General features: G+C 42.6%; 51 protein-coding genes and 4 tRNA genes (1 of these 55 only partly in view). 26 read left to right on the top strand and 29 right to left on the bottom strand.

Annotated elements, in window-relative coordinates:
• Nucleotides 1-232: 232 nt before the first annotated feature.
• On the bottom strand, nucleotides 233-1,699 hold the full coding sequence (locus tag ACP5L5_RS05215; RefSeq protein WP_428762128.1) for a hypothetical protein: 1,467 nt from the start codon (nucleotides 1,697-1,699) through the stop codon (nucleotides 233-235).
• 338 nt (nucleotides 1,700-2,037) lie between these two features.
• On the opposite strand from ACP5L5_RS05215, the gene ACP5L5_RS05210 reads away from it, so the two are divergent.
• From ACP5L5_RS05210 to ACP5L5_RS05195, 4 genes are all read left to right on the top strand, one after another.
• A tRNA-Ser gene (locus ACP5L5_RS05210) sits at nucleotides 2,038-2,125 on the top strand.
• A gap of 452 nt (nucleotides 2,126-2,577) precedes the next feature.
• Nucleotides 2,578-4,923 (top strand): M1 family metallopeptidase, encoded by a 2,346-nt coding sequence (locus ACP5L5_RS05205; protein ID WP_428762126.1) that lies wholly within the window; start codon nucleotides 2,578-2,580, stop codon nucleotides 4,921-4,923.
• Nucleotides 4,924-5,075: 152 nt separating this feature from the next.
• Nucleotides 5,076-6,521, top strand: a complete 1,446-nt coding sequence (locus ACP5L5_RS05200; RefSeq protein ID WP_428762125.1) for an NCS2 family permease — start codon at nucleotides 5,076-5,078, stop codon at nucleotides 6,519-6,521.
• 88 nt (nucleotides 6,522-6,609) lie between these two features.
• A complete protein-coding gene (locus tag ACP5L5_RS05195; RefSeq protein ID WP_428762124.1) occupies nucleotides 6,610-7,719 on the top strand; it encodes a M42 family metallopeptidase in 1,110 nt (369 codons plus the stop codon).
• Between the two features lie 7 nt (nucleotides 7,720-7,726).
• Here ACP5L5_RS05195 and ACP5L5_RS05190 read toward each other — a convergent pair whose 3' ends face one another.
• From ACP5L5_RS05190 to ACP5L5_RS05180, 3 genes are read right to left on the bottom strand one after another with little or no spacing between them, the layout of a single operon-like run.
• On the bottom strand, nucleotides 7,727-9,148 hold the full coding sequence (locus ACP5L5_RS05190) for a phosphoglucomutase/phosphomannomutase family protein (protein ID WP_428762122.1): 1,422 nt from the start codon (nucleotides 9,146-9,148) through the stop codon (nucleotides 7,727-7,729).
• A 41-nt stretch (nucleotides 9,149-9,189) separates the two neighbouring features.
• Nucleotides 9,190-10,269 carry a glycosyltransferase family 4 protein gene (locus ACP5L5_RS05185; RefSeq protein ID WP_428762121.1) on the bottom strand — a complete coding sequence of 360 codons (1,080 nt, stop codon included), beginning with the start codon at nucleotides 10,267-10,269 and terminating at the stop codon, nucleotides 9,190-9,192.
• Nucleotides 10,270-10,271: 2 nt separating this feature from the next.
• Nucleotides 10,272-10,793, bottom strand: a complete 522-nt coding sequence (locus tag ACP5L5_RS05180; RefSeq protein WP_013604348.1) for a gamma carbonic anhydrase family protein — start codon at nucleotides 10,791-10,793, stop codon at nucleotides 10,272-10,274.
• 99 nt (nucleotides 10,794-10,892) lie between these two features.
• Between ACP5L5_RS05180 and ACP5L5_RS05175 the strand changes: the two genes are divergently transcribed.
• Together ACP5L5_RS05175 and ACP5L5_RS05170 are read left to right on the top strand one after the other, a co-directional pair.
• A complete protein-coding gene (locus ACP5L5_RS05175; RefSeq protein WP_428762119.1) occupies nucleotides 10,893-13,001 on the top strand; it encodes a xanthine dehydrogenase family protein molybdopterin-binding subunit in 2,109 nt (702 codons plus the stop codon).
• A gap of 33 nt (nucleotides 13,002-13,034) precedes the next feature.
• Nucleotides 13,035-13,850 carry a proteasome assembly chaperone family protein gene (locus ACP5L5_RS05170; protein ID WP_428762117.1) on the top strand — a complete coding sequence of 272 codons (816 nt, stop codon included), beginning with the start codon at nucleotides 13,035-13,037 and terminating at the stop codon, nucleotides 13,848-13,850.
• A gap of 33 nt (nucleotides 13,851-13,883) precedes the next feature.
• Here ACP5L5_RS05170 and ACP5L5_RS05165 read toward each other — a convergent pair whose 3' ends face one another.
• Nucleotides 13,884-14,675 (bottom strand): SDR family oxidoreductase, encoded by a 792-nt coding sequence (locus ACP5L5_RS05165; RefSeq protein WP_013604344.1) that lies wholly within the window; start codon nucleotides 14,673-14,675, stop codon nucleotides 13,884-13,886.
• A gap of 104 nt (nucleotides 14,676-14,779) precedes the next feature.
• On the opposite strand from ACP5L5_RS05165, the gene ACP5L5_RS05160 reads away from it, so the two are divergent.
• Together ACP5L5_RS05160 and ACP5L5_RS05155 are read left to right on the top strand one after the other, a co-directional pair.
• On the top strand, nucleotides 14,780-15,778 hold the full coding sequence (locus tag ACP5L5_RS05160; protein ID WP_428762116.1) for a hypothetical protein: 999 nt from the start codon (nucleotides 14,780-14,782) through the stop codon (nucleotides 15,776-15,778).
• Nucleotides 15,775-16,035 (top strand): hypothetical protein, encoded by a 261-nt coding sequence (locus ACP5L5_RS05155; RefSeq protein ID WP_428762114.1) that lies wholly within the window; start codon nucleotides 15,775-15,777, stop codon nucleotides 16,033-16,035. Before ACP5L5_RS05160 ends, ACP5L5_RS05155 begins: the two co-directional genes overlap by 4 nt.
• 100 nt (nucleotides 16,036-16,135) lie before the next feature.
• On the opposite strand, the gene ACP5L5_RS05150 is transcribed toward ACP5L5_RS05155, so the two are convergent.
• Nucleotides 16,136-16,708, bottom strand: a complete 573-nt coding sequence (locus ACP5L5_RS05150) for a metallophosphoesterase family protein (protein WP_428762112.1) — start codon at nucleotides 16,706-16,708, stop codon at nucleotides 16,136-16,138.
• An 81-nt stretch (nucleotides 16,709-16,789) separates the two neighbouring features.
• Here ACP5L5_RS05150 and ACP5L5_RS05145 point away from each other — a divergent pair, with 81 nt between their 5' ends.
• The 9 genes from ACP5L5_RS05145 to ACP5L5_RS05105 all read left to right on the top strand — a co-directional run bounded on the left by ACP5L5_RS05145 (nucleotide 16,790) and on the right by ACP5L5_RS05105 (nucleotide 22,823).
• Nucleotides 16,790-17,014, top strand: coding sequence for a DUF3311 domain-containing protein (locus ACP5L5_RS05145; RefSeq protein ID WP_428762111.1), 225 nt, complete (start codon nucleotides 16,790-16,792; stop codon nucleotides 17,012-17,014).
• A complete protein-coding gene (locus ACP5L5_RS05140) occupies nucleotides 17,014-18,537 on the top strand; it encodes a sodium:solute symporter family protein (protein ID WP_428762110.1) in 1,524 nt (507 codons plus the stop codon). Before ACP5L5_RS05145 ends, ACP5L5_RS05140 begins: the two co-directional genes overlap by 1 nt.
• A 64-nt stretch (nucleotides 18,538-18,601) precedes the next feature.
• Entirely contained in the window at nucleotides 18,602-19,504 is a 903-nt protein-coding gene (locus ACP5L5_RS05135; RefSeq protein WP_428762108.1) for a DNA-directed RNA polymerase subunit D, read from the top strand.
• 58 nt (nucleotides 19,505-19,562) lie between these two features.
• Nucleotides 19,563-19,931, top strand: coding sequence for a 50S ribosomal protein L18e (locus ACP5L5_RS05130; RefSeq protein ID WP_013604337.1), 369 nt, complete (start codon nucleotides 19,563-19,565; stop codon nucleotides 19,929-19,931).
• A gap of 10 nt (nucleotides 19,932-19,941) precedes the next feature.
• Complete coding sequence (locus tag ACP5L5_RS05125; protein ID WP_428762107.1) at nucleotides 19,942-20,499, top strand: 50S ribosomal protein L13; 558 nt, start codon at nucleotides 19,942-19,944, stop codon at nucleotides 20,497-20,499.
• Nucleotides 20,496-20,972 (top strand): 30S ribosomal protein S9, encoded by a 477-nt coding sequence (locus ACP5L5_RS05120; protein WP_013604335.1) that lies wholly within the window; start codon nucleotides 20,496-20,498, stop codon nucleotides 20,970-20,972. The genes ACP5L5_RS05125 and ACP5L5_RS05120 overlap by 4 nt, the downstream gene beginning before the upstream one ends.
• Nucleotides 20,973-21,039: 67 nt before the next feature.
• Nucleotides 21,040-21,246, top strand: a complete 207-nt coding sequence (locus ACP5L5_RS05115) for a DNA-directed RNA polymerase subunit N (RefSeq protein WP_013604334.1) — start codon at nucleotides 21,040-21,042, stop codon at nucleotides 21,244-21,246.
• A gap of 96 nt (nucleotides 21,247-21,342) precedes the next feature.
• Complete coding sequence (locus ACP5L5_RS05110; protein WP_013604333.1) at nucleotides 21,343-21,588, top strand: U6 snRNA-associated Sm-like protein LSm6; 246 nt, start codon at nucleotides 21,343-21,345, stop codon at nucleotides 21,586-21,588.
• Nucleotides 21,588-22,823 carry a methionine adenosyltransferase gene (locus tag ACP5L5_RS05105; RefSeq protein ID WP_428762105.1) on the top strand — a complete coding sequence of 412 codons (1,236 nt, stop codon included), beginning with the start codon at nucleotides 21,588-21,590 and terminating at the stop codon, nucleotides 22,821-22,823. The genes ACP5L5_RS05110 and ACP5L5_RS05105 overlap by 1 nt, the downstream gene beginning before the upstream one ends.
• Here ACP5L5_RS05105 and ACP5L5_RS05100 read toward each other — a convergent pair.
• Nucleotides 22,815-24,773: a DUF460 domain-containing protein gene (locus ACP5L5_RS05100; RefSeq protein ID WP_428762104.1), complete on the bottom strand. Its 1,959-nt coding sequence runs from the start codon at nucleotides 24,771-24,773 to the stop codon at nucleotides 22,815-22,817. The two genes, ACP5L5_RS05105 and ACP5L5_RS05100, sit on opposite strands and share 9 nt — an antisense overlap.
• A 60-nt stretch (nucleotides 24,774-24,833) precedes the next feature.
• On the bottom strand, nucleotides 24,834-25,832 hold the full coding sequence (locus ACP5L5_RS05095; protein WP_428762103.1) for an RIO1 family regulatory kinase/ATPase: 999 nt from the start codon (nucleotides 25,830-25,832) through the stop codon (nucleotides 24,834-24,836).
• Between the two features lie 101 nt (nucleotides 25,833-25,933).
• On the opposite strand from ACP5L5_RS05095, the gene ACP5L5_RS05090 reads away from it, so the two are divergent.
• Nucleotides 25,934-27,241 carry an MFS transporter gene (locus ACP5L5_RS05090; protein WP_428762102.1) on the top strand — a complete coding sequence of 436 codons (1,308 nt, stop codon included), beginning with the start codon at nucleotides 25,934-25,936 and terminating at the stop codon, nucleotides 27,239-27,241.
• On the opposite strand, the gene ACP5L5_RS05085 is transcribed toward ACP5L5_RS05090, so the two are convergent.
• Nucleotides 27,228-27,734 carry a protein-tyrosine phosphatase family protein gene (locus tag ACP5L5_RS05085; protein ID WP_428762101.1) on the bottom strand — a complete coding sequence of 169 codons (507 nt, stop codon included), beginning with the start codon at nucleotides 27,732-27,734 and terminating at the stop codon, nucleotides 27,228-27,230. The two genes, ACP5L5_RS05090 and ACP5L5_RS05085, sit on opposite strands and share 14 nt — an antisense overlap.
• A 162-nt stretch (nucleotides 27,735-27,896) precedes the next feature.
• Here ACP5L5_RS05085 and ACP5L5_RS05080 point away from each other — a divergent pair, with 162 nt between their 5' ends.
• Nucleotides 27,897-29,753 (top strand): aldehyde ferredoxin oxidoreductase family protein, encoded by a 1,857-nt coding sequence (locus ACP5L5_RS05080; protein ID WP_428762099.1) that lies wholly within the window; start codon nucleotides 27,897-27,899, stop codon nucleotides 29,751-29,753.
• 43 nt (nucleotides 29,754-29,796) lie between these two features.
• Here the strand turns inward: ACP5L5_RS05080 and ACP5L5_RS05075 are convergent, their stop codons facing one another.
• Nucleotides 29,797-30,720, bottom strand: coding sequence for a mechanosensitive ion channel family protein (locus tag ACP5L5_RS05075; RefSeq protein ID WP_428762097.1), 924 nt, complete (start codon nucleotides 30,718-30,720; stop codon nucleotides 29,797-29,799).
• A gap of 95 nt (nucleotides 30,721-30,815) precedes the next feature.
• Here ACP5L5_RS05075 and ACP5L5_RS05070 point away from each other — a divergent pair.
• Both ACP5L5_RS05070 and ACP5L5_RS05065 read left to right on the top strand, forming a co-directional pair.
• A tRNA-Ile gene (locus ACP5L5_RS05070) sits at nucleotides 30,816-30,916 on the top strand.
• 297 nt (nucleotides 30,917-31,213) lie between these two features.
• Nucleotides 31,214-33,154, top strand: a complete 1,941-nt coding sequence (locus tag ACP5L5_RS05065; RefSeq protein ID WP_428762095.1) for a Sip1-related alpha-galactosidase — start codon at nucleotides 31,214-31,216, stop codon at nucleotides 33,152-33,154.
• Nucleotides 33,155-33,220: 66 nt separating this feature from the next.
• Here the strand turns inward: ACP5L5_RS05065 and ACP5L5_RS05060 are convergent.
• Nucleotides 33,221-33,319, bottom strand: a tRNA-Val gene (locus tag ACP5L5_RS05060).
• Nucleotides 33,320-33,869: 550 nt separating this feature from the next.
• On the opposite strand from ACP5L5_RS05060, the gene ACP5L5_RS05055 reads away from it, so the two are divergent.
• From ACP5L5_RS05055 to ACP5L5_RS05045, 3 genes are read left to right on the top strand one after another with little or no spacing between them, the layout of a single operon-like run.
• On the top strand, nucleotides 33,870-34,748 hold the full coding sequence (locus ACP5L5_RS05055) for an NAD(P)-dependent oxidoreductase (RefSeq protein WP_428762093.1): 879 nt from the start codon (nucleotides 33,870-33,872) through the stop codon (nucleotides 34,746-34,748).
• A 33-nt stretch (nucleotides 34,749-34,781) separates the two neighbouring features.
• On the top strand, nucleotides 34,782-35,969 hold the full coding sequence (locus ACP5L5_RS05050; protein WP_428762092.1) for a glycosyltransferase: 1,188 nt from the start codon (nucleotides 34,782-34,784) through the stop codon (nucleotides 35,967-35,969).
• A 5-nt stretch (nucleotides 35,970-35,974) separates the two neighbouring features.
• Entirely contained in the window at nucleotides 35,975-36,340 is a 366-nt protein-coding gene (locus ACP5L5_RS05045) for a hypothetical protein (RefSeq protein WP_237699720.1), read from the top strand.
• Here the strand turns inward: ACP5L5_RS05045 and ACP5L5_RS05040 are convergent, their stop codons facing one another.
• The 13 genes from ACP5L5_RS05040 to ACP5L5_RS04980 form a co-directional block, all read right to left on the bottom strand.
• Nucleotides 36,341-37,516 carry an AAA family ATPase gene (locus ACP5L5_RS05040; protein ID WP_428762091.1) on the bottom strand — a complete coding sequence of 392 codons (1,176 nt, stop codon included), beginning with the start codon at nucleotides 37,514-37,516 and terminating at the stop codon, nucleotides 36,341-36,343.
• A gap of 80 nt (nucleotides 37,517-37,596) precedes the next feature.
• Nucleotides 37,597-39,051, bottom strand: coding sequence for a dihydrolipoyl dehydrogenase (locus tag ACP5L5_RS05035; RefSeq protein ID WP_428762089.1), 1,455 nt, complete (start codon nucleotides 39,049-39,051; stop codon nucleotides 37,597-37,599).
• 85 nt (nucleotides 39,052-39,136) lie between these two features.
• The gene (locus tag ACP5L5_RS05030) at nucleotides 39,137-41,023 is read right to left on the bottom strand and encodes an APC family permease (protein ID WP_428762087.1); all 1,887 of its coding nucleotides are present in this window, start codon (nucleotides 41,021-41,023) and stop codon (nucleotides 39,137-39,139) included.
• A 381-nt stretch (nucleotides 41,024-41,404) separates the two neighbouring features.
• The gene (locus ACP5L5_RS05025; RefSeq protein ID WP_428762086.1) at nucleotides 41,405-43,207 is read right to left on the bottom strand and encodes an APC family permease; all 1,803 of its coding nucleotides are present in this window, start codon (nucleotides 43,205-43,207) and stop codon (nucleotides 41,405-41,407) included.
• Nucleotides 43,208-43,366: 159 nt separating this feature from the next.
• Nucleotides 43,367-43,459, bottom strand: a tRNA-Glu gene (locus tag ACP5L5_RS05020).
• Nucleotides 43,460-43,498: 39 nt separating this feature from the next.
• Complete coding sequence (locus tag ACP5L5_RS05015) at nucleotides 43,499-43,867, bottom strand: hypothetical protein (RefSeq protein ID WP_273303328.1); 369 nt, start codon at nucleotides 43,865-43,867, stop codon at nucleotides 43,499-43,501.
• Nucleotides 43,857-44,234 (bottom strand): hypothetical protein, encoded by a 378-nt coding sequence (locus ACP5L5_RS05010; protein WP_428762083.1) that lies wholly within the window; start codon nucleotides 44,232-44,234, stop codon nucleotides 43,857-43,859. The genes ACP5L5_RS05015 and ACP5L5_RS05010 overlap by 11 nt, the downstream gene beginning before the upstream one ends.
• Nucleotides 44,235-44,303: 69 nt before the next feature.
• Nucleotides 44,304-44,510: a hypothetical protein gene (locus ACP5L5_RS05005; protein WP_013604314.1), complete on the bottom strand. Its 207-nt coding sequence runs from the start codon at nucleotides 44,508-44,510 to the stop codon at nucleotides 44,304-44,306.
• A gap of 160 nt (nucleotides 44,511-44,670) precedes the next feature.
• Entirely contained in the window at nucleotides 44,671-45,858 is a 1,188-nt protein-coding gene (gene nuoH, locus ACP5L5_RS05000; RefSeq protein WP_273303323.1) for an NADH-quinone oxidoreductase subunit NuoH, read from the bottom strand.
• 59 nt (nucleotides 45,859-45,917) lie between these two features.
• Complete coding sequence (fen, locus tag ACP5L5_RS04995; protein WP_428762081.1) at nucleotides 45,918-46,967, bottom strand: flap endonuclease-1; 1,050 nt, start codon at nucleotides 46,965-46,967, stop codon at nucleotides 45,918-45,920.
• A gap of 57 nt (nucleotides 46,968-47,024) precedes the next feature.
• Nucleotides 47,025-47,252 carry a hypothetical protein gene (locus tag ACP5L5_RS04990; protein WP_013604311.1) on the bottom strand — a complete coding sequence of 76 codons (228 nt, stop codon included), beginning with the start codon at nucleotides 47,250-47,252 and terminating at the stop codon, nucleotides 47,025-47,027.
• A gap of 47 nt (nucleotides 47,253-47,299) precedes the next feature.
• Nucleotides 47,300-49,513 carry a CDC48 family AAA ATPase gene (locus ACP5L5_RS04985; protein WP_013604310.1) on the bottom strand — a complete coding sequence of 738 codons (2,214 nt, stop codon included), beginning with the start codon at nucleotides 49,511-49,513 and terminating at the stop codon, nucleotides 47,300-47,302.
• Nucleotides 49,514-49,595: 82 nt separating this feature from the next.
• Entirely contained in the window at nucleotides 49,596-49,874 is a 279-nt protein-coding gene (locus ACP5L5_RS04980) for an elongation factor 1-beta (RefSeq protein WP_428762079.1), read from the bottom strand.
• A gap of 57 nt (nucleotides 49,875-49,931) precedes the next feature.
• Between ACP5L5_RS04980 and ACP5L5_RS04975 the strand changes: the two genes are divergently transcribed.
• Complete coding sequence (locus ACP5L5_RS04975; RefSeq protein ID WP_428762077.1) at nucleotides 49,932-51,074, top strand: MFS transporter; 1,143 nt, start codon at nucleotides 49,932-49,934, stop codon at nucleotides 51,072-51,074.
• Here the strand turns inward: ACP5L5_RS04975 and ACP5L5_RS04970 are convergent.
• Nucleotides 51,048-53,480: a valine--tRNA ligase gene (locus ACP5L5_RS04970; protein WP_428762076.1), complete on the bottom strand. Its 2,433-nt coding sequence runs from the start codon at nucleotides 53,478-53,480 to the stop codon at nucleotides 51,048-51,050. The genes ACP5L5_RS04975 and ACP5L5_RS04970 overlap by 27 nt on opposite strands.
• A 147-nt stretch (nucleotides 53,481-53,627) precedes the next feature.
• On the opposite strand from ACP5L5_RS04970, the gene ACP5L5_RS04965 reads away from it, so the two are divergent.
• A complete protein-coding gene (locus ACP5L5_RS04965; protein ID WP_428762074.1) occupies nucleotides 53,628-54,317 on the top strand; it encodes an ACT domain-containing protein in 690 nt (229 codons plus the stop codon).
• Here ACP5L5_RS04965 and ACP5L5_RS04960 read toward each other — a convergent pair.
• The 4 genes from ACP5L5_RS04960 to ACP5L5_RS04945 form a co-directional block, all read right to left on the bottom strand.
• Nucleotides 54,272-55,288, bottom strand: coding sequence for a TIGR00269 family protein (locus ACP5L5_RS04960; RefSeq protein ID WP_428762072.1), 1,017 nt, complete (start codon nucleotides 55,286-55,288; stop codon nucleotides 54,272-54,274). The genes ACP5L5_RS04965 and ACP5L5_RS04960 overlap by 46 nt on opposite strands.
• Before the next feature lie 46 nt (nucleotides 55,289-55,334).
• On the bottom strand, nucleotides 55,335-55,910 hold the full coding sequence (locus ACP5L5_RS04955; protein WP_048056875.1) for a UbiX family flavin prenyltransferase: 576 nt from the start codon (nucleotides 55,908-55,910) through the stop codon (nucleotides 55,335-55,337).
• A 152-nt stretch (nucleotides 55,911-56,062) separates the two neighbouring features.
• Nucleotides 56,063-56,275 (bottom strand): ribbon-helix-helix domain-containing protein, encoded by a 213-nt coding sequence (locus tag ACP5L5_RS04950; protein WP_048056874.1) that lies wholly within the window; start codon nucleotides 56,273-56,275, stop codon nucleotides 56,063-56,065.
• 99 nt (nucleotides 56,276-56,374) lie between these two features.
• Nucleotides 56,375-57,671 carry the 3' portion of a V-type ATP synthase subunit B gene (locus ACP5L5_RS04945; RefSeq protein ID WP_013604303.1) on the bottom strand. Its footprint extends 134 nt past the window's final position, so the window shows 1,297 of its 1,431 coding nt (coding positions 135-1,431); its start codon lies beyond the right edge, outside the window; its stop codon occupies nucleotides 56,375-56,377.

Raw genomic sequence — 57,671 nt, 5'->3', positions numbered from 1 at the left:
ACCCATTGACTAGCCCACATAAAACCAACGATTCAAGAAGCAAAAAGCAATAACGCAAAAATGATGAAGAGGTCAAGAGCAATAACCATGAACTGAGAACACCGAGATAACTAAGTCAGGAAGCATTAGGCTACAGTATTGACAAAGGGACCTAGTTATCCCCAAACTAGACTTCGTTAAACATAAGTTTGATCCTACATGAATGCCCTACATCGTTTTAAGCCTATGGCCCTTAGGCATGATCCCTACAGCCTAGCCTCTCCACCACCTTAGCCATACTCTGAGCCCTCCCTGTGCTTCTCTCACTCAATCCCTCCTCATACAATCTCCTCAGCACCCCACATACCTTGACGGCAAGCTCTGGATGTCTCTCGACCTCGCCCATGTTTATGCGAACCACAAAGACCTCACCATACTTCCTCAACCTGGCATCATAACCCGCCCCTCGTAACTTCTCCCAAATTTTCCTCGCATCCTCGTAGTTCCTACGCACAACCCTAAGCTGAATAGTACCACTACTGTGCACATTAATACTCATCCAAACACCATCAACCACCTCAACCATTGAACGACCCAAAGACCTAACCTCCATATCGGCCAACCCAATCAATCGCTTAAGCTTCTCAGCATCAGGCAACTCACTTAGGTCCTCTATCATAGACCTAATCACCGGGTCACACAGCATTTTACGAGCAACGGCAACAGCCTTCGACTCCCAAACCCTATATGCCTTCCTACGCTTACCATCATCCTCCCTAAATCCATAATCCACCAACCTCTCAATGACATCACCCCACAACCCACGCTTCGACTCACCCATAGTAAGCCTAATCATCCTCTTCCTAACATCTATATCACCATCACACAATACCGCAAGGAGCAGGAAGCCCATGAAATCCCCATCATTAAGCTCTAAGACCCGCTCAGCAACCTCAGCCCTTCCCTTAAACATACCTTTATAATCAACAGCCCTTAGACGCCAAGTAATTCCTACATCATCCTCATTGAGACTTAAACCTATTATGCTTGCATAGACCTTACCTGGAAACACAAGTGTGAAGGTGACGGCTTGCCAAAGTTGATTTGTGCTCATTATTGGATAACTACCCTCATGGATAGAACCATCTGTTAGTAATAAGCCGTATTGCATAGCCCTTAGCTTTTCATCATCAAGAAGCTTCGGCGTTATAATATGAGTACCCTTAAATCCCGTTAGCGACATGTGTATCGTTGCTCCCTTAGCCCCAGCCACCCTCTCTATCTCAATTGCTAAATGTGTCGTATATAAATGCACCATAAATGACTTATTGCTGTTGAATGGCTCTCCAGTTATGATTATTGATATCTCATTACTTCTTAACTTCCTAATTAACTCCTCCAGCTCCAGCCTGTGTATTTCCAACCACCTCTCCCTAGCTTGACTCAGTAACTCGATCATTGTCCTACCGACATTATGCCCTGTCAGCTCAAGTTCCATAATTATTTCATCACTCTTAGCAATCACGATTGCCTTAGACGACCAATTACTTACGGCATTGATAGCAAAATCAAATGGCGTAGTCCCACTGCTTAATAATACGTTTTTATGCTTCTCGATTCGATTTAGGAACTCATTGATTAGCTTCATCACCTCACTAACTATCTCCGGGTTATCAACAGTCTCACCACACTCTAATCGCTTCTTACCCCTAACCTTCACACCCAGCAAATCCTCAAACCATTAAGAGCCATGAAACATCCATAGAACTAACCTCAACAGGACTAATAAGTCACTAACGAGCATAATTATAAATCAATGCAAGTAAACAATTAAAAGAATAGTACCGTATAAGCACATGAAAACTATAAACCTTCTTTCTCTTTCTTATTCTTACTTAGAATGAGAATATCGTCCGTAAATGAGTTGCAGTATCTCCATTAAGGATCTATTTAAAGTTAAAATTAATTTTAATAATAATGCAAGGTCCCTCGCTCTTACTAATTGGCACCGTAACTCGCAGGAAAAGACTTTTAAATCAAAAACATGGTAAACAAAACGCCGGGGTGGCCGAGCACGGTTAAGGCGCGGGCCTGCTAAGTCCGTCCCCGCAAGGGGGCCCGGGTTCAAATCCCGGCCCCGGCACCAGGTTCTTTTTTCTCTTTTTGGCATTTCTGTACAGGTCTGCTTCAAGGAATTTCAATGCGGGCTTGGTCTCGTACCTGGTCTCTAGAATGCGTTCTCTTCTATATTCCTCAGTATTTAACCACGGTTTACTCAGTTTCAACTGCTGTGGATCCATAACATCTTACTCAATGAGGGGAATTTGTAGCGTTCGTCTTGGCTTGATATTTAAATGCCGTATAATGCTATCATGGGCGCCTTACCAACGTGAAAATCTAAGAATTACGTGAGAGCCTCTATGTTGGATAAATAATTTACTAAATAACATAATACTATGAATATTATTTGTAGATAGTAAGGCAGAGGCGCTTTCGGAGGCGTTGGTATTAACGATGGTTAATAGGCCCTGGGGATTTTTCTTCGTATTTAGACCTGGCTTGCGTTATATTTAATAATGTGTATACCTTATGTGTTGTGTGTCGCTTAACGTCAATATAGAGTTGTACGTGATTGATTTAAGGTTTAGGTTTGGGGATTTGTTGTATGAGGGTGTTGTGGATGTTCATGTTAATTCCGTGGGCGACTTAATGCTTAATGCTGTTGATCTTAGGATTAAGTCTGTTGAGGTTGGTGGTAGGCCTGTTGATTATTCCTATGATGGGAAGGTGTTGAGGGTTCGGGGACCGGTTAGTGGTGTTGTTAGGGTTTTGTTTGAGGGTAGGGTTAGCGATAGGTTGTTGGGTATTTATAGGGCTCCGTATGGGGGTGGTTATGTAATAACTACGCAGTTTGAGCCTACGGGTGCCAGGTACTTCATACCATGTATTGATAATCCCGCTGTCAAGGCTAGGTTTAGGTTTAGGGTCTCGGTTGATGGTGATTATGACGTGATCTTCAATACACCGCCTCTTAGGGTTTATTGGGATGGTTCCTGGAAGGTATTTGAGTTTGCTGAGACTCCTAGGATGTCTACGTACCTGCTTTACCTCGGTATTGGTAGGTTCTTTGAGTCTAGGGATAGAATTGGCAATATTGATGTGGTTTTCGCCACGCCGTTTAGGGATAGGGTTGAGGATGGTCGTTTCGCCATTGACGTGGCTAAGGGCGTGCTCGATTTCTACAGTAACTACTTCGGCATCCCATACCCACTACCCAAGCTTCATCTGATTCATGTGCCTGAGTTTGCGGCTGGTGCGATGGAGAATTGGGGTGCGATAACGTTTAGGGAGACCGCACTGCTCGTGGGTAAGGGAAGTACTGAGTTGACTAGGAGGCGTGTGGCTGAGGTTGTGGCTCACGAGATTGCCCATCAGTGGTTTGGTAATTTGGTGACTATGCGTTGGTGGGATGACCTATGGCTTAATGAGTCCTTCGCCACATTCATGAGCTACAAGGCCATGGATAGGTTATTCCCTGATTGGGGTGTTTGGTATAGGTTCCTCGCTGATGAGACCACAGGCTCTATGCTCAGGGATTCCCTAGTAAGTACCCACCCTGTCCATGTACCTATCAGTAATGAGGAGGAGGCCTTCGAGATATTTGATGACATTAGCTATGGTAAGGGTGCATCGCTGCTTAGGATGCTTGAGAATTACGTTGGCGAGGAGGACTTCAGGAAGGGCCTTAGTAACTACCTTAGGAAGTACTCCTACTCAAACGCCACCGAGGATGACCTATGGAGTAGTATTGAGGAGGTCAGCGGCAAGCCCGTTACTAGGGTCATGAAGGCCTGGGTCGATAAGCCTGGCCATCCGGTCATAACAATTGAGGATAGTGGTAAGGAGGTCACGCTCAGGCAATCTAGGTTCGTGCTTGGTGGCAATATGGCCGATACCTGGCCAATACCGATTGTCTATAGGCTTAATGGCGTTGTCAATACAATACTCATGGAGCGCGACTCATTAATGCTCAGTGCTTCATCGGCATCCCTGTTCCTTAACGTCAACGGTAGCGGTTATTACAGGGTTAAGTACGGTGATTGGCCTAGGGCTTTAAGCAACGCATCCAATCACTTTGAGAGGTGGAGCGTAATAAATGATGCATATGCCCACCTGCTTCAGGGCTCGATTAGGCTGGACGAGTATTTGGGCCTGGTTAAGTCATTAAGTGACGTAGTTAATTACCTACTGACGACGACCATAATCTCCCAATTGGGTACGTTATACTCAATAAAGCCATCAGCAGTCAAGGAGGTATTTACTGAGTATCTTAGGGTGCAGGGTAGTTTGCTTGAGGGTGTTTCTGGTATGGATGATGTTAGGGAGTTGGTGCTTTCTCGCCGTGCACTGATCGACGAGGATTACGCAAGGTCTATAGTGGGTTTGATTAAGGATTACCAAGGCTTAAACCCTGTCATGAGACAGGCGGTTGTTAATGCATATGCCGTGGTTGGTGAAAGGCCATTTGAGACCCTTAGGGAGCTTTACAGATCATTAACAACTGATGAGGATAGGACTAAGGTCCTGACCGCAATGTTGAGTATCACTGATAGAAGTGAGTATCAGAAATCCCTTGACTTCCTAGTGTCTAGTGAGGTTAAGAGACAGGATCTCCAATTCTTCACAGTTGGCTCTAGGAACCCGTATGTACGTGACCTGAACCTGAGGTGGCTAATGAGTAATTACAAGCGTTTCATAGAGGCCTATGGAGACCCTGGTGTGTTGTCTAGGGTATTTACGTACTCAGTGCCGCTTATAGGTATTGGTCAGGAGGATGAGGTGGAGAGGTTCTTAATGGGGTTGAACATACCAGGTATCGAGATGGGTGTCAAGGCAGGTCTTGAGCTTATGAGGGTATACTCGCGCCTATTTCGTAATATCTAAACTGTGAGATAATAGATTAGGTATTGTCGAAATACAATCATGTTAATCCTTATCGTTTTATTATTTAATAAATTCTTTAAATGATTACCCATAATATAATGCTGCGCGTTAAAAGTAATGTTTAAAAGGAAGTGATAATAATAGCACTTAGTATGTCATTGATCAGTCGATTAACACCACCAACCGTCACCATGGTTAACCCTAGGAGGGAGGTATTGGCTGGTGTAACCACGTTCTTAACAATGGCATACATATTATTCGTAAACCCCACAATAGTTGGTGGCGGCTTTGAGCTCGCCTTAATGCATGCGTTGGGTACGAATACTTTAAGTGCTCAGTACCAGGCGTTGGTCTATACGATTAAGTTAGGTATTGCTGCTGGAACGGCTATTGCGGCTGCCTTTGGTACGTTATTCATGGCATTCTTTGCCAGGTTACCATTTGCAATGGCGCCAGGTATGGGTGAGAATTCCTTCATAGCTTTCTCGGTAATCCCTGCCTTCACGACGGTGCTAATTAACATGGGTATTGCCGGTCCTGAGGCCGCTAAAATAGCCCTCATGACCGCAATAACGGCGGTATTCATTGATGGCCTAATATTCCTATTCACGGCATGGTCAGGAATTAGGGAGAGAATCCTTAAGTCAATCTCGTCTAACCTAGCCATAGGCATCAGCGTTGGGATTGGCTTGTTCATAACGTTCATAGGGCTTTCACTCGGAGGCTTTGTGCTACCCGGCAGTGGCACGCCGGTTACCTTTAATACGAAGGCCTTTGTAACCCCAACCTCAATACTCGCATTCATAGGGCTTATACTCGCGATATTCCTGTACATAAGGAATGTGCCTGGCGCATTTCTGATAACTATTATCACGATAACGCTAATAAGCCTCGGAGTAGGCATTGTTAAGCCACCATCAACCTTAGTTCAACCACCATTATTCTCCACATCGTTAATACCGAACTTCCCCGATAACATCATGTGGTGGATCAGATTAGTGAGTCTGGCATTCCCTGTTGCATTTTCGTTGTGGATGATTGAGTTCTTTGACGGTATTGGCACAATCGTTGGTTTGTCCAATAGGGCGGGGCTTGTGGATAAGAGCGGTAGGCCCGTTAACATAGAGAAGGCGTTGTACACGGATGCCGCAGGTACAATTGTTGGTGCGTTGGCTGGAACCACGACCACGGTTATCTACGTTGAGTCTGCCGCTGGAATTGAGAGCGGTGGAAGGACTGGGCTAACGTCATTAGTGACTGGTTTATTGTTCCTGGCATTCCTGCCCTTAGGGCCGGTAGTGGTTATGGTACCCGACTGCGCAACAGCACCTGTACTGATATTGGTGGGTCTAATGTTTGTGTCATTAATACCTAGGCTCAACTTCAGCGATTTGACCGAGGCCATACCTGCCTTCGTAGCCATGATAAGCATACCGCTCACCTACAGTATAGCTACTGGTATCGGCCTCGCCTTCATAACGTACACGCTCATAAAGCTTGTCACCGGTAGGTTCCGTGAAATCTCAATAACAACGTTAATAATAACGTTAGTGTTTGTTCTGTATTTCACGGCCATGGTTCCCGCACTTCACTCGTAATAGCATAATGACCATGCATCGTACTCAAATAGCACTAGACCATAGTAGGGTTATCCTTTAAATAAATGTGCTAGGTCTATGTTCATTGATGGGGTCACAAGAATTCATAGACTTACTCAAAAGGTTGAGTGAGGCATTCGGGCCATCAGGCTTTGAGGATGAGGTTAGGGACCTGGTCATTAAGGAGTTGGGGTCTTATGTCGATGATTTAATAGTTGATAAGTGGGGTAATGTAATTGGTGTTCGATACGGCAGGAGAAGGGACCTAAAGGCCATGGTTGCCGCCCACATCGATGAAATTGGCCTATTGATTGATAATATCGATAAGAATGGTTTCCTGAGATTTAGGGCCATTGGTGGTTGGAATGAGGTGACCTTAGTTAGTCAGAGGGTTGTTATTAAGACCGTTGATGGTAGGAAGATTAAGGGTGTAATCGGTAGTAGGCCACCTCACGTTACACCACCTGGTAAGGAGAGAGAAGCCCCTGAGCTTAAGGACTTATTCATAGACATTGGGGCATCAAGTGATGAGGAGGTTAGGAAGTTGGGTGTTAGGGTTGGTTCTGTGGCTGTCCTGGATAGAGAGTTTGAGGTTCTTAATGGGGATGTGGTCACGGGCAAGGCATTTGATGATAGGGTCGGCTTAGCGGTGATGCTTTGGGCTGCCAGACAGTTGAGGGATAGTGAGGCTACTATCTACTTCGTGGCTACGGTGCAGGAGGAAGTTGGTCTTCGTGGAGCTCAGGTTGCAGCTGATAGAGTTTATCCGGACTTTGCGATTGCTCTGGATACCACGATTGCGGCTGATGTGCCTGGCGTCACTGAGCGTGAGTTCGTGACTAGGATCGGTAAGGGACCCGCTATTAAGGTTATGGATGGCAGTAGAGGCAGCGTCTTCATTGCCCACCCAACACTGACCAATTTCTTAATATCGGTTGCTGAGGAGCTGAAGATACCATACCAATTAGAGGTGTTGATTGGTGGTACAACAGATGCATTGGGAATTGCCTTTAGGAGGGATGGCATACCGGCAACTACAATATCAATACCCACCAGGTATGTTCATAGCCCTGTGGAATTATTGAGTATCGATGATGCAATTAACGCGGCTAAACTACTCAGTGAAGTATTATCGAGAGCTGATGAGAAGTTTGTTCAAAGCCTTAGGGAGAAGACTATTAAGGTTGTACCTAGGTGAATTGAGTTTATTGCTTTAATAATTGGTTAACAATACTTATTGTATTATTTATTAATTCCTCAACTCTATCCATGCTCAAGGCCTCGCTATAAATCCTCAACTTGGGCTCGGTACCGCTACCCCTGATTAGGATCCAGGAATTATCGCTAAAGACAACCTTAACACCATCAATAGTTATGGGTTTTGGATTCAACCCCAATGAACTTAATAACTTAAGTAGTGTTTCCTTGTTGTCGTTTACGAACTTCTTTGAATTCCTCATGTCAAGGTCAACCCTCTTGAAGTATGCCCTACCGTACTTGCTCCTAACATCGCTCACTAGGCTTGTTAAGCTACCGTATTCCGAGGCCATGGCTATTATTAGGGATGCCGTGTATATGCCGTCCTTATCAGGTATGTGCCATGAATAAACGAGCCCGCCGCTCTCCTCACCACCCATGTCAGCCTCACCACTCAGTATTGCCCTAGCCACGTATTTAACACCCACTGGCACTTCAACAACCTTGAAGCCGTACTTGGCGGCTATATTATCGAGTATGTGCGTCGTAGATACGGTCCTAACAATGCCCCTCTTAATTATCGTTGCCGATGCCAGCCTCTCAACGACTATTGGCAAAATGTCATTTGCGCTTAGGTAACCATGAACCCTATCAACAAGGGCTATTCTGTCGGAATCACCATCATGCGATATACCAACATCATACTTGCTGGCAGTGACCTCCTCAATAAGCTCAGGAATATTTTGAGGCTCCGGATTGGGATCCCTACCTCCAAAGTTTGGATCATAATTATTGTGTATCTCCACGACATCCATACCGAGCCTTCTCATGACCTCGCTTGTATAGCCAATTGAGGTTGCGTAGATGGGATCTATAACGACCTTGAATCTATTCCTTGGCTTGAACATCTTTGTTACACTTTCATAGACGTAGTTAACATACTCAGGGGCCGGGTCTATTGTAGGTATGGGTCTTAACTCGAGGGTTTTGATGGACTTCGTAATATCACTATACTCATCACCGTACAATTTCTCTATTTGGTTTGTATCTTCCTCCTGTACTGGTGATCCTTTGTTTGTTATTACCTTAAAGCCATTGTATATTGGTGGGTTGTGACTGGCGGTGATCTGAATAATGAGATCAAAACCAAAGCGAGAACCATACCAAGCAGCCGTTGGGGTTGGTGTGGGTTTATTAACCATCACGACGTCCAAGCCATGATTCACGGCCACGCTGGCCGCAATATGCGCGAAGTCCCTGGACTTCCTCCTCGCGTCGAAACTAACAAGGACTCTATGTAATCCATATTTACGTGACCAATAGCGAAATGTTGATTCCGCGAGCACTGCAACCAGGAACTCCGTGAACTCCTCATCAATCACGCCTCTAACGCCATCCGTACCGAAGTGAAATGTAAGTTTATCACTCATTGTCTTACCCTACTAAATCGACCTTTTATTATTTTATCCTCCTAGTCACCGTGAATGGAAGCATCAATTGCATTCAACCATTTATTAATTATCCTAGGCATGCTAAAGACCATTGCCCTCTCCCTAGCCCTAATCCTCATATGATTATTATAACCATGCATCCACAGCCTAACCGCCATATTAACAAAATCACTGGGATTACTTACCAACCATCCAGTCTCATTATTAATTACGGTTTCTCCAGGTCCCTGTCTATTATAGGTGAGGACTGGTGTTCCACAAGCCATGGACTCGATGGGAACATACCCAAAGGGCTCATGCATGAATGGGAATACTGTGAACTTGGCATTGGCGTATAGCTTAGCCAACTCCTCATCACTAACCTTACCCCTATAATCAATGTTTTGATGCTTAACGAACCACCGCGGTAACCAAGGGATCTTGGAACCAAAGGCCACCATTTTAATCCCTGCATTTGCCATTGCCCTAAGTACATCGAATTGAGTCTCCTTACCCACATAGGTCAATACATAGTCCTGAGTAGGGCTGGGCACTGGCTTGAAGAGGTCCGTATCCACTGGAGGATTTATCACACCCCAAACCCTCACTCCCCTTGAAACTACGGAATCCATGGAGTACTTAGAATTAGCAATTACATACTTAGAAAGTGAGAGGGCCTTGTGATAGGTGGAATCAGCAATACGGATCAGGGGTAGCGCAAGGTAGTAACCCAATTTATAATGTGTGGGAAAACCCTTACTTAAGTCCCGGAGTAAGTCACTTACATAACCCTGTGCATAAAATATTGTTGATGGAATGGGTAACTCAAAGGATAGGTTAATCAATGCACAACCGTTATCGTAATTAATCAACCCCCTTATGCCATTAACCAACCATATCAAAAGATGCCCAGATTGACCAGAAAACACTAACCTAACGCCTAAATCCCTTACTTTAATACCTACGTATTCAAGATACCTACTCAACTCCTCATTCACGTAGGGCGCAATCACATTAACAGTGAAGCCTGTACTAATGAGTGATTTACCAAGTAAATAGGCGACTCTTATGGGTCCCGTGATGCCATCAATACCATCAGTCACCAATGATATGCATGGCATAATTATAAGTTAACCCCATTATCCATGTACATCCTCGCAAGCCTGAGGTAGGCCTGGTAGTTATTCCTTATGTACTCCCTATCGGCATCCGTGGCTTGCCTAACAACCTTAGCAGGCACACCAACCACAATGCTGTTAGGCGGTACCTTAGTGCCCTGCGTAACCACCGCGCCAGCACCAACAATACTCCCACTACCAATTACCGCACCATTAAGTACTATTGCGCCCATGCCAATTATGACCTCATCCTCAACAGTAGCGCCATGGACTATTGCTCTATGCCCAATCGTTACACCACGACCAATCCTAGCTGGAAAACCAACATCTGTGTGTATTACCGCACCATCCTGGACATTCGAGTTATCGCCAATAACTATGCTATCCTCGTCACCCCTGATAACTGCATGGGGCCAAATACCCACGTTATCCCCAATAATCACATCACCAATCACGTATGCTGTACTAGCTATGAAGACGTTTTTACCAATCCTTGGCACCTTATCCCCAACCTTCACGACAGGCATTACCTAGGTATTAGAAGGCATTATTTAAAGCATTAAGGTATGTATCACATAAAGTAATGTCTCTTAAACACTTAAAAGTCATCGATTTCCCTATTCAACATGCCGAGGATTGACGTACTCAACGCCTTGCTTGGGAAAGGTGGATTCCTGGATGATCATCCACACAGAGGCAAGTATGGAGTGTTCGTTAGAAGTCCATATCCACACGCTAGAATATTAAGTATAGATGCATCTAAAGCAATCAATGAGGGGGCGCTGGTACTTACAGGCAGGGATTTCATGGCGAGAACCATAGGCCTAACGGAGAGAGAGGGTGCAGGTCTTGAGACATTACCACTGGCCGTAGATAAAGCCCGTTATCAGGGAGAGCCGGTGGCGCTGGTTATTGCTGATGATGTGTATAGGGCCATGGACCTCGCCGAACTCGTCGACATACAGTATGAACCATTGAAGTCTGTACGTAATATAGACGATGCGCTCAAGAATGATTCATTGGTCTTTGAGGAATTGGGTACTAATATTGTTCAATCACAGGTAATTGAATACGGGCAAATGCCCAACGGACCAAGGGAGATAGAGCTTAGTCTCTATTGGTCAAGGAGTTCGGGAAACCCCATAGAGACCTTCGCAGCCATAACATATCCGGAGGGTAGTGGTGTCACGATAATATCTAACATACAGGGCGGTAGGGCAATAGTTACTGAGATAGAGAGGTCACTTGGAATACCGATTAAGCACATACCAGTTAGGCACGGAGGCAGCTTTGGATCTAAGTTCTCCCTCATTAGATACTTAATAATCCTGGCATACGCAGCCTATAAGTTCAAGACACCGATTAAGTGGATTGAGACTAGGACGGAGCACTTAATGGCATCTAATTCAAGTGGTCCTGAGAGGAGGTTCAGGATTAAGGCTTACTTCGATGGGAATGGTGTGGTTAAGGGGTTGGACATAAGTATTTGGGAAGATGCTGGAGCCAGTAGAGGGAGTGGGCAAGCCTTTAAGCCGCTTGGTATATTGGCTGGGCCTTACAAGATTAGGAACCTAAGATATAACGCCACGGTTGTTGCAACGAATAAGAATCCAGCAGGCGCATTCAGAGGCGCTGGTACGCCGCCACATACCTGGGCTCTGGAGAGGGTTATGGATGCCATAGCAGATGAGCTTGGAATTGATAGGGCAGAGGTAAGAAGGAGGAACTTAATTGATTCATTCCCATACGAAGCACCCTATGCATACTACGACTCAGGAAATCCAAGGGGACTCCTTGAACTTGCTCTATCCCGTAACGACATATTCTCACTAATGGATGAGAGTACCGGCGTTGGTATCGCAGTATCGACAGATCCCTCAACACCACAGGGCACCGAGGGTATCAAGTTAAGTATTAAGAATGGGAAGATAATAGTGGGGCTTGGATTTGGTGGTGAAGGACAGGGTAATGAACATACCGCGGTTAAACTCGTATCTCAACTCCTTGATGTACCAATGGATTGGGTTACCTACGAGTACTTGCCAAGTGATGAAAGTCCAGAAGCCTTTGGACCAGGTGGTAGTCGTATGGCGGTCTTCACAGCAGGCGCTGTGCTTGGTGCGGTTGAGGAGTTGAAAACTAGACTATACAATAAGGCTGCTAATGTACTTGGTGGTAACATTACGTATGAAAAGGGTTACTTCCGTTCAAGCGATGGCAAGAGAATCAGCATCCTTGAGCTCGGTAATGAGGAGGTTACATTCACATATACAGCAGAGGCGAAGATTGGTAGGTTCATTGCCTATCCATTTGCCTGTGATATTGCTGTCGTTAGGTATGAGGATGGTAGGTTTAAGCCAATTAAGCACGTGGTTTACCTAGATCCGGGTAATGTTATTGATGAGGAGCTCGTTAAAGAACAGATAATAGGTGGTACTGCCATAGGTATTTCACTGGCGCTCTATGAGGCGTATAGATATGATGAGGATGGTAATCTATTAACATTAAGCCTTGGTGATTATGGATTACCAACAGTCATGGACATACCGGAAATAGAGGTTCACATAGTTCCATCGCCATCACCAATGACGCCAATGGGCGTTAAAGGGATTGGTGAGGTACCCGTAGGTGTGGCCGCGGCTGCGGTGACCAACGCCGTGGAGGACATACTAAGGAGGAGGGGCAGTAAGGTCAAGATTGACAGGGTGCCCATTGATCCAGCATTACTTACATAAAGTATTTAAACCAAGTATTGATTAAGTCATGGTATGTCCTCAACCACGGTATTCGATATCAAGATTAAGTCAATTCCACGAGATCCACGTAACGCACTCATAATGGCATGTCCTGAGCCATCGCTGGCTTCCATAGTGGCCATTGAGTATCTCGTGGAGACACTTAAGATGGAGGAGATTGGTTCAATAAAGCCGAGAGGCCACGTACCCATTGTCACAGTAATTAACGGCGCGGCGAAGCTACCCTATAGGCTCTTTTTTGATAGAGAGCACGCAATCGTGGTAATTAGGCAGCATGTGCCAATCCCACCAACGCTCTATAGGCAGTTTATTGATAAGATCCTGGATTGGGCCGAGGATAATGCCGTAGGTAGGGTTGTGTGCCTAACATCAACATCACTCCTTAGTGAACAGGAGACTGATAATATTTACTTTGTAAGTGAGGAGGGACATGTAGACGAGTATAGGCAGTTAGGCTTGATACCACTTCGTGAAGCGACAATAACGGGTATTGAGGCTGTGTTCCTAGACTCTGTACTATCCAGGAACATAAACGGTGTCTTATTACTCGCTGAATCAAAGGTATTAACCGCAATCAATAGGTTGATTGAGAGTGGTAAATTATCGAGTCATAAGGATGTATTGTCAATACTCAATCAAACAATTGGTACGTATGGACCCGATGTAACCGCAGCTCTCAAATTAATAAAAGCCCTGAGTAAGATCATTGGTTTTGAGATACCCACCGATAAATTAGCCGAGCACGCCAATAAATATGCATTCCTAATAGACAAAAACCTGGAGGAATATATGAAGCCGCCGAAGGAGGAATTACCAGTGTTTTATTAGGACTTTCATTTTAAACTTAATAAGTCCTTGGTATTAAAATACACACCTTACGTAACCACCATCAATTAGTATCATCGAACCATTTATATAAGCAGCCTTATCACTGGCTAGGAAAGCCACTAAATAGCCTATTTCCTCGGGCTTTCCATACCTACCCACCGGTATCTCCTTGCTCCATGACTTAATAACATCATCAACACTAATGCTCCTTGCCCTTGCCTCCTCCTGAGCCAATTGATCTATTCTCTCTGTCATTATGTAGCCCTGCATTATGCCATTAGTCGTTATACCATGAGACCCATACTCAATAGCCAGCGACTTAACCAGACCCGCTAGGCTAAGTCTGACTGTGTTTGAAAGAACAAGGTTTGGTATTGGCTGCCTAAGGGTTAGTGACGTTACGTAGATTAGCCTCCCCCAATTCCTATTGACCATGCTATTAATAACACGCTTGGTAAGCCATACGGCGCTGAGGAGTAATAGCTTGGTTGCGTAATCCCAATCATCATCACTCAATTGGGAGAATGTACCTGGCTTGGGTGGTCCCGCGTTAAAAACCAGGATGTCAATATTACCGAAAGCATTCATAGCCTCCCTAACAAGCCTATCCACATCATCCTTAACGGTTAAATCAGCCCTGACCGCCAACACCTCAGTACCACTCTCCTTAATTATGGCATCCCTAGCCCTAGCAAGCTCATCCTCACGTCTAGCACTAATAATGACCCTAGCACCCTCCTGGGCAAGCACCCTGGCTATTCCAAGTCCAATACCGCGGCTTGACGCAGTTATTAGAGCAACCTTATTCCTTAGGCCTAAATCCATATGAGCACTCAATAATTACCCCCTTTTTAATATGATCCTAGTATCGTTAGTAAATCATGTAATGCCTAAGGTTTATATTTCTGTGGATTCACGTATTAATGCCAATGAGTTCTCTCGAAATTGATTTACAAAATAGGAGTAAGTATGAGGATATAATAAGGTTAATTAATGAATATGGATCATCAGTGAAGGAGACAATATTTGAGAACTTACCTGATGAATTGATTGTTACATATCAAAGAATACGCGAGGTATACATTCAGGAAACAACGAGGAGTAAGGGAAGGGTTGATATTAACTCATTCATTCAGTTATACGCAAATATACCTAGGGTGGAGGAACTCCTTAGGTATTTATTACTCGCCACAGTATTGTTCATGGGATTCCGAAATCTGAGGAACGAATTAATATATAAAATAATGCTCAGGAATTATAGCGAGATAAGTCGCATCATATCAAATCCCAGTTATTCATTAATTAATAATACCAGCATGAAGATTTTAAGTGATTATGAGAACGAGGGCATTAAGGGTGAGGATGTTCAGGAGGTTAGTAATGCCATTCATAGCTTCATTTATGGATTAAGAAAGTTAACGAGGGCCTATGGAACAACTCTATTAAGGTGGATACCCAAGTTTCGAGACATTAATGACTTCGAGAAGGCACTACCCATGTTTTACCCACCTAGGGCTAATGAAAGGAGAAAGAGGGCCATTAGAACATTCATTAGGTGGGTCTCCCATGAAACAAACTTACCGGTTGCCCTTGGCATTATATCCAGGGGCAGCCATAGGCGCTACACAATGATAGCTGACGTGTATAGTACCATGGTAACAATAAGGAGTGGTGCATTCCTAGTCCTAAACAATGAGCATACTATGAAAATATTAAGTAGAATAATTGCCAATAGAAATAATGGGATTACGATAAAGGTTGATGAGGTTAAGGGATTAGTCAGGGCAACTGGTAGATTGAGTAATGATCCAATAACCTATGAAAGAGGTGCATTTAGGATAGGTCATGACTATTGCTCACGACTTAAGTGCAACGAATGCCCCTTAAATAAGGTTTGTATGAAGTTTACCTGGGTGAACATAAAATGAGCATAGGCATGCCTGAAGACCTGAGAAGGACTGTTGAAGAAATAACAATGAATAAATTAAGTGGCATTAAGGGTAGGATCGAAACAATAAACTTTGTTGACTCAGTAATTGAGGAACTTAAGAAAAGGGGTATTGCCCTAAACGATGATTTAGAGGCCATGATAAGGCCATACGTAGTTGACATACTATGGTCATTAAGAAAGAAAGGAATGATATCAATAGATGAGGATTTACTGCACTTCACGGTAACAAAATAGAGATCTTAACCAATACTAATAAATTAATCGCGAAATAATCAAATAATGCCCCCTGCATGCATCCACACCGTAAACCCGCCCAGGTAATGGCCTGGGCGGGTCATAATTTACTAAGCTCAGCATTGATATTACCATTATCATCTACATTTATAATGGCATAATAACCGTTGAATAATGGGCCTGGGTTAACAATGACCGTACTACCTATCCTATCAACACCACGGGATTCATGCACATGACCGCACAATACGGCTAATGGCTTAACCTCCTCAATTAATTTCCGTACTGATTTACTACCAATATTTGCCCCATTCCATGCCTTATCAACATTAGTTCCATAAGGCGGATAATGCGATACAAGTATTAATCTAGACCCTAGATCTTTAATTGTCTCGGTGCCTATTGGATAACCAGCCAGGTATATTGACCCAGTGAGTATTACGCGCCCCTCTATTAAGTACCTCTGAATTCTTGTCCTAATATTTATTGGGTCCATATTCCCCGTAACCACATATACGGGCTTGCCGTAATTACTCAATAAATTGAGTATCTCCGAATCCTCAAAATCACCACTAATGACTATTGCATCGGCATTCTCTGTGATATTGCCTATTGAGTTTATATAATATGTATCGCCATGAATATCAGATATATGCAATATTTTAATGCCCATTAGTATTATTAAAATTACTGATTCTAAATAAATTTGTCTGCAAAGGTATTACTTAAAAATCGTTATTATGTAATAATTATCATGGCGACGGAAACAAGTAAAAGTATATCTACCTGGCGTAAGGTTATTGCCGGTGTATTGTTTGTAATACCATGGATACTCTACACATTACTACCGGTATATAATACAATACAGCCTGAGCTTGGTGGTGTTCCGTTCTTCTATTGGTTTCAGACGTTATGGTTGTTAATATCGGCAATACTCTTCGTAATTGGAGTATTACTGCTTTACCCTGGTAAGAGGTGATGAGCATGGCAAGCCCACTAGTTGGTCCTTTAGGTTGGGGTATATTTCTTGGGTTCTTTATAGTGTTCATATTCCTCGGTTTCTATGGCGCTAGATGGCGTAGAGGTGATCTTAGTCAATTACATGAATGGGCTTTAGCCGGTCGTAGGCTAGGTACATTCCTTGTCTGGTTCCTGGTTGGTGCCGATCTCTATACGGCCTATACATTCGTTGCAGTACCATCTGGCGTGTTTGCCAGCGGTGCTCTTTACTTCTATGCTGTCCCATACGTAGCTACGGTATTTGCACTGGCCGCGGTTACAATGCCAGCACTCTGGAGATGGAGTAGGCTAAGAAATTATGTTACGGCCGCTGACTTTGTTCAGGATAGGTTCAAGAGCAAGTTACTGGCTGGTTTTATTGCCGCCACTGGAGTTGTTGCTGAATTCCCATACATAGCCCTACAAATAGTTGGTATGCAGGCGGTCCTAACGATAATGCTCCTTGGCATTGTTAAGAACGTTAAGATGGTAAGCGATATAGCATTAACAATTTCCTTCATAATATTAGCAGCCTTCGTATACACCAGCGGACTTAGAGGCGCTACCCTAACGGCTGTTTTTAAGGACGCACTCGTGTTCCTAGGTGTCATAGCAATACTCGTGGCTGTCCCCTTCGTAATTCCCGGCGGCTTTGCAGCAGCCTTTAAGGCAGCAACACTTAAGGCGTTACCAACTGGAGTATCCACATTGAAGAGTCCATACTTCATAACATACACAACACTTTGGGTGGGTAGCAGCCTAGCCCTATACCTATACCCACACTCTGTTAATGGTGCCTTAAGTGCCGAGAGCGATAAAAAGCTTGCAATGAGCACCGCCCTACTGCCCATATACGGCATAGCACTGGCATTACTTGCAATGTACGGCATATTGGTATACGGAAGCCCAGAGGCCATGAAAATACTAAGCCTATTCCCACCATCTGCTAGGGGTAGTTTAGTAATACCAACATTGGCAGTAGCTGCACTGCCTGAGTGGCTTGCGGCTTTAGCCCTACTTGGTGTTTTCGTTGGTGGTCTCGTACCCGCCGCAATAATGGCAATGGCTCAGGCAAACCTACTGGTTAGGAACATAATTAAACCCATATACCCAAGGATAACGCCACTGGGAGAGACAAGGGCTGCTAAATGGGCATCAGTGATCTTCAAGTTCCTAGCCCTGGGCTTTGTTTTCATCGTTCCAGCAACCTATGCAATATGGCTTCAATTACTGGGTGGCATAATAATTACGCAGACCTTACCTTCCGTATTCCTAGGCCTAGTTACGGATAGGCTCGATAAATACTCCCTCATGACTGGTTGGGCTGTTGGGCTAGGACTCGGTATTTACATGTTCATAACGCCTCATAAGCCCTCTGCAATGTCCCCATTATACCCAATAGCTGGGCATTTCGTGTTTATAGCCATTATCGCTCTTGCCGTGAACCTACTAATAGTGCTTATTGGCACTGGCATAGCCATGGCAATTAGACGCAGTGCTTAGTGGAAGCCATTAAATGCATAGGGCAAGAAATGTTTATTTACTCAAAACCGCAATCCTTCATCTCGTGGTCTTAGTAAAGGTTATTGAGAAGTCAGACTTATACATGAAGGCGGTAGTGGATGGGATTACTCCACCGCTAATTAATGCATTACGTAGGGTATTCATTTCCGATGTGCCTGTTTTAGCAATTGATGAGGTAATAATATTGGATAACACCTCGGTCCTCTACGACGAGGTACTTGCACATAGGCTCTCCATGATACCAATAAAGACAGACCTAAAGAAGCTGCCTAAGATTGAGGAATGCGAACAGGAGCTTGTTGATCCAAGTCTATGCCAGGTTAGGTTTGAACTTAATGTGGAAGCTAAGGAACCAGTTGTCGTTTATGGTAGAGATTTAAAGTCCGATGATCCGGAGGTCAGGCCTGTTTATGAGGATGTACCCATCGTTAAGTTAGTACCTGGCCAGAAGATAGTTCTTGAGGCCTACGCAAAGCTTGGTAGGGCTAGGAACCATGCCAAGTGGCAGGCCGGTTTAGCAGCCTATTATTACTATCCTAAGGTAAGTGTTGTTGATAAGGCCAATGATAAATGCATGGCATGTACCGAGATATGTAATGGCGCCCTTGAGATTAAGGATGATGGCTCGATAATGATTCATGACGTACTCAAGTGTACATTCAATAAGTGGAAGACCTGCGAACAGGTTTGTTCAGCGTTGAAGGTTGATTGGGATGAGAATAAGTACGTGTTTTGGGTTGAGAGCTTCGGAAACATGCCCGTTGAGGATATGGTTAGGGAGGGCTTTAGGATACTCAAGGGTAAATTCCAGGAACTCGTTAGTGAACTGGAACTTGAATTATCAAGAGGCCAGGCACCGAGCGGTGAATTAACGACTGAGGAGACTGAGAAAGCGACCCAAGTACCGGAGGAGTTTGGTGAAGAGGAGAGCTTTACTGAGGAGTGAAGTATTAGTAATTACGGCTGCGAATTATTTAAAAAGGGTTGTATTGGCGTTATCACGCATGTCGCCAAATCCAACGGGGCCTACTAACGTGGAGCTTCGTATGTTGATTAGATTCCTTAGGCGTGCAGCTAATGAGTATAAGGCCGCAATTTGGGACTACGTGGCTGACCTCCTTGAGAAGCCAACTAGGCATAGAGTTGAAGTTAATATTAGTAAGATTAATAGGCTTGCTAATGATGGTGATGTGATTATTGTACCTGGTAAGGTACTTGGTTATGGAACATTGAATAAGAAGATCACAATAGCTGCTTGGTCCTTTTCCAGAGGCGCAGTTAACGTAATTAAGAGGGTTGGTGCTGAGGCGATTACAATACCTGAGCTTGTTAGGAGGAATAATAAGGGTAGCAATGTTAAGATCATTATTTAGGGTGATTGCCATGAGCAATAAAGTAATAATTATTGATAGGAATCCTCCACAGTTAGATGAGATCGTTATCGATGCTACTAATCACGTTGTTGGTAGGCTCGCGTCAGTGGTGGCTAAGTGGGCGCTTGAGGGTAGGAGGATTATCGTTGTCAATGCTGAGAGAGCTGTCGTTACCGGTGACTTCAACATGGTGCTTAATTGGTATAAGACTAGGATAAGTGAGTGGCTAACGCACTATAACCCTGAGAAGGCTGGTCCAAAGATACCTAGGAAGCCTGATAGGATATTGAGAAGGATCATTAGAGGCATGTTACCAAGAAAGGAACTCAGAGGTAAGCAGGCCTATAAGAGGATTAAGGTTTTCATGGGTGTTCCTCCGCAGTATATGAACGTCGATAAGGTCATTATTAAGGGTGCATTGCTATCTATTAGACCTGGTGCTAAGTACGTGACACTTGAGGAACTCTGGAGCCACATAGAGCCTATACAATATGAAGCTTGGAAGAAGGCTAAGGATACTTGGGAGGCTAGACTTAAAAGGGCTCAAGGTAAGGGTGATAAGGCATGAGTGAACAGGGTAGCGAGTCTTCAGTATTGCCTAGGTCGATACCGAATGCAACAGCACAGGAGGTTGCAGGGACTAGGGTAGTTATTGCTGTTGGTAAGAAGAAGACGGCTATTGCCAAGGCCGTAATTAAACCTGGCATTGGTAGGGTTAGGGTTAATGGCGTACCAATTGAGATTTGGCCCATTGAGATGGCTAGGATGAGGATGATGGAACCATTATTACTCGCTGGTAAGGAATTAATGAGTAAGGTTGATATTGATGTTAACGTTAGGGGTGGCGGCTTCATGGGACAAGCAACAGCCGTTAGGATGGCTATTGCAAGGGGCTTAGCTGAGTATTTCCAGGATTCTAAGCTTCTTGAGCTCTACATGACTTATGACCCATCGATGATTAAGGGAGACCCAAGAAGAACCGAACCCAAGAAACCAGGTCTAAAACACGCCAGAAGCAAGAGGCAAAAAGCGTATAGATGATTCTTCGTAATATATTCCTCAATCCAGCACAAAAATAATTTAAAGGGGCTCATTGCTGCGTTCCTTAATGATTGTACCCATTAGGTGCTGGACTTGTGGAAGACCACTTGGTCATCTTTGGGAGCCATTTAGACAGAGGGTTCTTAAGGGTGAGAATCCTGAGAAGGTCCTTGATGACTTGGGCGTTACGCGTTATTGCTGCAGAAGGACTTTACTTGCTCATATTGAGTTAATCGATAGGGTTCTTGAGTACTCTAGAATTGAAAGTGAGTAACACATAGTATATACTATATATAGCCCTAACATTGTTACTTTTAACACTCTTAGAGGGTGCTAAGATTTAAATATAGGCTTTCTCGACACGTCATTAATGGAGAGACCCCAACAACCAATGAAAACGTTGCAAAAGCTGGTTGGTAAGCATGTAACAATAAGGCTTAAGAACAATAAAGTCTTGAGAGGCGTTCTTGTGAATTATGACGATTGTATGAACTTGATAATTGATGAGGGTGAGGAGCTTGACCAAAAGGGTGAGAATGTGGTTGTTAAATATGGTAGGTTAGTTATTAGGGGAACACAGGTATTGTATATAACGTCGGAGGAGACGATGGGGTGATGGGCATGGCTAGGACAATAACCATAAATACAATAGATAGGAAACCTGTTTCTGAGCTAAATGTTGAGTTGGTTGAGAGGAAGGGCCTTGGCCACCCAGACTATATTGCTGATGCATCATCTGAGGCCGTGAGTAGGGCCTTATCAAGTTATTACCTGGAGAAGTACGGTGTAATCCTTCACCATAATGTTGATAAGGTGCTTATTGTTGGTGGTCAGGCTAGTCCACGGTTTGGTGGTGGCGATGTTATTCAGCCAATATACATACTTGTGGCTGGTAGGGTAACCACGGAGATTAAGACGATCACTGGTGTTGAGAAGGTCCCCGTTGGTACAATAATAATATCAGCAATTAAGGATTGGATAAGGAATAACCTTAGATTTCTTGATCCGGATAAGCACGTAGTCATTGATTATAGAGTTGGTATGGGTTCCACTGACTTAGTGGGTGTTTATGAGCTTGGTGTTAAGGCGATAAGGATTCCACTGGCTAATGATACATCAATTGGTGTTGGCTTTGCGCCACTAACGGACACGGAGAGACTAGTGCTTGAGACCGAGAGACTACTTAACTCCAGGGAGTTTAAGGCTAAGCTTCCTGAGGTTGGCGAGGACGTGAAGGTTATGGGCCTCAGGATTGGTAAGGACATAAAGTTAACAATAGCCTCAGCAATAATTTCATCACTCGTTAAGGATAAGGATCATTACCTAAATGTTAAGGATGAAGTTAAGAATAAAGTACTTGACCTAGCCGCGAAGATCACGCCGAATTTAACGGTTGATGTAACGATTAATGCTGCTGATAAACCTGAGCATGGAATATTCTATCTAACAGTCACCGGCACTTCAGCGGAGCATGGTGATGATGGAGCCACAGGGCGCGGCAATAGGGCTAATGGCTTAATAACACCCATGAGACCAATGACCATGGAGGCTACGGCAGGTAAGAACCCAGTTAGCCACATTGGTAAGCTCTATAACGTACTTGCCAATAAGATTGCCGAGAGAATCTATGGTGAGGTTAAGGGATTGAGAGAAGTCTATGTTTACCTACTAAGCCAGATCGGTAAGCCGATAAACGAACCGTTAGTGGCTAATGTGGAGGTTATTCCAGAACTCGGTATTACATTAAGTGGTGAAATTAGGAATGAGGTTGAGGGAATAGTTAATGAGGAGTTAGATAATATAACGACATTAACGGAGCTAGTGGTTAAGAGCAAGGTATCACTATTCTAATGCACCACTCCTTAAACGCCTATAATCATTAATCATTCTTCTTAAGCGATCCTCATCAAGAGCACTAAGGAATTCCTTACCAAGATTTTCTATTGCATTATTTACCACAGCCCTGTCTATGAACATAACATCACTTAATGACCCATCATAAACCATACCAAGCGGTATTACCCTTAGTCCCCTCTTCCATACGGGCCTTAATACATTTTTATCATTAATGTCAGTCAATACTATGGAATTCACACCAATATTTATCAACTTGTCAATACCCACATTCATTAACTCGCCTATACTCATAACCAGGATGGAATTATGTATTTGAACAATAGAATTAAGATCAAGTCCCTCGGAATACCTTATTAATACGTACTTATTACCTCTAAGATACTCTAGGAAATTGCTCATTAAGTTCCTCATATTATTCTCAAGATCCTTAATTCTAAGCTTATACTTCTCAATATCACCCTCAAGCATGTCAATTCTAGCATATAAAGACCTAACAACTTGGTCCTTCCTAACCTCAATATCATAATTATTAATTAATTCCTCGACCCTCTCCCTAGTTTCATTATATAATTTATTCAGTCTCTCAATCTCGGCATTTAGAGCCTTTATAACATTCTCGTACTCATCACGCAACTTATCACATTCACATTCGCATTTCTCAGGACTAACCAACTTAACTTCCTGTTGAGGTTGAACCTCAATCCTTCCGCTAACCTCATCAATTGCCTGCTTTATTGACATACCCTTTATCACAAGCGCCTTTGCATCATCAATAGCCCTCACATACGCCCTCTTAACCTCCTCCTCAACCCTATCAAGCTTCGGCTTTAGTTGAATGAATGATTTATAGGCGGCCGCAAGTGCATCCCTCATGTGTGGATCCTTAACCGTAACTCCCTGCTCACGGGAAATCTTAATGGCAATCTCACTCTTCTCAGCAATGCTTAAGTCCCTGTCTGGGTTATAAAGTACCGCACCGACCATTGCAGCAAGTTTCTTAGCGTAATCAGAGGGCTTGGCGGTGTCCACTGCAATTAGGATGGGTATGCCGTATTGGTAAACAATCTTGAGCACATGTCTCCTGCTTAGGTTCTTACCACTATGTAATGCCAATACATTACCATTCAAATCAAGCACAGCCACACCAGTGACTATGCCTGGATCAATACCAACAATCAACTTCCTATCCTTAACTGCACTGATACTCTCCGCACTCTCCTGTTCCGTTAACTCAACAAACTTTATTGAGTCAGTAGGTACGGACTCAATTATTATCTTAATGTCCATACTCTTACGAGGCCTAACTACGGACCTAACAGCACCCCTATCAGCATACACGATGAATACTACGGACCTCAAACCCTCACTTTCAGGCATTATGAACATGTCATAATCAAGGCCACTACCCTCAAGTTTCTCCTTAATCTCCTTGGCCAGGTACCTAATCCTATGGGCAATATTTCTCTCAAACCTATTCCTACTCATGCCACCTGGTGTTGTTGATATTGCCGCCTTAACGACTATCTTAGTCTCAGGTTCATAAACCTTAACAATGGACCCAACACCCATTGCACAAAGTCTCGCCAGGTACTCGGCCGTGGTATCTGGATCAAGTTTCGTGATATTTAACCCAAAGTACTTGTTTACAAGGGATTCCATGGTCTCATCAACATCAGGCCTAACCTTAGTTACTTGGATTAAGTAAACATTGAATGGAAGCCTACCAAGTTTTTTGATGACGGAGGGGCTTAATTCCATTAATTCACCAATATTATCAATGGCTATGGCCTTAGGCCTTACCTTCTTAACCATCTTTATTAAGTCTTGAGGTTCAATAACGCCCCTTTCAATTATTTCACCATTACTGAGTATTGCATATGAGAACTTCCTACCGTTAATGTCAATCCCAATTACAGGGCCTGAACTCAATTCCTCAATAAACATAGTAATTATTTATCAAATTCAATAATTACCACCCTTAAATTTGTTTACTCACATTTATGCCTATGCATCTTCAAATTCCTCCTCCTTCTCTGAACCCATGAGTTCACTCAATCCCTCATTACCAAGCAACTCCTCAAGCGCCTTCTCAAGACTCTCCTCCTTAACCTCCACATTACCAACAACATAACTATAAACCTCACTAGAATCAATGCTAAATTTGAACTTCTTCATGAAATACCTAGTTATATTTATTATGTCCCTACGTAACATATCCAAGGCACCAGGCGCATTTCTCGGAACCCACTGGGGCCAATCAATGATATAAGGATCACCACTATCTAAGTCAATCATTATATTGAACTCACTTAAGTCTCCATGCACAATACCCACATCAGCAAATAACCTCTTAATATTCTCAATAATACTCCAATACAAATCCTCGGAATCCTCAACATCACCAACCTCAGACAATTGTACACCATTTATATATGACATGACCACAGTATGCCTATTAACCGTTATTGGCCTAGGTACATTAAGCCCAGCATTATAGGCAAGAACCAATGCCTTATACTCAGTATGTGCCGAAAGCCTCGACTCATAGAGCCAGGTTATGTGTCTCCTATTACCAATCCAAGACCTAAACCTCCTAATCTGCCTAAAGCTCGTCCTACCAAGCCTATGGAACTTAAGCACAACTTTACCATCACCAATGGCATCACCAGCATATACATCGGACTCCTTACCGACACCTATCGGCGTCGGGCTAACCCTCTCGAGAATCCCCCTCTTAGCCAGGGTATGTAGTGCAAGCGAGTCATAACCCATAAAGGTCAACCTATAACCCGTGTAATTACCCCTGTACCTAATCACCATGCCAAGGGCATTAAGCTTCTTAAGGGACCTATCAATCAGCTCCTCAGGCTTCTTACTCCAATCAACAATAACCTCGAGAGGAACAAATTCAAACCTTCTATGACCAATCTCAATAACCCTAAGTACCCTTAGGTCGAAGGAATCCAGTTGATCATACGCATCAACAAGGCTCTTAATACTCAATTAATCACCACAATATTGACTTATTAATATGCCTAATTTAAATCAAACTACCATATGAATTTAGGGAAAAAGCATATTAAATAGTGCAAGAACGCATCCACGTGTTTGGCAGTACGCCAAAACAATTAACACTTAAGCAAAGCCTACTTGCTGCTATCAGTACAATGCTTGTTTGGGGCCTTGAGTATTACGACATCATACTATTCGCATCACTAGCACCAATACTAGAGATGTACTTCTTCCCATCAAAAATCGCCATAATAGGCGCAATAGAGACTTGGGGTGCCTTCGCCACAACATACTTCGTCAGGCCCATTGGCGCAATAATATTTGGTTGGATTGGCGATGTACATGGCAGAAGACTAGCCACAATATTAGATGCAGCACTTGTTGGGTTAGCAACACTCTTCATAGGATTACTACCAACATACGATACCGTTGGAGCATTAGCGCCAATCCTATTGTACCTAATGAGGTTTCTCCAGGGTATTGGACTTGGTGGTGAGGCTGGTGGTGGTGCAACCTGGGCGCTTGAGTTAACTCCTAGGACCATTAGGCCCTACATAAATGGTGTTATGTACTCAGGGCTTTCCTGGGCCGTTTTCCTAACATCATTCGTAACCCTAAGCGTAAAGTCAGCAATGCCCCAAACCTTTAGTATTTATGGTTGGAGAATCCTTTTCATAACGGGCGCATTACCCGCCATAATAGCCCTAATAATTAGGCTTTGGGGCTCAGAATCACTTGAGTGGATTGAACAGATTAAGTCTAAGGGTGTTGTTAAGGTGCCATTGGGCGTCGTTTTATCTCGGTACTGGGTGCCATTCATAGCATTAATACTTATTAACTTGGGATTAACGATTTATTACTACGGTGGGTCAGGTTATTGGGCTTATGTAATGCCGAAACTAATAGCACCAAAGCTCCAATTACCTGCCAATAAGGCGTATACCTGGGCCTTAGTGCTTGGTATGTATGGTGGCATAGGAGCAGTGATTGGGGAGTTACTCAGTGGATTCTTAGTAAGGACGCTAGGTATTAGGGGATCCTTCATTGCACCATCAGCACTTCTATTAGTGTCGAGTCCATTCATTGCTTATTTAGCATTTACATTGAACCCATTATCAACATACACAAGCCTACTAATGGGTATTTTATTCGGCTTAGCCGCGGCTCCTCAGACGCTTTACTTCACGTCAATATTCCCGACAGAGGTCAGGTGGAGTGCCGTAGCCTTTGGATGGAACCTAAACGCATCAATCGGCCCATTAACCACGATTGCCGTAATACTACTCCTAGAATTATCGCCAAGTAGTCCCACGGCGCTTGCCATATATGGCTCGATAATAATGATCGCTGGTGCATTACTGGTGGTTTTAGGATCCCTAATAAGGACTAAGGAGTATTAGTATCACTGTTCTTAATATTTCGTAGGTAATGCTCAAAGGCCACAAGGGCTAGGTACTGCTCATTAGTTATTGTTAATTCATCATTATATCTACTAACAACCTCAATAGCATCATCAGCACTCAAACTCCTCCTATACATTAAGTATGCCGCTATCACGGTGGGTGACCTACCAATGCCTGCGTGGCAATGAACAAGCACAGGTTTACTACTCATTATGTTCCTGTCAATCCAGGTAACGATACTGTAGAGAACGTCCTCAGGAGGTGCGTAACCATCCCTCGTGGGTACGTGTAGGTAATCCATGCCGAATTTCTTAAGTACGCTTATGTATTCATGAAAGTCCCAACCCTCCATAGCGAATTCCCACTCCTCAACAAGTATTACCACGGCCCTTATCCTCATCCTATGCCACATAGCCACAGTATCCTCATCAAGAGGCATTGATGAACCTGCCAACGCGCCCTCAATGACCCAGTATGGGAATTTTACCATTATACCTCGACTTCCGTAATTCACTTCAGAATTTTAACACTTATCCTTAACGTACTAATTTACCCAGGTATGTTAATAATATTTATATGAATATATTTAACTGAATATTATTAAATTATCGATAACAACGCACTTATATACTACCCATTAATTAGGTAGTTTATGACCGTTTTCAGAATACTGAGAGTTGACCTATCAAAGGAACGCTTCACTGAGGAGGTAATAAAGGAGGATCTTCTAAAGAGGTTCCTTGGCGGTAGGGGATTAGCGGCATATATGGCTCTCAAGGAAATACCAAGAGGTATTGACCCATTAAGTCCAAGCAATAAATTATTCATATTCTCAGGACCATTGAGCGGTATAGCCACAATATCCTCAAGCAGGGTAAATGTAACCACTAGATCACCATTAAATGGCGTTTATACTCATGCAAACGCAGGTGGTAACTTCTCATATTGGCTTAGGAAGTCCGGTTATGATGGATTGATAATTGAGGGTAAGGCGGATGAACCGGTATACCTAGTCATTAAGGATGGAGAACCAAAGCTAAGACCAGCAAAACACATTTGGGGCAAGTGGACTGGAGCGTCCACTAGTATAATACTTGAGGAAAACGGTTTCCCACCAGACGAGACAAAAGCCGGTGTAGCAGTGATAGGACCAGCAGGTGAGAACCTTGTTAAGTTTGCTGGTATTAGGATGAGTGATTATGAGAGGTTTGCGGGCAGGGGCGGCGTTGGCGCTGTGATGGGTAGTAAGCTACTCAAGGGCATATTGGTTTGGGGAACTAGGGACCTAAATAAGGAACTTGTTGATAGGGCTAAGTTCATGAAGGTTAATACGGACATTGTAAAGAGAATAGCGACACATGATACGACAAAGGTCCTTCATAAGTACGGTACAAACGTGTTAATGAACATTGTACAGTCAATAGGTGCACTACCTCACTATAACTTTAGTGGTACTGGGAAGCTTAAGGATGTAACACCAGTTAGTGAGGAGTACATAAAGGATCATTACCCAACGGAGACCCACGGTTGCTACAATTGCCCAATAGCCTGCACACAAATGCCGACAGTTAAGTCGGGACCATTCAAATTTACAGTTACTGAGAAATACGTCAAGCAGGAGTACGAAAATACTTGGGCCCTTGGACCAAATGTTGGCTTGACGGATCCCGAGGCAAATATGAAGTTCCAGAAGCTCGCTAATGAACTCGGTCTCGATACAATAAGCCTAGGCAATACACTATCCATGGCTGTGGAACTAGCCAAAAATGGTAAGTTGAACCTAGATATTGACTGGGGCGATGCGGGTGCTCTTGAATACCTAATATACAAGATTGCGTATAGGGATGGCATCGGTGACGACTTAGCTGAAGGCGATTATAGACTTGCTGTTAAGTACGGAATGCCACAGCTCTTTGTTGGTTCGAGGGGTCAGGGATTGCCTGCCTATGACCCAAGGGCACTCAAGGGCTTTGCCATAGCCTATTACACAGCTAATAGGGGTGGTGATCACTTGGAGGCATACACACCAACATGGGAGATATTCGGAGTTCCTGAGAAAGTTGATCCATTCTGTGAGACCCAGGAATGTATTGAGAAGCAAGCCAGGATAGTTAAGTGGAACCAGGATATATTTGCCGTTGTCGACTCCACGGTCTTCTGCAAATTCGAGAACCTAATGCCAAACATAGATACCGAGAAGGACTTCGCAGACCTATACAACGCAGCCTTCGGCTGGGATCTAACACCACAAGATGTCCTCATGATTGGCGAGAGGATATTCAATGTCGAGAGACTGCATTGGGTTAGGGAGGGTAGGTGGATTAAGGATGAGTTGCCGCCTAGGATGAGGGAGCCAATACCAGATGGACCTGCCAAGGGCCATTCAGCAGCTAAGATGTTTGATGAAGGCATTAAGGTGTATTATAAGTTGAGAGGTTGGATCGATGGTAAACCAACAAGGGATGCACTCAAGAAACTAGGGCTTGATGAATTCGAATACCTTCTGTGAACATAAAAAATTTATTTAGTTTCTCCTGGCATTAAAATAATTATTATTGTTTACCTAACTCATTCCTAATCTTCACAGCCTCCCTAAGCACGAGATCCTTTATTTCCTCACCATCGGCTTTACCATCAGCTAGAATCTCAATAATTGCTTGGTATAGGTTAATGCTTTGCCAGGTCTCCCCAACCTTAACCCTAATGCTCTTAATCCTATCATCCCTAAGCGACTCCTTAATCCTCTCCTCAAAGACCCAGGGATCAACACTTGATGGTAAGTCAATCCTAGCCCTAATACGCTTAAATGGCGCTAAATTCCTATGTATTATTAATGCATCAAGCATTACGTAATTAGGAATCGTATACTCCCAACCACCATCACTAACCATTTCAGTGAACATTAGGGTTATGTTCCTAATGATGCCGGTGAAACCATTTGGTAACCCCTCATGTGGGTACATAACCCTTATTATACCATACCTCCAATTAACGATGGTAACCCTATCTCCAGGCTTATACCTACCTGTCATTATTATGACGATGCCCGCAATAACGTTTGATAGGGTCTGCTGCGCCGCGAGACCAACAATAATACCAACCGCAGTGCCTGAGAAAGCCGCTACGGAGAGCCCAAATCTCTCAAAGGTTACTGCCAATGCTATCAGTATTGCCACGATAAGTACTGTATCAAGCACGAACTTAAGTACTGTACCCTTAACACTATCATACTTACTAATATAATCACTAATCCTTCTCCCAGTGTCCCAAACAAGAACGACACCAATCGTTACAATGATTATAGACCTAACAACACTATCGTAGGCCAAAAGAACACTCTTCCAACTAACGGGTATTATGTAAAAAACAATGTTTATGTATAGAACATAAATCAAAACACCAATTATGGCAAGAAGAATCCACTCAAGTAACAACCTAATAACAAGCCTACCAACACTAACAACATTACTACCCATACTAAATAATAGGTAGAGGCAACAATAATAAAGGTTATTCACAGGAAGGGCAGGGAAGAAAAGCATAAAAATACGAATAAGGCACTAACCCTGAAGGGCCCGTAGCTCAGCCAGGTTGGAGCGCCCGGCTGATATGATATAATAAAATAACGCAGATACCGGGAGGTCCCGGGTTCAAATCCCGGCGGGCCCACCAATTCGTTTTCTATTAATCCCTGGCCGTAATTAAAATATAGTTAAATCATTATTAATAACTTAAGGAATTAACGATATATGGTTTCATCAGAGACGTACGTGCTTTACAAGAGTCACTGCATAAATTATACCTGTTAAAAGAAGTGGCATTTTTAAACTCGAAGCTTTGCCATAAGCAAGCATGTGGACTTCATTCGAAGGATCATTGACCGTAAGTTTCATTAATGGTGAGAAATGCACATCTAAGTTTTTTGAAGGTTCTCTCAAGCTATGTAACTCTGAGCTTTTTCTTAATATATTGAGGTATGATTATGGAAGCATAGTTGAATTATCCGTAAAATCCAAAGGAGCTGATTTAAGTGAGTACCCGGTCTCAATAAGCCTTAATCCTGGTGGACAGCCCCAGGGTCTACTGGCTTTGACTCTCTTAAACCTTGCAGGTCCATTCATGGACAGAGCCTTTAATTACTATAGCTATGTCGCCCAGGGTAAGGCGCCTAGGTCTGAACCACCGCCTGAAAGACCTGAGTACCCAGGTAAGGTTAACTATGTTGGTAAGTGGGAGCACGATCCGGTCGGTTGTTGGGCATATCCGACGTTTCCAGGAGGCCTTAATGAAATACCACCATACACAGTATTTCTATTAGCTAAACTAGGTGATTCATATGAGGCTTATCTAGCATTGTCCTCGGGTCAATTAACGGGATTCATAGGGCCTGGGCTTAGGTTAATAATATTCACTGGTAGACCAAGCCAGGGTATTAAGGGCTGGCCCTTGGTAATAGGCGCCAGTAAGGATCCTTATGAGGCTATTGACAATGCTGTTAAGCTAGCCTCAATTGTGGCTCCCATTAAGCATAGGAAAAGTAAGGCTAAGCCAAAGTTCATGAATGGATTAGGATGGTGTAGCTGGAATGCCTTGTTAACTGATGACTTAAGCCATGAAAGTGCCATAAGGATCATTAAAGGACTTATGGATAAGGGAGTGCCTATTAGGTGGATTATAATTGATGATGGATGGCAGGAATTAAGGAATGGATCCCTCAACAACGTTAAACCGGACCTCTCTAAATTCCCCAGGGGTTTTAAGGCCCTTGTAAATGAGTTGAAGGCTCTGGGTATTGAGGATGCTGGGTTGTGGTTCACAATAAACATGTACTGGAGAGGTGTTACTGAGGACTTCCTAAACTCGCTCGGCGTGGAGGGTTATAAGACAGGCGCGGGTTATGTACCCATGCCTAACCTTGATAGTGCGTTTAGGCTTTATGATACTTGGTTCAGGATACTTAAAAGTGAGGGATTTAGTTTTGCTAAGGTTGATAACCAGTGGATTGTTCATAGGCTTTACTGGGGTTTTGCGAATGATGCCGAGGCATCCAGAGCAGTTGAACTAGCCCTTCAATTGGCTGCTGCCTCAAATGGAATTGACATACTGAACTGCATGGATATGTCCCCTGGAAACTACAGTAATTATGCCTTAAGCAACGTCATGAGAGCTTCACAGGACTACATCCCAATGTGGCGTGCAGATGCTAAGTTGCACACGTTATGGAACACCTACAATAGCCTACTCTATAACCACTTTGCATACCCAGACTACGATATGTGGATGAGCTATGACCCATCAGCCAGGTTGATAGCTGTAACGAGGATATTCAGTGGAGGCCCGGTCTACATTACTGACCGTGAGCCTGAAAAGACAAACGTTGAATTAATTAAATGGATCACACTCAGTAATGGTGAGGTTGTTAGGGTTAATGAACCTGCACTACCCACTAGGGACATTTTATTTAGGGATCCATATAATGAAGCCGTACTACTTAAACTCGCGTCAGCAGTTAATGGATACCCAGTAATAGCCTTCATGAATATCAACAGAGGTGGTTTAAGGATTAGCGAGGAGTTTAGGCTGAGCAATATGCCCATGGAATTAAGCAGTAAGTACGTATATTATAAAGTTATCAGTGGTGAGTGGGGTATTATTGAGGCTAATGGCTCAGTCAAAGTTGAACTGAACGAACTTGAAGTAGAGATAGTAGTACTGGCACCATTAATTAACGGTAATGCCGTAATAGGTATAATGGAGAAGGCATTACCACCGTACCCATTGGAATTCATTAAGATTGATAGTAAAATTATGGTAAGAACCAAGGATGCAGGTACACTACTATACGTTAGGGATAATACACTAGGTAAAGTTAACGTTAAGGTTGGTAGCATTATTGAGACTTCACAATGAACGCATCAAGTTACTATCACAATCCAACGAATTAAGTACATTGTAATAGACACAACTAACACAAATTGGTGGGCCCGCCGGGACTTGAACATTCCCCGCGGTTAACCGCGACCGGGACCTCCCGCTCGTAAGGCGGACATCCTAACCAGGCTAGACTACGGGCCCAGCTAAGTGTTGGCTTCATGAAGAATTTAAGTTTTTTGTTCATTGCTTATGTCAGAACGTTAGTCCTACTTACTTGCGTATTGTGTCTCCTCATCGTATATGTATACTTGCCCTCTCAATGCAGAGCTACCGCCACTGTGAAGGTTAGGCTGAGCTTATGCAAAAGGGTAGGTGTAATGAGGCCAGGAACTTGAACGTCGTCGCTAATGTGCCTGCTGTAAACATTCTAATCCTGAAGAACTCAAGCCTAAACATGTCTGACCAGGGTGACCAAGTTATAACCCATCAAAACCTATAGTAGGCATTGGAAGGCGCTTGGGCTTAGTGGATTTATCCTGTTTTCATTGAATATAGCTGGTAGTGAGATTATGGCGATTGTGTTGATCATGAACGATAGCAGTGTGCTAATGGTAGTATTCGATAGGACAACCCATTTATACTACATCAAGTCATGCTTATGACTTAGAAAATATAAATCACTTACTCCATGCATTTTGGATAATTACAATCCGAAATTAGTATTTAAACTGGAGGTAATATTGAGCATTGTATGGTCAACGTTAAGGTTGGACTAGCGGGTCTTGGTGTGATGGGGTGGAGAATAGCAAAGAATCTCAGGGATGCGGGGTTATTGATTGGGGTATATAACAGGTCCTTCGACAAAGCCCTAAGGTTTAGTAGGGAGTTTGGTGTTGAGGCCTTTAAGGTGCCAAGCGAGCTTGCCAAGGTCTCCGATGTGGTAATCACCATGCTAAGTGATGATGATGCTGTTAGAAATGTTATCGCGGGTAGTGACGGTGTATTAAATGACTTAAGGCCTGGTTCCCTAGTTATAGATATGTCCACGATATCGCCAAGCGTTTCAATAGAACTAGCCAATATTGTTAAGTCTAGGGGTAGTGACATGGTTGATGCGCCGGTGATTGGTACTTCCGTGGCAGTTGAGAGGAAGGAAATAGTGGTGCTTGTTGGCGGTTCTGAAGAGGCATTTAACAGAGCTAAGGATGTCTTGCAATACACTGCTAAGACCATAATCCACGTTGGACCAAACGGCTTCGGACTCTACGCTAAGCTCATAAACAATGCATTGCTCGGTTCCTACGTTGTTGCACTGGCCGAGGTTGTTCAGTTAGGTAAGGCCTTTGGGCTGAGTGACTCCGTCATTCTAGACGTATTGACTAAGTTATCGAGTGCGAGGTCACCGACCTCTGAGTTGAAGGTTCCTAAGATGCTCAGTGGTGATTATTCGGTTCAGTTTGCCCTTAAGCATATGCGTAAGGACCTGGATATCGTTAATAAGGAGGCCTCGGTACGTGGTGTTCCAATACCAATGGCTTCCCTTGCACTTCAGTTTTATAGGATGGCCGAGAGGCTGGGTCTTTCTGAGGAGGATTTCGCAGTCGTTCTGAAGGTATTGACTAAGCAGTAATAGCTTAAAAATCGTTATCGTAATCATCCACTAATGATAATACCATTATTAGTATTAATAATCATTGGCACATTAATCACTATTGCCTCGGCACTATCATCATTACTATCCCTCTACTTCGAAATTAGGTACTGGAGAGATAGGAAGAATACCAATAGACTGATCAATGATAGTAATTATCCCTGGGTCACCGTGATAATGCCCGTGAGAGGTCTGGATCAGAATCTTAGGAACAATATCGCCAGTGTCTTAAGCCAGGACTATCCAGGCCGTAGGAACTACATCTTTGTACTCGATAGTGAGGATGATCCAGCATACGGCATTATTAAGGACTTAGTTAAGGAGTTTAATGTTAAGATCTCAGTGTTAATTAATAGGGGTCGCAGTAAGGGTGAGGCGTTGGCCTTTGCCCTAGATCACGTGGCTAGTGATGTTGTGGTCTTCGTTGATAGTGACGTACTTGTTCATAGGCATTGGCTTAGGGACCTAGTTTCATCATTGATTAATGGCTCGGGTGCCGCCACAACGTATAGATTTTACATACCACTTAGGAGACTTAGCCTCGGATCATTATTAAGGGCTAGTTTTAACATGATTGGCATTACGGCAATGCAGAACCCAGTGGCTAGGTTTACCTGGGGTGGCTCTACAGCGGTTTGGAGGAGAATTCTCGATAAGTGGGGTGTTCGTGATTACCTGCCTTACTATCTGAGTGATGATTATGTAATTACGCACTTCGTACATAGGGAGGGCTTGGCCATAGACTTTGTTCCTGAATCCCTCGTCTTATCTCTCGAGGATATAGACATTAGGGAGGCCTTTACCTGGTCCGTTAGGCAATTGTGGTATGTCAGGGTTTATGGGCTTAGGGGGTTCTTGTTATATGCAGTTTCCTACACATTATATGCTATCACACTACCCATTGTCATATCTCTCTCCATCATTAATACGTGGTTTCTCGCCCTTGGGCTTCTACCCTTTATTCTTGGCGTGATCAAGGATTATGTAAGGATAATTAGTATTAGGGCGCTTGATCAATTCTATGGCATTAATATAACTAGGAGATATTCAATACTGTTGGCGTTAACCTCAATATTGAATGTATACTTCTCCTGGCTTGCAATAATTAAGACTATGTTCACTAAATCGATTAATTGGAGAGGCCGTGTATTCACGGTGATTGATGCGGTAAGGCTGATGAGAGAGAAACCTCTTGGGTGATCTTTGTGGTTAATGTCCGTGAATCCTTTTGGTCCATGGTTAGGAATCCACAGTTATTGATTAATTATTTGAGGGATCTTGGCATTGATATTAATGAACTTTGCAGGGAGAAACCTATTAGGGTGTTTAACTGCCCGCCAGGTGAGGGTGATGACTTTAGGACTAGGTTTTTTGTGGTTTCGTACATATACCTGAAGGTGCTAAATCAGGAGTTAAGGGAGTTAGGGGATTTAAATATTATTGTTGAGGGCATTAATGAATTAATGAGTGATATCCTTACGGATATGAGGCTATATAATGCACCGTCTGAGTTAATGAACGCGGTGGTATTCCTTATACGTGATGTATTACGTTTATATAGTAGGCACTAATTATTGCTTGCTCTCGGTTACCGCATCCTCAAGTCTTTTCAGTAATTCCTCTAGATCATTTATTTCATCGGCATATAACCTAGTCATTACAATATCCCACCTACTCCTTAATTGGCTTAGTAATTCCTTGGCATCCCTTATTCTCTGCTTAGCCTCATCATAGACCTCGTTATTAATCAATGCCTTAGCCTCACTAAGTAGCTCGCTAAGCCTTAATAGGTCCTCGGGCATGTGAACTGTTGCAAAGGAATAATACTCATTTAGCTGATCCTTATTACTAACTAAATACCTCAGTACCTTTATCGTACCTACCCTCAATAATGATGAACTTAACTCAGTTCGCCCAATATCTATCCCATGGAGCATTAGGTATGTGGCCACGTACATGGGCACCTTAACCCTGGTCCTATTACTAATTGGTATGTGCTCCACGTAATTGGCTATTATGGGACTTATGACTTTTGATATATCCTTTATATGATCATAAACGTACTCTGTTATTATCTTATTAACAGCCTGAACATCATCCATTGTAGCCAATGGTTCCATCCTATCAAGATCCATTCTCAACTCCCAACCCTTTATTATTAATGGCTCAGTATCATCAGGACTAACCCACTCCGTGAACACCCTCAGTGGAAATCTATCATAGAGCGCCTGCAATTCCTCCTCATCCGGAATTCTATTGCTTGCTCCAAAGACGGTCCAGGTCTTTACGGGCACTACCTTCTCACCATCATAGACAACTCTCTCATTAAGTATTGATAATAATGTATTTAATATTGCGCTCGATGCATTAAATATCTCATCAAGCAATGCAAACTCACTCTCGACTATTGAATTTGCATATATCCTCTCTACCTTACCATCTAGTAGCTTGGCTATGTTTATTGGCCCGAGAATCTCCTCGAGATCCGTGAATCTCGTCAACTGCCTATAAAACCACTTGGCATTTAGCAACTTAGATAATGCATACACCAGTGTAGTCTTTGCAGTACCTGGTGGACCAACAAGTAGGTAATTTTCCCTTGATAATGTTGCCATTAATGCGCCGAGAACTTCGTTTTCATATTTAAAGAACATATTATTCAATTTCATATAAACGCTCCTAATCCTATCAAAGTAATTCTCACTCACGGCATAAAGTACTAAATACCAGAATTTAAACGTTGCCATAGAATTCCTATCCCTAATACCTAAGAGAATGCATTTAATTATGAGTCTCTTAACCTAATGATGACAATTTTTATGTAAAATTATAAGGCAAACCTAATGGCTGCTCTATCAATGGACTCAAAGATCGTTGGATGCTGATGAGCAAGTAATGCTATATCCTTAACCCTAGCATTAACAGCAACCGCCAGAGCAATCTCATTAATTAATAATGAGGCTGCCTCGCCATAAATAACACCACCAATAATTCTCTGGCTCTCCCTCTCAATAATCAACTTGACCCAACCCTCCCTAACACCCATTATTTGCGCATACGCATCATCCTCAAGTGGGTATGAAACGGTTACGTAATTAATACCCCTGGCCTTGGCAGTCTCTTCATTTAAACCCACCATTGCAGCCTCAGGTTCTGTGAATATTGTCATTGGTATTGAGTTGAAGTTAATCTCATAAATGGGCTTGCCGTGGAGTATGTTCCATGCAGCGACTACGGATTCCTTAACAGCAGAGTGATAAAGCATGTACTTACCCAAGACATCGCCTGCGGCGTATATGTTTGGCGCCTTAGTCCTCATTGATGACTCAACCTCAACACGCCCCTTCTCAACAATGCCAAGCCTATCCAAGCCCTCGACATACGGTTTCCTACCAACTGCCATTATAACCTCAGAACCAGTAACATAACCCTTACTACCATCCGGTCTCTCGAATTCAACAATCTTCTGACCACTTTCCTTCTTAATACCAACGACCTTAGAGTTAGTGAATATTTCAACTCCCTTAGATCTAAGCTTTTCCTCAATTCTTGATACAATCTCATTATCCCAACCAGCCAGTATTCTAGGTAGCATCTCAACTATTGTGGCCTTAATCCCCATAGAACCAAGGACTGAGGCAACCTCAACTCCTATATAACCACCACCAATAATCAAGACATCACTAGGAATCTTTCTATAATTTGTCTTATAGCCGAATAATTCCTGGCTACCAATCGTTAAATCAGCACCAGGTACTGGTATTCTTATTGGTATTGATCCTGTAGCTATTAATAACTGCCTTGCCTCAACATCCTTAGTCCAGGAACCATCAATAGCCTTAACCCTAACCCTATTAGCATCAATGACTTCCGCAATGCCCTTCACAAAATCCACATTCTCATGCTCCTTAATCTCCCTAATATGCTGTAGATACCTAATGTACTGAACATGATCCTTATGATCAATAGCATTCTCCCAAAGAACCCTAACAGCATTTATATCCTTATTACCAACACTATTTAGTATGCCCCTTATCTTCTCCATTAGGTAAATCGTCATATAAACAGACTTAGATGGTATACAACCCTCATAAAGACAATTACCGCCTAAATTACCCTTATCATCAACCATCAAAACCTTAAGGCCACCCCTGCTCAATTCAAAGGCACCGTGATAACCACCTCCTCCACCACCTATCACAATAACATCGTACTTACCTAGCCTTGGTTGATCCTCAAACTCCTGATCGGTGGGTGGAAATACTGGGTATTTCCCAAGCACGAATATGACAAAAAAGTTCTGGATTTATTTGTTTTATAGTCAAAAATATGACTTCCTTTTGATAAGTCTTCATCCATGAAACTTATTAAACGCCTCCAAGCTCCCTCAACGCCACAACAAGATCCTCAGTAAGAATCCCACTATAAGAACCATAGAGGTACAGGCCAAGCGCCACTAACGCCGCTATAACGGTGTCCCATGGGAATGGTATTATTGGCGTCTGGAAGACACTGAACGAACCTAGGAACGATAATATAAACGCTGAAAATATAGTTGCCACAACCCACCAACCAGCCCTCACATGCTTCATTGCGATTTCACGATCCTTAGACGTTGATATAACGTACAGCGTTAATCCGACCGTAGCACCAATCATTATTATTACGTAAGTTACAAAATCAATTATATGAGTAGGCTCCAACTTTAGCATTGTGATCGGTGATGAAGCAGGCCAACCAGTTGGTGCAGCAAATGGCACATATATTAAGTAGTAAGTTGATATAACCAATACTACCCAGTATATCAACCCTGAAATTATCGCCGCAATTCTACTCGCTCCATATCTATTAACTGTTGTATACATATAGAATAGTGGCAACCCAGAGAGTATAAGGGCTGTTGCAAACCATAAGTAGTAGAAAGTAGACCAATAAACAATTAGGAAGGCAGCTATCGTGGCTATTGCGCCAATAATCGAGGCTATGGGTAACTTAATTGGCCTATTGGCATTTGGTGCTGTCCTTCTAAGGGTCATTAATGATGGACCGCTTATTATGTATGTGAATACTGTTGTCGTTGTTATGAAAGATGATATTGCAAACCAGCTCGGGAACGGTAACAGGAATAATAATCCAAGTACTAAGGCCGTTATCATAGGCCATAGTGGAACCTTATACCTATTAAGTTTCAGGAATGCTTGTGGTAGGTGACCATCAGCGGCCATGCCGTAAATTGTCCTCGCCGTCGTACCTATGTAAATCCAGCCAGTGCCTGATGGCGAAATTATGGCATCAATGAGAAGTATCACTGCAAAACCCGCGAGTATTGCTATACCACTCGTGGCCATTATCTCATAGAATGGACCACTACTGAGTACTGAGGAGGATAGGGCTTGCCAATTACCTGGACTAACCTTAGCCGCACTCCAATTGACTGCACCAACGAACGATAACTGGAGCATTACGTATATGAGCATTACAATTACATAACCAAGTATCGTACCCCAAACCACATCAGTTGCCTTCCTAGCCTCACCACTATAGTCAATGCCTTGCCTAAAACCTAGGTAGGCATAGGCTATTCCCGTGGTTGGTATTGCCAGAAAAACAGCAGACCAGCCATATGGTATGAACCCACCAGCTAAGCCCGTATAATTAACCGTATGCATTGCCAATGCCATCAATAGAACGAAGGTCAGTGATGGTATTATTAGCTTCCACCAACCAACAGCCGTATTCGTCTTACCCATAACATGAACACCATACCAATTAAGCAGGAAGAAGAACACTACTAAAACGGCAGCCACCAGGGTGCCTAGTGGGGTTAATAAGCCATTAGACATTAGCTGCGGTAAATAGCTTGACATGTAGGTCACAGCAGCTATAGCCTCAGATGGCGCAACAGTGGTTGCGCTTAAGAAGTAGGCCCAACCCATTATGAATGAGGCAAAGCCACCATGTGTATATTGTGGGTACCTAACAATACCACCACTCTTAGGTAACATACCACCGATTTCAGTGTAGGCAAGGGCTATGAAAACCATTAAGAAACCGGCTATTAACCAGGATAGTATGGCTGCAGGCCCTGCCGTGGCCGCTGCACCAAGCGAACCAAATAACCAACCACTACCGATCATTGCACCGATAACTAAAAACGCGATATCCCATTGACTTAAGGCTCTCCTTAACTGCTTATCACTTTGAACAGCTATCTTTTCACCAACCTCAGGCCCAGCCTCAGGTGGATTCGCCATAGAATTACCTCTATTAAGATCTTTTAAAGTATTTTTTCCGTTATAGAATATACAAAAATCATGAAGATCATGAACTATCTTTCTACGTATTAATATATAGATAATGGTTATTAGAAATAGAAAAATTAAAAAGCAAGGAATTATATTAATTAAATCTACTGAAAAATATCCTGATATATAATGCGCCAAATAAACGACAAAAGATATAAATTATCCCAATAATATAACATTTAAATTTAAATATTGTCTATTCTATATTAATTTAAAAGTATATTGAACCTTAATTACAAAAATTAAATAAAATAGTCAAATTATTTTACCATTTAATTTATGTAAAATGAATCAAGGGATATACTAGGTTTTATGAGCTATTTATGCCTATTATTCTATTGGTAGTCCTTTTTCCTTTATTTGTTTTAGGTCTTTTGTTTCGTAGGCTAAATTTATGGCTATGAAGTATACTATTAGGCTTAGTATTGCTGCTGCTACGTAGTCCCATGGGTATGGCACTAATGGTGTTGATAAGGGCCCGAGTGACCCTATGTATGATATTATGCCGAGTAGGACGTTGTATATTGGCACCCAGAAGGCAGCCCTAATATCTGGGTGCTTAGATCTGAACCATAGGTATAGTAAGCTTATTACTTGAACCAGGGTTATTAATGTCCAGTAAGTCACGAATGAACCAATCATGCCTAGGCTCGCGAACCAATTCAGGTACCAACCAGTAATAAGTAATGATGAGACTATCCAGTAAACCACTGCGAACACTACTGATGAAATACGTGTTAGTTTAAGCTCTGACCTATATGGACCGAGAAGCAGTAGTGGGAATCCAAGCACAACACCCGCTATTATTGCGTTAACGTATGACCAACCAGACCAATAAATAAGTAATGATGCAACAATGAAGCTGAGTGGGTAGAATATGTACCAGGCAGGTGGGTTAAATGGTCTCCTTAGGTCAGGGGCTATCTTCCTAAGGGCGTGATTGGTTATACCAACCTGCAAATAACCATAAACGGTCATTACCGTTGAATAGGACATTATCGCGTACCACGTTGGAAATGGCGCCATGAATGCAATACCTATTACCGTAGCGACCGTGAGAGCTACCCAGGGTGTTTGGAACTTCCTGTGTATTCGTGAGAAGAACTCTGGTATGTAACCAACCCTGGACATACCGTATACATTCCTACCGCTAGTTCCAACATAAACGGCTAATGTTCCTGCTGGGGATACAGCAGCATCAATAAGGAGCAATACAGCAAGACCCATTAGTATTGGTATGCCGGTTGCCATAGCCTCACTGGCGAACGGATGAGCCTGCCAACTACTCGATGCAAGTGCCTGCCAATCACCGATCTTCACACCAGCTGCCTGCCAATTGACGGCTCCAATAAACGCAACCTCAAGTAATATGTAAAGTATTATAGCAGCTATTAACGCGAGTATTGATCCTAACGGCACATCCCTCTGCGGATTCTTACCCTCACCGGCATACTCAAGGCCCTGCCTAAAACCTTCATACGCCCAGACAATGCCTGTAGTAATCATGCCAGCAAAAACAGCTGAGTAGCCGTATGGTGCGAAACCACCTGGTAACTTACCAATTACGTAGTTTGGGTGGAAATATAGGGCGATTAGTAGTATTATTGTTAGGCCGGGTATGAGTATTTTCCAGGCCGTTATTATCCTATTAAACCAGCCAAAAATATTAACACCAATTAATTGAATTGCGAAGAATAGAAGTATTAATGCCGCAGCGACGGCTAAGCCAAGTGGTGTTAATACGCCTAGTGTTGAATTCCAGAATTGTGGTACGTAGTAACTGGCGTACTCAATGATTGCTACGGCCTCAACACTGACTGTGGTAATGGCGCCCAGCGTGTATGCCCAGGCCAGTAGGTAATTACTAATTGTTCCATGACTGTAATGATTATACCTAGCCAGAGAACCACTGAATGGGAAGAGACCACCGAGTTCTGCAAAGGGGAATATCATGAATATAAAGAATATACCGGCTATTACCCAGGACAGGAGTGATGCTGGACCCATGGCGCCGGAGGCGCCAAGTGCAGCGAATAACCAACCACTACCAACCATACCTGTGAACGATAACATGAAGTAGTCAGTCATGGTTAAGGCCCTCCTAAGCCTAACCTGGGATTGTGACGAACCCATTATATCCCTATTTACACGTGAAAATAAAAGCTTTATCCCTTTAATGAAAATAAAAATATCACTATACTCACTAAGCATAAATAAATTAAAGTTTAGGAAATAATAACTGCAAAAGAGTAAGGCGACATTATTCTCACAGTCATAAGATTGAACGCAAACTGGTGCCCCGGCCGGGATTTGAACCCGGGTCACGGGCTTTCTTCGCCTAAGCTCGAGAGGCCCGCATACTTGACCGGGCTATACTACCGGGGCTCGTAATCATTAGAAACACGTCGATTTTTAAGCCTTTTGTTATGGCTGTACATTTTCACTTATTGATTTTAGTTCCTGCCTAATTTGACGCATTTGCCTCCTTATTTTTCTTAGTTTTTTCACTGCCTTTGTTATTTCGGTCTTTGTGTATCCTCTTAGTTTTAATTCCTTAATCAACTCAAGCGCCCTCAATTCCTGGTTCTTCAATTCTACGTACTTAAGGATTAATCGTCTTCTTTCTAAATCCCTCATCTTCCTATGGTCTATTTGAGGCCCTGTCTCTATGCCTATTAGTCTCCTCTCCATCTCCCTAAGTATATCCTCCTCACCCATTAAATCATTAAGCACTTTCTCATAATTTATTCCTCCCATGTACTTCCCATACTTACGTATTAACTCATCGATCATAATCCATCAACCTCCTAATTACTCCCTGGCCAATGTATTCCTCCTTAACCTCCTTAATATTATCATTAACCTCCTCAAAATCATTAAATATAACATCCTCATTGTCCTCTACAGTCTCTTCATTATTCTCATAAATCAGATATTTCTTTGGACTTACATACTTATTTAGAGGAATCCCACTCAATCTTACTATCTCCATAAGTGCATCTTTGCTTAATAATCCATTGGTGTAGAGCCTAATTGCTTCTCGGGCTATTTTGTATGATCTATCCTGAAGTTTTATTGATAATTCTCTTAACTTAATTGGCCAGTTTAATTGATAATAAAGGGTTTCCTGAGTTAATTCCCTAACTCTTCTCCTGGCCACGGAATTAGTAATACTATGTTATTAATTAGGTTATTAGTTAAGTTAATGATGTAGTGCTGATTAATAGTTTTAAAGCAGTCCCTTCTCACGTAGGAACTCCCTGAATAGGTCTGTCTTTGTTAACATTGCCCAATCCTCCTTTGGTGTGCTCATATATTTCTGGAACTCAAGCCAAAATGCCATATGCATTGGGTCATATCTACTCTTCAACTTAACATGCTTCAATAACGAACTTGAATTTGCATATTCCTTACCGCATACGGGGCAAATGACCATTGTCTTGAACCCTGGAAAGCCTCCTTATTAATTTAGTGGTTAGCCTAATTATTAATGATTCAAGCGGTTAATGAAAATATTTATTAATAATTAATGAGATATACCTTAATTAGTTTTAATATTTTTATTTATTGTTAAATATTATTTAAATTTAAAATAATTAGAAAATCTTAATTACCAGGGAAAGAAGGAGCGCCACTATTACTAATCCAAGTAGTGATGTCCAGCTCATCTTTACGGCTTGATCGGGTCTATACCTGCCGTATACGGATCTCGTGAATACCATTATCATCATTACAATGTATGTTTTTATACCAAACCATATTGCATATGATAAAGCTCCAAGAGGCGGTATGTATGGTCCCGCCCAACCATCTAGGAACAATATGACCATTAGTAGGCTTAGTACATATAGTTTTTCATAGCTCATTGTCATCACCAAGCCATACACAATACCACTATACTCTGTGTATGGACCCAGTACTATCTCGGTATCGGCTTCAGGTATTTCGAAGGGGAATCTTGATGTTGCCATGAGTGTGGCTATTAGGAAGGCAAGGAAAGCCAGTGGGTTTGCTATTATGCCTGGCAAGTGTGTTACTTGCCAATTAACAATCTTGAATGGATCTGCCGTTCCATATACTAGAAGAATTGCCACCACTGATAGTATTAGGACCACCTCATAACCAGTGTACAGTAATGCCTCCCTTACGGTGCCTATGTACGTGAACCTATCATTACTAGCCCAACCAATTAGTATTATCCCTATATTGAATAGTGTTATTAGGGCTATGGCTATTAGCACATCATAGCCTGTGTATATGCCATAAATTCCATTAACGACTCCATTAGATTGAATAGGTCCAATTGGTATAAAAAACACAGGTAATGTGGATAGCATGAATACAATTGCTGGCGCATGGATAAAGTAATTCTTGTCTGCATGCATTGGTACCACAAATTCCTGGAACATATACCTGAATAAGTCAGCGAAGGGCTGGAGAAAACCACCTATGGGCCTTGAAACCTCGAGCGGCCCAATCCTCCATTGAACCTTGGCCGTTAACTTTCTCTCGAACCATATTATATAAATTATAGCTATCAGAACCGAGACTAATCCAGGTGCGAAGAGTAGGTCGAATATTGGTCTCCAGAGTATTAGGTGTACTATGATGTTTATTATGGGTACGTGGTTTAGGAAATTAATTATTGGCCATAGGAATGGTATATTAACCTCAGGCCTTGTCAGTATGTATTGGATTATTGAATAAAGTAACTGAATTGCAGATGAAATTATACCTGATACCCAACTGATCGCCCAGCCAATTATTGATAATATTAACTTCATGCAAGTAACCCAGCATGGTTAAGGACCTCATTATTTTAAGTTTAACCCGGTCAATGATCCTAACCAAAGAATGAATCCAGGGTTGATTCCCTCCTTTTACCCATAGCCTTCCTAAGCCTTTCTATCGCATTCCTAACCCTCTCCTCATTGAAGTCATGTTCATGCACTAAGAACTCAATTATTCCTCTCTCGTCCGATTGCCTAAATTCTATGGCATAGTTTGGGTTATATGGTGGATTTAGAAAATAGTCACGTATCTTTAGTGGATCCATTGGGAATTGCGCATTCTTTAGTGGTCCCTGAAGTAACTTCTCAAGACTCCCAAACTCCTGAATTAGCTTAAGGGCTCTTTGCGGTCCGATACCAGGCACACCATCTGGATTTAGGTCTGTACCCAGTAGAACAGCTAAATCTATTAGTTGTATTCTATCCTTAAGCTTCAATGCCCTAAGTGTCTCATTCAATTCAATTATTTCAGGCCTGATCTCCACATACTCATCCTTATTTGGTAACTTCCTACGCCCAGTTATGGCAAGGTTCCTAACTAGCCTGGGTGCTCCAAATAGTAATGAATCATAATCCTGACTACCAGCGGCCCATGCCTTACCTTCCTTAGCTATAACCGCTGCCTGGGCCTCACCATCAGCCATAGCCTGAACCACGGGTATTCCCATTAATACCAGGAGTTTCTTCGCGTCTTCAACCATATCATCAGTAAGAAATAAGGCCCTTTGTGCGTATTTTCTTGCCTCCTCTCTCTTACCTTCCTCAAGCAATTTAACCCACTTATCCATAGCCTCTTCTCTAACTCTTCTCCTTCTTACAATTTCAAGAGTCTTCTCCTCGGGTGGTTTTCCATCAAATACATATACAGGCCAGATTCTATTCTCAAGGAAGTTTATCGTTCGGTATAGGAGACCACTTAGGTGACTTGTAATTCTTCCCTTAGTATCCATGAGGGGTGTACCATCGGGTTGCCTAATTGATGCGAGGAATTGATAGAGAGCATTATAAGCATCCATCGCAATAATTCTATTTGATAATTGCATGAAATCTACAGCCTTTCTAATACTATCAGGTATCAACTTACCAAGTTCAGTAACGCCCATTTAGGTAACCCAAGTTAAATGGTGAAAGACCCCTTTATCTCTTTTCCCTAGTTTTTACTAATCCTTAACTACCCTTATATGGTATGTCACACCATCCTTCCTAACAATCTTCTGAGTAATTATTAACCTACTGAGCTCAAGCTTCATGAGTGCCATTAAAACCTCCTTCTCCGTAATATCAGGATACCAAGCTCTTAAGGCTTGTATTAAGTCATTAAACCATATGTCATTCTTCTCCCTTATTAAATCCATAATCAATGCCTCGATAGGTACTGGCCTTCTCATAATTACTAAGTCACGGTAATTACTAAAACATAGTTTTAATTTTTATTCTATACGTAAAGTGTCGGAGCCCTTTGTCTCTCACGTGACAATGTCTGTTTCATTCTCTCGTACCAAGCCTCATAGAACTTAATCATTTCAGGTGTTATTGATGGTTTAATCTTCTTCATTGCATCAATGAAATGCTTCATAGAGACTTCCCCAGCACCATTAATCTCCCTCATGGCTAATAAACCGGCTTCCCTAGTGAGTATTTCAATATCCGCACCCGTATACCCCTCTGTCATTTTAGCCAATTCCTCTAGGTCTACGTCCCTTGCCAACGGCATATTCTTGGTATGTATCTTAAGTATTTCGAATCTAGCCCTTAAGTCAGGTGGTGGTACATAGATTATCCTATCAAATCGTCCTGGCCTTAGCAGCGCTGGGTCAACAATGTCAGGTCTATTTGTTGCTGCTATTACAACCACGTTATCAAGCCTCGAAACACCATCCATTTCAGCCAGTAATTGAGCCACGATTCTGTCCATTGCAGGTGAATCCTCTGCATAACCTCTTGCTGGTGCTATTGCGTCTATTTCGTCGAAGAATATTACGCATGGTGCTGCCATTCTTGCTTTCTTGAATATTTCCCTGATTGCCCTCTCACTCTCCCCAAACCACTTACTCAGTATTTCTGGACCCCTAACAGCAATAAAATTCGCATTCGACTCCGTAGCCACAGCCTTAGCCAACAAAGTCTTACCAGTACCAGGAGGACCAAACAACAAAATACCCTTAGGCGGTCTAATTCCCATCTTCCTAAACCTCTCAGGGTACTTCAATGGCCATTCAATGGCCTCCTTAAGCTCCTGCTTAACCTCCTCAAGGCCACCAATGTCACTCCACCTAACCTTTGGAATCTCAATGTGGATCTCCCTAAGCGCGCTAGGCACTATCTCCCTCATTGCCTCAAGGAAATCATTCATCGATACCTTAATCTTCTCAAGATCCTTCCTAATCTCCTCATCCTCCTTATTAACATCTAAAATACCCGATTGAAGAGCCTTTCTTAAAGCCCTCATTGCAGCCTCCCTAGCCAATGCAGCAATATCAGCGCCTGTATATCCATAGGTTACTTCAGCAAGCTTCCTTAAATCAACATCCTTAGCAAGGGGCATATTCCTTGTATGCACCTGGAGTATTTCGTACCTACCCTCGGTATCTGGCGGATTAATCCAAATTTCCCTGTCGAATCTTCCTGGTCTTCTTAGTGCTGGGTCTACGGCCTCCGGCCTATTGGTTGCTCCTATTACGATTACCTGACCTCTCTCCTGCAAACCATCCATTAGAGTCAATAATTGCGCCACTATTCTTTTCTCGACCTCGCCCGTGACCTCCTCCCTCTTTGGTGCTATGGCATCAATCTCATCAATAAAGATAATAGCAGGAGCATTCTTCTTAGCCTCCTCAAAAATCTCCCTCAACTTAGCCTCAGACTCACCATAATACTTCGAAACAATCTCAGGACCATTAATGGCTATGAAATATGCATTAGTCTCAGTGGCAACAGCCTTTGCTAGTAAGGTTTTGCCAGTACCAGGAGGTCCTATGAGAAGAACGCCCTTAGGAGGCTCAATACCAAGGTACTCAAATATTTCAGGGTGTTTAAGTGGTAACTCCACAAGCTCTCTAATCTTCTCCTTGGCCTCCTTTAAATCGCCAATATCCTCCCAAGTAATCCTTGGTATATTTATATTCTCAACAGGTTTTTCGTAAATCATTAGGTTAGTGTCCTCATCAATAAGGACAGGGGCATCATTGGGTTTAGCCTGCACTACCTGGAATGTTAGTGGTTGACCAAGAACCTGGATCTGCACAAGATCTCCCTCCATCAGTACATAGTCCCTAAGCTTCTGCTTAGTATATTGAACGAAGTTCTGATCAACACTAATCGTCATGTTAACGGGCGCTAACTTAACAATGCTGGCCTTCTTTGCATCAACCTTCTTAACCCTGACCTTCTGGTCAATCTCCACATTGGTGTTCTTTCTAATAATGGCATTCATCCTAATGATACCCTTACCCTCATCTTCGGGAAGTCCGTACCAAACCTTGGCCGCAGTCCTCCTCTTACCCTCAATGAGTAATATCATTCCTGGCTCAATACCGTAATTCCTCATAACCTCAGGGTCAACCCTAACAATGGGCCTCTGGGCATCCCTTTGCTTCGCCTCCTTAACTACCAATTCAATCCATTCATCAGCATGGCCACCCTCTATCATATTCTCACCACTTTATTTCTCCGTAGAATTAAAAAACTTATTGCGTTATTAATTTTCGCTTATCATTTATTTTTAGGCAAAATTAGAAACCAAGTCTCGTGAAATACTCAAGTTCGATGCTTCCAATTCCTTCTATCCCACTTAATATGTTCTCAACCTCATCACTTGAGTGCTCTTCTGACTCCTCGGGCATCCTTATGTAGACCCTAATAGCCTTTATCCCAAAGCCTATGTCCTCCTCATCAACCTTATCAACCCTATACTTAGGTTCAAGGGCTTTCTTTATTTCATTTTTCAACTCCTCGTAATTAACATCTGATTTACTTGGAGTAACCCTATAGACCAGGTATACCTCTGCCATAGTAATGACGCGGTAGAATTAAGTATTTATTAACCCTTCTAAGGACGGACCTTGAAAATGAAAAGAGGACTTGTAATTGTATTAACGGCCTCCCTAGCCTTCTTCTCGGTTGTACTCGTTAGATTCTCCATACCATCATTGCTACCGTACATGGTTGGAAGAAATGGCATCAATACGGTAATGGGAGGTCTATTAATCTCATTCCTCTGGATAGGCTATACCATTTTTCAAATAATTGGTGGGTTAATGGTCGATAGGTATGGGTATAATGTGGTACTCTATGTATTAATACTTATTGCTGTACTAAATGCCCTTTACCCAATTATTATTACTCAATATTACTTGTTATTACTTGTTCAGTTTGTAATGGGATCGTTATTAGCAATAACTTACGTGGCCCTAATAAGCATAGTACTGTCGAATTATGGTAGGGGTGGACTTGGGGCCGGGATTTATCAAAGCATGTTCTTTTTAGCATCATCAATATCAATAATACTGTCACCATTATTATTCTCGATAAATAAGTATATACCTTTCATTGCGTTTTCAACGCTTGTTGCCTTATCAATAATACCATTAGTTAAGGTCCCAGGAAATAGGAGAATTAATAGCACTATCACTATAGGTCCTGAGAACATGGGTATCCTTGGCATGGGTTTTATTAGATTATCCTCAGGCTTCTCCTATCTAGGTTTCCTAAGTTGGTCAACTTACTACGTTGTGCATGTACTCAATGTTAGCCCATCATTAAGCGGACTCTATGCATTCCTAGCCTCAATAATGGGTTCAGCCGGGGCCATAATCGGTGGGTACTTAGGCGATAGGGCTGGTTATACATGGCCAAGTATTTTATCCTCATTGTCGTTGGCAATCATTGTTTCCATAATACCTAGATCATCAGTTATATACCTATTAATGCTATTAATGCTCCTTCTAGGCTTCTTCTATGGTTTTTACGCAGCGCCATCGATTGCCATCTCGAAATTCACAACAAATATCGGCGCAACAAGTGGATTCCTTAATTTCATGAGCCAATTAGGCGGATCAGTATCGCCTTATGTAATAGGCTTTTTACTTCAATATTATAACTTTACGGAGACATTATTGGCCATAGGCATTATATCAATGGTACTAGTGGTTATTGGGGCGATATTACTGTTTAATGATCGTAACTTACTTAATAAGATATACAGGCAATGAATCATTCAATACCTCATAATTTCCTTCAGGTTTTCCGAACCTAATCTCCCTAATTTTATGCATAACCTTTAACTCAAACTCCAGCGACTTGAGTACTTCCGGTGCATATACTATCCCGTTTATAGATTCATTCAAGCTTAAACCAGCCTTATTCTTATATGTCCATATTGCCCTGTTGAACTCCATGAACGGCTCAAGCATTTTTAGGTATTCCTCATTATCAAACCTTGGATCCGGATCATCAATTAATTGCCTATGTATTGATCTGCCATATAGACTTCTCCATATTTGATCAGTCACGAAGGGCATTATGGGCGCCAATAATTTAAGCACAGTCTTTAATACCCTATATAGTGTATACCAAGCACCCCTCTGTTGCTTCTCCGTGAATAACCCATCCCTATTATAGGCCCTCGACTTAACAGCCTCAAGGTAATGATCAGCAAAGACATGCCACATAAAGTCATACAATATATTCGCCGGTACATAAACATCAAACTCACTATACGCATTTAAGGAGGTCTTAATAACATCATTCAATTTAGCCAGTATCATCAAATCTAACGATGTTAATTCATAGTCATCATTAACCTCTGGAAATGATGACACGAACCTCGCAATGTTCCAAAGCTTGATCGCGAAGTCGTGACCAGTCCTAATCAATTGCTCACTATACCTATAATCACTACCCAACTTAGCTGATGCCGCGGCCCAGAACCTAGTTGCGTCTGCACCGTATTTTTCCACGGGTGGTATTGGGTCTATTATATTACCCTTGGACTTATGCATTGCCTCACCTCTCTCATCAAGTCCCATGCCGCTTATCCTAACGTACTTAAAGGGCGGTTTGCCGTAGAGTAGGTATGCCCTAACCACCGAGTAGTAAAGCCAGGTCCTAATTATGTCGTAGCCCTGAGGCCTAAGTATACTGTGCGGATAAACCTTCTCAAAGGCTCTGATTTCAGGCTTTGTATAGCCCGTTGCATATATCCAGGATATTGACGAATCAAACCATGTGTCCAGCACCCTATCCTCGCCAACTAACTTACCACTTGGACATTGCTCCTTAACCTCCGGTGGTGGTTCATCCCTCCACGGTCTATAGTACTTACCTGGCTTGGGAACAATAGGCTTTGCATTCCCCTCTTCGTCTATGCAGTACCAAATTGGTATTTCAGTGCCATAATACCTACGCCTTGATATTGGCCAATCGAATTCTAATGACTTTATCCAGTCAATGAGTGTTTGTGCGTATTCTGGTGGTTTAATCACCATTTCATTCTTCACGAGCTTAATTAATTCATCCTTAAACGGAAGTTGCTTCAGGAAGTACTCCTTAGTCACTATTATCTCTATCGGTGTCTTACACCTCCAGCAAATAGGCACTGTATGCCTAAGCGGCTCCCTCTTGACCAATAAACCCACTGCTTGTAAATCCTTAATTATTATCTCCCTTGCATCCCTAACATTCAATCCCTTATACTTACCAGCCAACTCATTCAATGTACCATCAGGATTAACCACAATCTTCATGGGCAATTTCAACTCATTAACAACCATTAAATCCCTGGTATCGCCAAACGTACTTATCATCTCAAGACCAGTACCAAAGTCAGGTTTTACAGATGGGTGTGACACTATGGGAACCTCTTGATTTAACGGTGGAACTATCGCATGAAGGCCCTCCAATCTCTTATACCTATCATCACTTGGGTTGAAGGCCACAGCTACCGTGGCAGGCAATAACTCAGGTCTCGTGGTGGCTATTATTATGTCCTCACTAGTTTCCCTTACTCTAAACTTTACGTAATTTAGATACGTATCTTCATCCTTATACTCAACCTCAGCCTCGGCTAATGCTGTCCTACACCTTGGACACCAAAGAGTTGGTCTACTCGTCTCGTAAATCAAACCCTTATTCCACAGGTTAATGAATGTCTCCTGAGTAACCCTCCTATACTCCTCACTATCCGTTCCGTTTCTCCAGTAGTTAAATGATCCACCCCAACGTCTAAATATCGTTACGAACTCACCCTCATACTCATCAAGGAACCTCTTACATAATTCAAGGAACCTCTCCCTTGGAACCTCGTACATATTTATGCCATAGGTCCTCTCCACCTGAACCTCTACAGGTAACCCATTCCTGTCAGCGTAGAATGGGAATATTACGTTGTAACCCCTCATCCTGAAGAACCTGGCTATCATGTCTATTTGGGCGTAATGAGCTATACCACCAATGTGGGGCCTTCCTGATGGGTATGGCGGTGGCGTATCGATTACTAAGGTTGGTTTCTTCTCATCGATCTTAATGTTAAACAACCCCTCCTCCTCCCACTCCTTAATTAAGTCTATTTCCTTTGAAATATCCCATCTCTTCTCCTGAAGTCTTGGTTTGAACTCCATACCAATAAAGGTCCCAATACACAGCATAAGAGCACCTTTAAAAGATAACTCATTCATGTTGCGCAATAATACGTGAATCCCTGTTGAAATTCCTCCACGAATTACATAGCAAATAAGTTTTTAAGCCATGACTTTTTGGGGTTGCTTGTGGAGGCATTGTATAGAGACTTTGCAATGGCATTTGAAGGCAAGGATAAAGTACTTGGTGAATTCCTGGTTAAGTTTACGGCAGATAAACCAGGCATACTTGCAGCATTGTCCAACGTCTTTGCAGATCACGGTATAAACATACTAAATATATCCGTAAATAGGACCCAACTACTTCTCCATTTTGTTCTTGATCTCACGAATATGGATACCTCACTAAATGACTTAGAGAAGGAATTGAAAAAGTTCTCCTTCGTTGAGTGGGTCAGGTATAGAATTGTTGAAAAAGAGGCATTCATGGTACCATCAATGATACTACCAACATTTAGGGATAACCAGGTCCTGGCAATTGAACTTGGTAAGATCAAGAACTTATTACCAAGCCCTGAATTTAGGAGAATCATTAGGGATTTAGGGATTTACGATGCATCACTCCTACGTAATAGTAACCTAGGTGAACTTATCAAGATAGGGCAATTCAGGGGATTAGGCAAGATAACACTTACGGAAAGAGATGGGGTAATTACCATAAGATCCTGTTCCGAGCTGAGTGATAAGCACGTAATTGAGGAATTAATGGTTGAATATTACACCGGCTTTTTATCACAAATCCTAAAGAGCAATGTTGAAGCCACAAATAGAAGCTATGAAGATGACTGCGTATCCATAAGTTTCAAAGTTTTAAAATGAGCTAAGTACTTCTCCATCAAACCAGCTTTCCTCATTAATTCACAAACCCTGCACACGTCACCAGACGTTGGTTGACCGCAATACTTGCATTTCCTCAATGGTGTTCTTACCGCCTTATCACTCATGAGTTTAGCCAATGAGTCACCGAATGCCACTAAGGAATACTTGATGTTTGGGTTATCCCTTTCCCAGCGGGCTAGCGTGAACTTAAGTTCATACCTAGGATTACTATACACGAATGGACACTCCAACTCCATTAATGGTATACCATGGTAATGCGCATATATTGCAATTTCCTCCTCCCTAACGAAACGGAGTGGTTTAATCCTGGGTATGAAGCCCTCTCTATCTATCTCCGGCTTAGGTCCAAACCAAGCGAATCTATCTAGGTCATTACTAAGTACATTAAGTAATACGGTTTGTGCCTCATCATCTAGATTATGTCCAGTCGCGATTTTTGTTAGGCCTAATTTGTGACCAATGATATTCATTGCCCTACGCCTTAGTACGCCGTCTATCGTGCACATATGCACATTAATGCCCTTAGACCACAGTCCATGGGCAACATCAGTAGCCGTTACACCAAACAACTCCTTAAATGTATAGACCTTATATGGTATATCATATTCCTCACTTAATTTCTGTACATAATCACTCCTAGCCATTCTATAAAAGCAACTATATGGGTGACCCTCATTAATACTGAATGCCATTAGCTCAACATTCTTCGGTAATTTACCCTGCTTCCTAAACTTACCCAGCAGATACATAAGTGTTAGGCTATCCTTACCACCACTTATTGCAATACCAATCTTGTCGCCCTCACTTATTAATCGATACCTCCTAATTGTCTTGATCACAGTATCCTCAATGGATCTAAACAGGCAATTAAAGCATAATTTCTCACCACTAGATACTCTATAATAATTCGCTGGTCTCCTGCCGCATTTCGTACACATTGGCACATCCATAACTCTATTGACATCGTTTTAACAAACACACTCTTAAATTACTATGCTACTCCTCAGAATAACCGCCCCATCTCCTATAAAGCTCATTCTCAATACCCAATAGATCGAGAACCCTACCAACTATGAAATTCACCATATCATCAATGGTCCTCGGCTTATTATAGAATGCTGGAGCTGCGGGCATTACTATGGCACCTGCTAGAGTAACTAATTCCATGTTCTTAATATGCACTAGATTAAGTGGCGTCTCCCTAATGACTAATATTAACTTCCTCCTCTCCTTTAGCGTTACATCGGCTGCCCTTGAGATTAGATTGTCGGTTATTCCATGAGCTATGGATGCCAAGGTCTTCATTGAGCACGGTATAATCACCATGCCATCATGCTTAAAGGAACCACTGGCTATTGGCGCGCCTAACTCATCCTCACCATAAACCCTATCAGCAAGTCTTGATAAGGACTCCCCATCAAGACCGACCTCATGCTTTATGATGTTAATTGCGGTATTGCTCATAACAAGGTGAATCTCAGTATTGGTTGAGTATTTCCTGACTGTCTCTAGAAACCTTACGCCATAAATCACACCACTTGCCCCAGTTATACCGACGACGATCTTTCTCATCATAGTTAATTATAAGGCGCTAATAAATAACATTATTGCTTAGTTCGATTAATTATATATGTTATATATATTTATATAAAATTATTTTAAAAGAAGTAATTGATCGTCACATTTTAATATTTCTAATGATTTTACTGGAACCATGGTTATCATTACCTACCTGGTAATAATATCAGGTCTTCAACGTTCTGCGTCTTACTCCTTGAATTCTCCCTATACAGCAGGTCCCTTATTGCAATTCTGATTGCCTCACTCCTGCTTGGGAATACGCCTTGCTTTACGAATTCATCCAACTCCTCAAGCATTTGCTTCGGTATGTGCACGCTTATCAGTACCATTTTTTCCTTTGCTTTGGTCTTTGGCATAGAGAACTAGATAATTACAGGATTTATTAAGATTCTCTACCGTGAATTCTGTAAATATTTACAATCGAGGATATTAACATTATTTACAAAGTACTAATTTTACGCTCCTACGTCCTTTATGGACTCAAAAATCGAGCGCCTATAATACCTCTTAGATATATCTGGTGGTACATTCGTGAGTTCATCCTCAGGTAATACACTAATAACATCCCAAGCAATATCAAGAGTCTGCTCAAAGGTCCTCCTCTCATAATAACCCTGGTTAATGAACCTACGCTCAAACTGCTCAGCAAACCTGAGATACCTCCTCTCACGCCAACTTAGGTTGGTCTCACCAACTAGTAACGCTAGGTTCCTAACATCTAATGACCTCGAGTAGGCGGCAATTAATTGATTGGCTACATACTTATGGTCATCCCTCGTCTTACCCTCACCAACCGCATCCTTCATAAGCCTTGATAAACTCATAATAACATCAAATGGCGGGTAAATACCCTTACCCCACAGGGTCCTACTCAGCACTAGCTGTCCCTCGGTTATGTAACCCGTCAAGTCAGGTATTGGGTGCGTTATATCGTCGTGAGGCATCGTCAGTATTGGGAACTGCGTAATACTGCCCTTCTTACCCTTAGCCCTGCCTGTTCTCTCGTAAATAGTTGCGAAGTCCGTGTACATGTAGCCTGGATAACCACGTCTGCCAGGTAATTCGCCCTTCGATGATGATAATTCCCTAAGGGCCTCCGCATAATTCGTCATATCTGTCAATATTACTAGCACGTGATAATCCCTATACCACGCCAGGTACTCAGCAATTGTTAATGCGGTTCTTGGTGTTAGTATTCTCTCGGCAATTGGATCACTTGCTAGATTAAGGACCATGACAAGTCTCCTCAACGCACCAGTCCTCCTGAACTCATTCAAGAAGAATAAAGCCTCCTCAGACTTAAGGCCCATTGCAGCGAAGATTATTGCGAACTCCTCCTCATGTCCCCTAACTGTTGCCTGCCTAGCTACCTGGGCAGCTAGCATGTTATGCGGTAATCCCGTGCCACTGAATATAGGTAGCTTTTGACCCCTAACCATTGTGTTTAAACCATCAATAACACTGACGCCAGTTTCTATTGGTTCCTCAGGATATTCCCTTGCATATGGATTTAGCGGTTCACCATTTATGTCTAGGTACTCCTCGGCTGGAGGCAGTGGTAATCCATCCCTTGGTTGTCCCTTACCATCAAGAACCCTACCTAATAAGTCCTCAGTGACAGGCATCCTGAGAGTTCTTCCATAAAACTTCACAGTACTGCCCTTGGCAGGCAAACCGAGTGTACCCGTAAGTACCTGAGCCACTGCATAATCACTACCAACCTCAACGACTTGAACCATCCTAGGCTCTCCA

Origin of the sequence: Vulcanisaeta sp. (genome assembly GCF_049966235.1) — an archaeon.
In the GTDB taxonomy this organism is placed as follows: domain Archaea; phylum Thermoproteota; class Thermoprotei; order Thermoproteales; family Thermocladiaceae; genus Vulcanisaeta; species Vulcanisaeta moutnovskia.
The sequence above is the reverse complement of the archived record's forward strand: the minus strand, read 5'-3'. Positions and strand labels throughout refer to the sequence as shown.

Coding starts and splice junctions, on each gene's coding strand:
- ACP5L5_RS05075 (WP_428762097.1), bottom strand. CDS start 30,720: ATGGGTAGTAATGTTGTTAGTGTTGGTAGGCTTGTTATTAGGTTGTTA.
- ACP5L5_RS05165 (WP_013604344.1), bottom strand. CDS start 14,675: ATGGATTTAGGCCTAAGGAATAAGGTTGCTCTAATAACTGCGTCAAGC.
- ACP5L5_RS04955 (WP_048056875.1), bottom strand. CDS start 55,910: ATGAGAAAGATCGTCGTCGGTATAACTGGGGCAAGTGGTGTGATTTAT.
- ACP5L5_RS05005 (WP_013604314.1), bottom strand. CDS start 44,510: ATGGTCATTTGCCCCGTATGCGGTAAGGAATATGCAAATTCAAGTTCG.
- ACP5L5_RS05030 (WP_428762087.1), bottom strand. CDS start 41,023: ATGGCGAATCCACCTGAGGCTGGGCCTGAGGTTGGTGAAAAGATAGCT.
- ACP5L5_RS05040 (WP_428762091.1), bottom strand. CDS start 37,516: ATGGCAACGTTTAAATTCTGGTATTTAGTACTTTATGCCGTGAGTGAG.
- ACP5L5_RS04970 (WP_428762076.1), bottom strand. CDS start 53,480: ATGGAGTTCAAACCAAGACTTCAGGAGAAGAGATGGGATATTTCAAAG.
- ACP5L5_RS04960 (WP_428762072.1), bottom strand. CDS start 55,288: ATGGATGTGCCAATGTGTACGAAATGCGGCAGGAGACCAGCGAATTAT.
- ACP5L5_RS05100 (WP_428762104.1), bottom strand. CDS start 24,773: ATGTTTATTGAGGAATTGAGTTCAGGCCCTGTAATTGGGATTGACATT.
- ACP5L5_RS05055 (WP_428762093.1), top strand. CDS start 33,870: ATGGTCAACGTTAAGGTTGGACTAGCGGGTCTTGGTGTGATGGGGTGG.
- ACP5L5_RS05105 (WP_428762105.1), top strand. CDS start 21,588: ATGGGCATGGCTAGGACAATAACCATAAATACAATAGATAGGAAACCT.
- ACP5L5_RS04950 (WP_048056874.1), bottom strand. CDS start 56,275: ATGCCAAAGACCAAAGCAAAGGAAAAAATGGTACTGATAAGCGTGCAC.
- ACP5L5_RS05130 (WP_013604337.1), top strand. CDS start 19,563: ATGTCGCCAAATCCAACGGGGCCTACTAACGTGGAGCTTCGTATGTTG.
- ACP5L5_RS05110 (WP_013604333.1), top strand. CDS start 21,343: ATGGAGAGACCCCAACAACCAATGAAAACGTTGCAAAAGCTGGTTGGT.
- ACP5L5_RS05185 (WP_428762121.1), bottom strand. CDS start 10,269: ATGCCATGCATATCATTGGTGACTGATGGTATTGATGGCATCACGGGA.
- ACP5L5_RS04980 (WP_428762079.1), bottom strand. CDS start 49,874: ATGGCAGAGGTATACCTGGTCTATAGGGTTACTCCAAGTAAATCAGAT.
- ACP5L5_RS05155 (WP_428762114.1), top strand. CDS start 15,775: ATGAGCATAGGCATGCCTGAAGACCTGAGAAGGACTGTTGAAGAAATA.
- ACP5L5_RS04975 (WP_428762077.1), top strand. CDS start 49,932: ATGAAAAGAGGACTTGTAATTGTATTAACGGCCTCCCTAGCCTTCTTC.
- ACP5L5_RS05080 (WP_428762099.1), top strand. CDS start 27,897: ATGACCGTTTTCAGAATACTGAGAGTTGACCTATCAAAGGAACGCTTC.
- ACP5L5_RS05160 (WP_428762116.1), top strand. CDS start 14,780: ATGAGTTCTCTCGAAATTGATTTACAAAATAGGAGTAAGTATGAGGAT.
- ACP5L5_RS05180 (WP_013604348.1), bottom strand. CDS start 10,793: ATGCCTGTCGTGAAGGTTGGGGATAAGGTGCCAAGGATTGGTAAAAAC.
- ACP5L5_RS05125 (WP_428762107.1), top strand. CDS start 19,942: ATGAGCAATAAAGTAATAATTATTGATAGGAATCCTCCACAGTTAGAT.
- ACP5L5_RS04990 (WP_013604311.1), bottom strand. CDS start 47,252: ATGAGAAGGCCAGTACCTATCGAGGCATTGATTATGGATTTAATAAGG.
- nuoH (WP_273303323.1), bottom strand. CDS start 45,858: ATGAAGTTAATATTATCAATAATTGGCTGGGCGATCAGTTGGGTATCA.
- fen (WP_428762081.1), bottom strand. CDS start 46,967: ATGGGCGTTACTGAACTTGGTAAGTTGATACCTGATAGTATTAGAAAG.
- ACP5L5_RS05050 (WP_428762092.1), top strand. CDS start 34,782: ATGATAATACCATTATTAGTATTAATAATCATTGGCACATTAATCACT.
- ACP5L5_RS05190 (WP_428762122.1), bottom strand. CDS start 9,148: ATGAGTGATAAACTTACATTTCACTTCGGTACGGATGGCGTTAGAGGC.
- ACP5L5_RS05085 (WP_428762101.1), bottom strand. CDS start 27,734: ATGGTAAAATTCCCATACTGGGTCATTGAGGGCGCGTTGGCAGGTTCA.
- ACP5L5_RS05120 (WP_013604335.1), top strand. CDS start 20,496: ATGAGTGAACAGGGTAGCGAGTCTTCAGTATTGCCTAGGTCGATACCG.
- ACP5L5_RS04985 (WP_013604310.1), bottom strand. CDS start 49,513: ATGATAGAGGGTGGCCATGCTGATGAATGGATTGAATTGGTAGTTAAG.
- ACP5L5_RS05115 (WP_013604334.1), top strand. CDS start 21,040: ATGATTGTACCCATTAGGTGCTGGACTTGTGGAAGACCACTTGGTCAT.
- ACP5L5_RS05195 (WP_428762124.1), top strand. CDS start 6,610: ATGGGGTCACAAGAATTCATAGACTTACTCAAAAGGTTGAGTGAGGCA.
- ACP5L5_RS05170 (WP_428762117.1), top strand. CDS start 13,035: ATGTCCTCAACCACGGTATTCGATATCAAGATTAAGTCAATTCCACGA.
- ACP5L5_RS05015 (WP_273303328.1), bottom strand. CDS start 43,867: ATGATCGATGAGTTAATACGTAAGTATGGGAAGTACATGGGAGGAATA.
- ACP5L5_RS05140 (WP_428762110.1), top strand. CDS start 17,014: ATGAGCATGGCAAGCCCACTAGTTGGTCCTTTAGGTTGGGGTATATTT.
- ACP5L5_RS05150 (WP_428762112.1), bottom strand. CDS start 16,708: ATGGGCATTAAAATATTGCATATATCTGATATTCATGGCGATACATAT.
- ACP5L5_RS05145 (WP_428762111.1), top strand. CDS start 16,790: ATGGCGACGGAAACAAGTAAAAGTATATCTACCTGGCGTAAGGTTATT.
- ACP5L5_RS05200 (WP_428762125.1), top strand. CDS start 5,076: ATGTCATTGATCAGTCGATTAACACCACCAACCGTCACCATGGTTAAC.
- ACP5L5_RS05025 (WP_428762086.1), bottom strand. CDS start 43,207: ATGGGTTCGTCACAATCCCAGGTTAGGCTTAGGAGGGCCTTAACCATG.
- ACP5L5_RS05175 (WP_428762119.1), top strand. CDS start 10,893: ATGCCGAGGATTGACGTACTCAACGCCTTGCTTGGGAAAGGTGGATTC.